General features: G+C 43.2%; 49 protein-coding genes (2 of these 49 cut by a window edge). 15 read left to right on the plus strand and 34 right to left on the minus strand.

Features of this window, described 5'->3' with window-relative positions; genetic code table 11:
• The 27 genes from MusilaSJ_RS06805 to MusilaSJ_RS06935 form a co-directional block, all read right to left on the minus strand.
• Positions 1-558, minus strand: partial view of a sensor histidine kinase gene (locus tag MusilaSJ_RS06805; protein WP_274989286.1) — the 5' end (the start) only. Its footprint begins 741 nt before the window's first position; the window shows 558 of its 1,299 coding nt (coding positions 1-558); the start codon lies at positions 556-558; its stop codon lies off the left edge, out of view.
• Complete coding sequence (locus MusilaSJ_RS06810) at positions 542-1,915, minus strand: sigma-54-dependent transcriptional regulator (protein WP_274989287.1); 1,374 nt, start codon at positions 1,913-1,915, stop codon at positions 542-544. Before MusilaSJ_RS06810 ends, MusilaSJ_RS06805 begins: the two co-directional genes overlap by 17 nt.
• A gap of 21 nt (positions 1,916-1,936) precedes the next feature.
• Entirely contained in the window at positions 1,937-3,127 is a 1,191-nt protein-coding gene (locus MusilaSJ_RS06815) for an ABC transporter permease (protein WP_274989288.1), read from the minus strand.
• 29 nt (positions 3,128-3,156) lie between these two features.
• Entirely contained in the window at positions 3,157-4,395 is a 1,239-nt protein-coding gene (locus tag MusilaSJ_RS06820; RefSeq protein ID WP_274989289.1) for an ABC transporter permease, read from the minus strand.
• A 24-nt stretch (positions 4,396-4,419) separates the two neighbouring features.
• On the minus strand, positions 4,420-5,085 hold the full coding sequence (locus MusilaSJ_RS06825; protein ID WP_112657986.1) for an ABC transporter ATP-binding protein: 666 nt from the start codon (positions 5,083-5,085) through the stop codon (positions 4,420-4,422).
• Positions 5,086-5,174: 89 nt separating this feature from the next.
• Positions 5,175-6,632: a TolC family protein gene (locus MusilaSJ_RS06830; RefSeq protein ID WP_274989290.1), complete on the minus strand. Its 1,458-nt coding sequence runs from the start codon at positions 6,630-6,632 to the stop codon at positions 5,175-5,177.
• 496 nt (positions 6,633-7,128) lie between these two features.
• The gene (locus MusilaSJ_RS06835) at positions 7,129-8,373 is read right to left on the minus strand and encodes an efflux RND transporter periplasmic adaptor subunit (protein WP_274989291.1); all 1,245 of its coding nucleotides are present in this window, start codon (positions 8,371-8,373) and stop codon (positions 7,129-7,131) included.
• A 281-nt stretch (positions 8,374-8,654) separates the two neighbouring features.
• Complete coding sequence (locus tag MusilaSJ_RS06840) at positions 8,655-9,437, minus strand: NIPSNAP family protein (RefSeq protein ID WP_274989292.1); 783 nt, start codon at positions 9,435-9,437, stop codon at positions 8,655-8,657.
• A gap of 32 nt (positions 9,438-9,469) precedes the next feature.
• Positions 9,470-13,633: a hybrid sensor histidine kinase/response regulator gene (locus tag MusilaSJ_RS06845; RefSeq protein WP_446725143.1), complete on the minus strand. Its 4,164-nt coding sequence runs from the start codon at positions 13,631-13,633 to the stop codon at positions 9,470-9,472.
• Positions 13,634-13,964: 331 nt separating this feature from the next.
• On the minus strand, positions 13,965-14,735 hold the full coding sequence (locus tag MusilaSJ_RS06850; protein ID WP_274989294.1) for a 3-keto-disaccharide hydrolase: 771 nt from the start codon (positions 14,733-14,735) through the stop codon (positions 13,965-13,967).
• Between the two features lie 18 nt (positions 14,736-14,753).
• The gene (locus MusilaSJ_RS06855) at positions 14,754-15,629 is read right to left on the minus strand and encodes a sugar phosphate isomerase/epimerase family protein (protein ID WP_274989295.1); all 876 of its coding nucleotides are present in this window, start codon (positions 15,627-15,629) and stop codon (positions 14,754-14,756) included.
• Positions 15,630-15,679: 50 nt separating this feature from the next.
• Positions 15,680-16,573 carry a hydroxypyruvate isomerase family protein gene (locus tag MusilaSJ_RS06860; protein ID WP_090524605.1) on the minus strand — a complete coding sequence of 298 codons (894 nt, stop codon included), beginning with the start codon at positions 16,571-16,573 and terminating at the stop codon, positions 15,680-15,682.
• Positions 16,574-16,575: 2 nt separating this feature from the next.
• On the minus strand, positions 16,576-17,826 hold the full coding sequence (locus tag MusilaSJ_RS06865; protein ID WP_091175413.1) for a nucleoside permease: 1,251 nt from the start codon (positions 17,824-17,826) through the stop codon (positions 16,576-16,578).
• A gap of 37 nt (positions 17,827-17,863) precedes the next feature.
• Positions 17,864-18,307 carry a c-type cytochrome gene (locus MusilaSJ_RS06870; RefSeq protein WP_274989296.1) on the minus strand — a complete coding sequence of 148 codons (444 nt, stop codon included), beginning with the start codon at positions 18,305-18,307 and terminating at the stop codon, positions 17,864-17,866.
• Between the two features lie 141 nt (positions 18,308-18,448).
• A complete protein-coding gene (locus MusilaSJ_RS06875; RefSeq protein WP_112657970.1) occupies positions 18,449-19,756 on the minus strand; it encodes an MFS transporter in 1,308 nt (435 codons plus the stop codon).
• Positions 19,757-20,201: 445 nt separating this feature from the next.
• Positions 20,202-21,254 carry a sugar phosphate isomerase/epimerase family protein gene (locus MusilaSJ_RS06880; protein ID WP_112657968.1) on the minus strand — a complete coding sequence of 351 codons (1,053 nt, stop codon included), beginning with the start codon at positions 21,252-21,254 and terminating at the stop codon, positions 20,202-20,204.
• Between the two features lie 25 nt (positions 21,255-21,279).
• Complete coding sequence (locus tag MusilaSJ_RS06885; protein ID WP_243770749.1) at positions 21,280-22,431, minus strand: Gfo/Idh/MocA family protein; 1,152 nt, start codon at positions 22,429-22,431, stop codon at positions 21,280-21,282.
• Positions 22,432-22,580: 149 nt separating this feature from the next.
• Positions 22,581-23,147, minus strand: coding sequence for a gluconate 2-dehydrogenase subunit 3 family protein (locus MusilaSJ_RS06890; RefSeq protein ID WP_090524595.1), 567 nt, complete (start codon positions 23,145-23,147; stop codon positions 22,581-22,583).
• 120 nt (positions 23,148-23,267) lie between these two features.
• Positions 23,268-24,695, minus strand: a complete 1,428-nt coding sequence (locus tag MusilaSJ_RS06895; RefSeq protein WP_091175426.1) for a Gfo/Idh/MocA family protein — start codon at positions 24,693-24,695, stop codon at positions 23,268-23,270.
• 36 nt (positions 24,696-24,731) lie between these two features.
• Complete coding sequence (locus tag MusilaSJ_RS06900; RefSeq protein ID WP_090524591.1) at positions 24,732-26,411, minus strand: GMC oxidoreductase; 1,680 nt, start codon at positions 26,409-26,411, stop codon at positions 24,732-24,734.
• Between the two features lie 271 nt (positions 26,412-26,682).
• Positions 26,683-28,398 carry a GMC oxidoreductase gene (locus tag MusilaSJ_RS06905; RefSeq protein ID WP_274989297.1) on the minus strand — a complete coding sequence of 572 codons (1,716 nt, stop codon included), beginning with the start codon at positions 28,396-28,398 and terminating at the stop codon, positions 26,683-26,685.
• 3 nt (positions 28,399-28,401) lie between these two features.
• A complete protein-coding gene (locus tag MusilaSJ_RS06910; protein WP_274989298.1) occupies positions 28,402-29,013 on the minus strand; it encodes a gluconate 2-dehydrogenase subunit 3 family protein in 612 nt (203 codons plus the stop codon).
• A 179-nt stretch (positions 29,014-29,192) separates the two neighbouring features.
• Positions 29,193-30,107, minus strand: a complete 915-nt coding sequence (locus MusilaSJ_RS06915; RefSeq protein WP_274989299.1) for a sugar phosphate isomerase/epimerase family protein — start codon at positions 30,105-30,107, stop codon at positions 29,193-29,195.
• 16 nt (positions 30,108-30,123) lie between these two features.
• Positions 30,124-31,653, minus strand: a complete 1,530-nt coding sequence (locus MusilaSJ_RS06920) for a TolB family protein (RefSeq protein ID WP_274989300.1) — start codon at positions 31,651-31,653, stop codon at positions 30,124-30,126.
• 872 nt (positions 31,654-32,525) lie between these two features.
• A complete protein-coding gene (locus MusilaSJ_RS06925) occupies positions 32,526-33,596 on the minus strand; it encodes a fatty acid desaturase (RefSeq protein WP_274989301.1) in 1,071 nt (356 codons plus the stop codon).
• Between the two features lie 258 nt (positions 33,597-33,854).
• A complete protein-coding gene (locus tag MusilaSJ_RS06930; protein WP_274989302.1) occupies positions 33,855-35,759 on the minus strand; it encodes a tetratricopeptide repeat-containing sensor histidine kinase in 1,905 nt (634 codons plus the stop codon).
• A gap of 52 nt (positions 35,760-35,811) precedes the next feature.
• Positions 35,812-36,378 (minus strand): acyl-CoA thioesterase, encoded by a 567-nt coding sequence (locus tag MusilaSJ_RS06935; RefSeq protein ID WP_274989303.1) that lies wholly within the window; start codon positions 36,376-36,378, stop codon positions 35,812-35,814.
• Between the two features lie 128 nt (positions 36,379-36,506).
• Here MusilaSJ_RS06935 and MusilaSJ_RS06940 point away from each other — a divergent pair, with 128 nt between their 5' ends.
• Together MusilaSJ_RS06940 and MusilaSJ_RS06945 are read left to right on the plus strand one after the other, a co-directional pair.
• Positions 36,507-39,296: a TonB-dependent receptor gene (locus MusilaSJ_RS06940; protein WP_274989304.1), complete on the plus strand. Its 2,790-nt coding sequence runs from the start codon at positions 36,507-36,509 to the stop codon at positions 39,294-39,296.
• A 69-nt stretch (positions 39,297-39,365) separates the two neighbouring features.
• On the plus strand, positions 39,366-40,085 hold the full coding sequence (locus tag MusilaSJ_RS06945) for a toxin-antitoxin system YwqK family antitoxin (protein ID WP_274989305.1): 720 nt from the start codon (positions 39,366-39,368) through the stop codon (positions 40,083-40,085).
• 141 nt (positions 40,086-40,226) lie between these two features.
• Here the strand turns inward: MusilaSJ_RS06945 and MusilaSJ_RS06950 are convergent, their stop codons facing one another.
• The 4 genes from MusilaSJ_RS06950 to MusilaSJ_RS06965 form a co-directional block, all read right to left on the minus strand.
• Positions 40,227-40,730, minus strand: coding sequence for an FKBP-type peptidyl-prolyl cis-trans isomerase (locus tag MusilaSJ_RS06950; protein WP_274989306.1), 504 nt, complete (start codon positions 40,728-40,730; stop codon positions 40,227-40,229).
• Positions 40,731-40,742: 12 nt separating this feature from the next.
• Positions 40,743-42,764: a thioredoxin domain-containing protein gene (locus tag MusilaSJ_RS06955; protein ID WP_274989307.1), complete on the minus strand. Its 2,022-nt coding sequence runs from the start codon at positions 42,762-42,764 to the stop codon at positions 40,743-40,745.
• Positions 42,765-42,851: 87 nt separating this feature from the next.
• On the minus strand, positions 42,852-43,007 hold the full coding sequence (locus tag MusilaSJ_RS06960) for a hypothetical protein (protein WP_274989308.1): 156 nt from the start codon (positions 43,005-43,007) through the stop codon (positions 42,852-42,854).
• Between the two features lie 383 nt (positions 43,008-43,390).
• Positions 43,391-43,549 carry a hypothetical protein gene (locus MusilaSJ_RS06965; RefSeq protein WP_274989309.1) on the minus strand — a complete coding sequence of 53 codons (159 nt, stop codon included), beginning with the start codon at positions 43,547-43,549 and terminating at the stop codon, positions 43,391-43,393.
• Positions 43,550-43,817: 268 nt separating this feature from the next.
• Here MusilaSJ_RS06965 and MusilaSJ_RS06970 point away from each other — a divergent pair, with 268 nt between their 5' ends.
• The 5 genes from MusilaSJ_RS06970 to MusilaSJ_RS06990 all read left to right on the plus strand — a co-directional run bounded on the left by MusilaSJ_RS06970 (position 43,818) and on the right by MusilaSJ_RS06990 (position 50,058).
• Positions 43,818-45,782 (plus strand): M1 family metallopeptidase, encoded by a 1,965-nt coding sequence (locus tag MusilaSJ_RS06970; RefSeq protein ID WP_274989310.1) that lies wholly within the window; start codon positions 43,818-43,820, stop codon positions 45,780-45,782.
• 361 nt (positions 45,783-46,143) lie between these two features.
• Positions 46,144-46,503 carry a response regulator gene (locus MusilaSJ_RS06975; RefSeq protein WP_167516173.1) on the plus strand — a complete coding sequence of 120 codons (360 nt, stop codon included), beginning with the start codon at positions 46,144-46,146 and terminating at the stop codon, positions 46,501-46,503.
• Positions 46,504-46,716: 213 nt separating this feature from the next.
• On the plus strand, positions 46,717-49,002 hold the full coding sequence (locus tag MusilaSJ_RS06980; protein WP_274989311.1) for an ATP-dependent helicase: 2,286 nt from the start codon (positions 46,717-46,719) through the stop codon (positions 49,000-49,002).
• A gap of 167 nt (positions 49,003-49,169) precedes the next feature.
• Entirely contained in the window at positions 49,170-49,538 is a 369-nt protein-coding gene (locus MusilaSJ_RS06985; RefSeq protein WP_274989312.1) for a type II toxin-antitoxin system RelB family anti-toxin, read from the plus strand.
• Positions 49,539-49,758: 220 nt separating this feature from the next.
• Entirely contained in the window at positions 49,759-50,058 is a 300-nt protein-coding gene (locus MusilaSJ_RS06990) for a hypothetical protein (RefSeq protein ID WP_090524556.1), read from the plus strand.
• 25 nt (positions 50,059-50,083) lie between these two features.
• On the opposite strand, the gene MusilaSJ_RS06995 is transcribed toward MusilaSJ_RS06990, so the two are convergent.
• On the minus strand, positions 50,084-51,514 hold the full coding sequence (locus MusilaSJ_RS06995) for a tetratricopeptide repeat protein (RefSeq protein ID WP_274989313.1): 1,431 nt from the start codon (positions 51,512-51,514) through the stop codon (positions 50,084-50,086).
• A 569-nt stretch (positions 51,515-52,083) separates the two neighbouring features.
• Here MusilaSJ_RS06995 and MusilaSJ_RS07000 point away from each other — a divergent pair.
• From MusilaSJ_RS07000 to MusilaSJ_RS07030, 7 genes are all read left to right on the plus strand, one after another.
• Positions 52,084-52,245 (plus strand): hypothetical protein, encoded by a 162-nt coding sequence (locus MusilaSJ_RS07000; RefSeq protein ID WP_175489905.1) that lies wholly within the window; start codon positions 52,084-52,086, stop codon positions 52,243-52,245.
• Between the two features lie 51 nt (positions 52,246-52,296).
• The gene (locus tag MusilaSJ_RS07005) at positions 52,297-52,440 is read left to right on the plus strand and encodes a hypothetical protein (RefSeq protein WP_154402382.1); all 144 of its coding nucleotides are present in this window, start codon (positions 52,297-52,299) and stop codon (positions 52,438-52,440) included.
• Between the two features lie 35 nt (positions 52,441-52,475).
• Positions 52,476-52,628 (plus strand): hypothetical protein, encoded by a 153-nt coding sequence (locus MusilaSJ_RS07010; RefSeq protein ID WP_274989314.1) that lies wholly within the window; start codon positions 52,476-52,478, stop codon positions 52,626-52,628.
• Between the two features lie 72 nt (positions 52,629-52,700).
• Positions 52,701-53,654, plus strand: a complete 954-nt coding sequence (locus tag MusilaSJ_RS07015; RefSeq protein ID WP_274989315.1) for a hypothetical protein — start codon at positions 52,701-52,703, stop codon at positions 53,652-53,654.
• Positions 53,655-53,713: 59 nt separating this feature from the next.
• The gene (locus tag MusilaSJ_RS07020; RefSeq protein WP_274989316.1) at positions 53,714-53,881 is read left to right on the plus strand and encodes a hypothetical protein; all 168 of its coding nucleotides are present in this window, start codon (positions 53,714-53,716) and stop codon (positions 53,879-53,881) included.
• A 122-nt stretch (positions 53,882-54,003) separates the two neighbouring features.
• On the plus strand, positions 54,004-55,374 hold the full coding sequence (locus MusilaSJ_RS07025; protein ID WP_274989317.1) for a dipeptidase: 1,371 nt from the start codon (positions 54,004-54,006) through the stop codon (positions 55,372-55,374).
• A gap of 103 nt (positions 55,375-55,477) precedes the next feature.
• Entirely contained in the window at positions 55,478-55,615 is a 138-nt protein-coding gene (locus MusilaSJ_RS07030; protein ID WP_188831604.1) for a hypothetical protein, read from the plus strand.
• 63 nt (positions 55,616-55,678) lie between these two features.
• On the opposite strand, the gene MusilaSJ_RS07035 is transcribed toward MusilaSJ_RS07030, so the two are convergent.
• Together MusilaSJ_RS07035 and MusilaSJ_RS07040 are read right to left on the minus strand one after the other, a co-directional pair.
• Positions 55,679-56,134 (minus strand): GNAT family N-acetyltransferase, encoded by a 456-nt coding sequence (locus MusilaSJ_RS07035; RefSeq protein WP_274989318.1) that lies wholly within the window; start codon positions 56,132-56,134, stop codon positions 55,679-55,681.
• 5 nt (positions 56,135-56,139) lie between these two features.
• On the minus strand, positions 56,140-57,237 hold the full coding sequence (locus tag MusilaSJ_RS07040) for a mandelate racemase/muconate lactonizing enzyme family protein (protein WP_274990442.1): 1,098 nt from the start codon (positions 57,235-57,237) through the stop codon (positions 56,140-56,142).
• 206 nt (positions 57,238-57,443) lie between these two features.
• Here MusilaSJ_RS07040 and MusilaSJ_RS07045 point away from each other — a divergent pair, with 206 nt between their 5' ends.
• On the plus strand, positions 57,444-57,671 hold the start of the coding sequence (locus MusilaSJ_RS07045; protein WP_112652024.1) for a DUF4290 domain-containing protein. The gene runs 513 nt beyond the window's last position; only the first 228 of its 741 coding nucleotides appear in the window; the start codon lies at positions 57,444-57,446; its stop codon lies beyond the right edge, outside the window.

Here is a 57,671-nt window from a genome sequence, read left to right on the forward strand (position 1 = left end):
GAATGAGTTGATCCCATCCAGCTTAACCACTATGGTTTCACCCGATTTAAGGGCCTTGATCTGTGCGAAGAGCGGATGTTTCAATTCTCCGATCAGTTCACCTATCAAAGCTTTTTCGCTCATGTTCAGCGCCTGCAGCGCTTTAGGGTTTATTTGTTGCACACGGTCATCAAAATCAAGGATGATGATACCTGTTGGCGAAGTGTGGATGAGCTTTTCTAAAAAGAAATGCTGCTGCTCCTGTCGTGTCCGTTCGGTTCTTAGCTCGTCCATCATTTGGTTATAAACATCAATCAGTGCGTCAACCTCGTGCTTGCCGGTTGAAAGGAATTTCACATTAAAATCTTTATCTTTAATAGCCTCAACGCCCTGCATCAGCATTTTTAGTGGCTGAATGAGCTGCCGGTAAAGCTGCACGGCAATTACCGAAGAGATGATGATTACAACCTCGGCGATGATAAAATAGATCTTGTTATCGTTGAAAATAAAATAAGTAAGCACCAGGGTTAGCAGGTGCAGGATCACTACGAATAAAATGTATTTAGTCCTCAGTTTCATCGTATGGGATCTGGTATTTTTCGAGCCGCCGGTACAGGGCGCTGCGCGTGAGCCCCAAAGCAGCAGCGGCCTTGCTTATCTTGTTTTTATGATGATCTAAAGCCCTTTTTATCATTTCTACTTCCACCTCTTCTAAAGTTAAAGTACCTACCCCAGGCAACTGGATATTCCCCTTTTTTATGGGCGACATTTCCAGCTGCGACCGGAAATCATCAATGCCCAGTTCATCCTTCCGGCTTACTAAAATAGAGCGCTCCACCAGGTTTTTCAGTTGCCTGATATTGCCCGGTAAGGGTAACTGCTGCAGCCATTTCATGGCCGATGGCGCTACCGACAAATTGGGCCGGTTATAGATCTGCTTTAAATTATTAATAAAAAAGCTAACCAGCAAAGGAATATCCTTCGGCCGCTCGCGCAGGGCCGGCAGATAAACTGTAATGAGGTTGATCCGGTACAACAAATCCTCGCGGAAAGTACCACGCGTTACCATTTCATTCAGGTTTTTATTGGTGGCGCACACCACACGGGTGTCAACCGTTTTTGTACGGCTGCTGCCCAATACTTCATAGGTGCGGTCCTGCAATACGCGGAGCAGCTTTACCTGGCTGCTGGCATCCAGGTCGCCTATTTCATCTAAAAAGATGGTGCCTTTATTGGCCATTTCAAAGCGGCCCACCCTGTCAAACCGTGCATCAGTAAACGCTCCGCGGATATGACCGAACATTTCGCTCTCAAACAAAGAGGTAGAAATCCCCCCCAGGTTCACCTTGATAAACGGCTTATTACGACGCAGGCTATTTTGATGAATGGCTTCGGCAATAAGCTCCTTACCTGTACCGCTTTCGCCCATAATTAACACCGATGCATCGGTTGATGCCACGCGGCCTATGGTTTCCAGGATGTCAAGCATCCGGGCATCTTCGCCTACAATGTTTTCAAAATTGTAAGTCTTATCCAGTTGTTTACGGGTACGATGCTCCGTCCGCTTATCCTGCAGGTCGAGCAGGGTTTTTATCGACTGGAGAAGATAACCATTAGTCCACGGTTTATTGATAAAATCATTTGCGCCCAGCTTCATGCCTTTAACCGCAAGCTCGATACTCCCCCAGCCGGTAATCAGGATCACAGGAATACTGCTGTTAATGCCTTTTATTTTTTCAAGCAGGTCCATTCCCTCCTGCCCGGAGGTATCTATCGAAAAATTAAGATCAAGAATAACAAGCTCGGGCGCTTTTTTCTTAATGATCTTCAGCGCTTCGGCAGGTTCATCGGTGCCTGCAGCATCATACCCCTCGCTTTTTAACAGCAGGATCAGCGAGGTGCGTACGGCAATATCATCATCAATAACCAATATCATAACAGGTGGTTAATATCGTAATTATTCTTCGTGTAAAGCAACAGCCGGGTAAATAGCCGCGGCCTGTTTGCCCGGGTACAATGAGCAAAGAAGCACCAGCACGTAAATAAACAGTACAGATAAAAAGATAGCTATCATATAAACTCCGGGCGGCATGTCAAAAACATTCAATAAGGGAAACTGTGCAGCAAAAAATGCTCCTATAACCAGCGAAATGGTAGCTAAAATTAACGATTCCGTTACCAGCTGCCATGATACCGACTTACCGGTAGCACCGATTGCCCTGCGTAAACCAATTTCGGAGCGGCGCTTGTTAATGTTATACCAAAGTACACCGAATAAGCCCAGGGCCACGTTGATGATCAGGAATGTGGCAACAACAAACAGAATAATCGCCGGCACAAGCGAAACCTGGTTCATTTTAACCAGTTTTTTATCTAAATGTTCAATTTCAACATTTGAGTTTTTCATGGCATTTGATACCGTTTTGTACAACCGGCTTTCAAAAGCAGCATCGGCGGTTGGGCCCGTTTTTAATAGCAAGGTGCCAACCCAGGCATATGAACCTGTATCCAACCTGCTGTAAACACCAGGGTTGGCAGGCTTATAATCACCTTTCAATTTCATATCCGAAACTACGCCTATAACACGCATCCTGTCTGATAGCTTATCTTTTTCATTGCCTAACAGTTTGCCAATAGGATTTTCATTCCCAAAAACCAGTTGCTTAAATAATTCATTGATAACCACCGGCCTGCTTGTATACACAGCATCCTGTTTACTAAACCAGCGGCCTGACAGCACCTGAAGGTTAAAAACCCTGGCGTAATTATCATCGGCACTCAGATTATCTACACCGTCAAGATGCCTTTTATTATAATCATACCCACCATTGCTTTGGTTAAAAGCAAAGGGATAATTATTGCTGGCGTAACTTACTTCTTCAATCTGCGGCATTGATTTTATAGTTTGCCGCAGTGTTTCATAAAACAATGTAAGCGAATCGGCCTTTTTTGATTTTACAGCATTGTTATAGTTAATTACCCAAACCTTTTTGTAATCAAAACCTATAGGTTTTTTGTAGTTTTTGTAATAATAAACCACTAAGGTTGATACAGCAAAGATCACGAGGAAAGAGACCAGCATTTCAGAGATCAGTAAAAAGTTTTGTTTCTTTTTATTCCAGATCAGTTTAAATAAGTGCTTGAACATAATATAATGATTAAAATGTTATCTGATTTTTATTGTGCTTTTAAAGCAGTTACCACATCTAATTTTGACATACGCCATGCCGGGTATACACCTGATAACAACCCGAAAAAAATGCAGGTAAGCAGGCTATAAAACAATACCGTAAAGTTTAAAGTAAGATCAAGGTGCGCTATCAGGTTAGCAGCATTAATTATTTTTATAATAATGACAGATAATAAGACCCCAATGAAACCACCTAACAGCGTAAGGATAATATTTTCGACAATAAACTGATAGACCAGTGTTTTTGATGATGCTCCAAAAGCCTTGCGTACACCAATTTCTGATGAACGCTCCATAATGCGGGTAATATTGATATTAACCAGGTTGAGTGTTGGCAGTAACAAAAACAGGAATACAAAAATGGATACGATAACAATAAACTTAGTCATTCCTGAATCACCGTGCCTACCGGTCAGTGTACGAATGAATGATCCAAAATAAGTATCGGCAAAACAATACAGATGATTAAACTCTTTGCTCTGCATCGGGATCCGGGAGATGACACTTGCAAATTCACTTTGTATTTTGGGCAGATCATCTTTTGAATTCCCCATTAAAATGGCAGTATAATTACCACCCCAATTTTGATTTCTGTAATCGACCTTTGATACTGTGTAAGGCAGGTAGATATCGCCATACAGGGTAAACAGGGTGGCCGGTACATCTTTCACCACGCCCAAAACGCGATATTTTACATTATCGGCCTCAATATATTTACCAACTACAGAGGGTATGTCACCAAAGTAATCCCTTCTTGTATCCTGCGATATAACTGCAACCTTTTCGGCATTATCAATTTGCTGTTTGGTAAATGGCTTGCCTTCCAGAAACTGGTAATCCAGTACATCCCAATAATCGGCATTGGTAAATTTAAGGCTTATGGAGATCTTTTTATTATTGACGTAAGTATTAGTAAAAGTGAACATGGAGGAGATACCCACCTTAACCGGGGTCTTTAACCCGCCTGCATACTTGTTCAGGAAATAGAATGACAACGGTCCGGTATTTGTCGAACCACTTTTGTCGCCGTACTCTTCATGCTCAATGATATATAATGACCTGTCCCTTTTTGTATCGGGATAATTAGGGCCGAGCATTTTATCGGCAAAAGAGGTAACTACCATTAATATGGTAAGCGTAAAACTAATACCGAACAAGCTGATAAACGTAAAAAACTTACGGCGCTTGAGTACCGCTATGGCTATTTTAAAATAATTTTTTAGCATAACTTTAATTTTAAAACCGGTTAATTATTGAACTTGTGCACCATCAAATAAGCGCACCAGCCTATGGGTTTTATGCGCCATATTTTCATCGTGCGTAACCATTACTATGGTAGTGCCATCGTTACGGTTAAGGTTAAGGAGGATCTCCATGATCTCGTTGCCCATGGCGCTATCCAGGTTACCGGTAGGCTCATCGGCCAAAATAATTTCGGGCCTGCCCACAATGGCCCTCGCTATGGCCACACGCTGCCGCTGACCGCCAGACAGTTGTGTAGGAAAATGTTTTAAACGGTTAGCAAGTCCTACCTTTTCCAGTGCTTCGGCAGCCAGTTCACGGCGCTGTTTAGCGGTGGTATCCCGGTAAAGCAATGGCAGCTCTACATTGTCAAGCACCTGCAGGTCGTTAATAAGATGATAGCTTTGAAAAATAAAACCCAGCTTTTTATTCCGGAAAGCTGCCAGTTGTTTATCATTCATGCCTTCTGTTTTTTGATCGTCAATCCTGATCTGTCCTTTTGAGGGCGCGTCGAGCAGGCCCATAATATTAAGCAGGGTGCTTTTGCCACAGCCCGAGGGGCCCATGATGGATAAAAATTCGCCTTTGGCAATATCAAGGCTTACGCTGTTCAGGGCCAGGGTTTCTACGGTATCGGTGCGGTACACCTTTTCAATGTTTTGTAAACGTATCATGAGTGATTAATTATTGAGTTAGTGAATTATTGATTTAGTGATTTTTATCGTTAATGTGTGTTTAGATTTCTGTTAAATAAATTATTGAATTAATTATAGGTGATTTTTTTATTTGTTTCAAAATCATAGAGCGAGAGGTAACGCAACTGGTAGTAAGCTCCCCAAAAATCACGGAGGGCAGCTACATAATCGCGCTGGGCCTGGTCGTTTTCGCGGAAGGCAATGCCAAGGTCGGTAATACTCAGGTCGCCTAAAACATAGCGTTCACGTGCTATCTGGTATTTTTCGGCGGCTATGCTATCGGCCTGCGCGGTGTAAACCAGCTGCTCTTTCATTACATTAAAAAGCGACACCTGGGTTACTATCTGCTGTTTAAAAGTTTGTTTATCCTGTTCAACGGCGTACTCGGTAAACTGCTGGTTGGCTAAAGCTGTTTTAGCACGGGATTTGGACCTGCCCCAATCCAGTATCGGTATAGAGAGCTGTACCTGCAGCAATTGCTGGTTTTGAGGGTTCTTGTATACATCAGGAATATTGGTAGCTGTATTTGAAAAGCCCAGGCTGGCGGTAAGCGTGGCGGTTAAACCATTTTGCCCTTTGGCTTTAGCCACATCACGTTTTGCTTCTGCAATACGGCGTGAAAAAGCGATAGCATCTGAGCGGTTGGCGTAAGCTTCGGCCAGCACTTTATCTGATGATACGGTCATCTGGCTAATATTTTTCGGTACTACCAGCACTATCCGCTCATTCCCCTCCTGCCCCGTAAAACTGCGCAGGTTCAGTGTAGCAATCTCCATATCGCGCCTGGCCGTACCAACGGCTTTCTGCGCGTTGATCTTTTCCAGCTGTAGTTGCAGGATCTCGTTTTTTGATACCTTTCCTAACTCATACTTCAGATTGGCTACCTTTAAGATTCCCTGGGTATTGGTTAAGTTGGTTTCGGCAATCTTGAGGTTTACCTGGGCCAGCAGCAGGTCGAAAAAGTACCCTTCCACGTCAACCGCTATCTTTTCCTGGGCTTCAATGTAAACCTGCTTGCTTTCATTAAACTTTAATGGCTCAATTTTTTTATCCCACTTGAGGCTGTTGAACTGAAACAGCGGCTGTGAATAATTTATACCGTAAGGGATACCGTTATACAATACATTATGCCTGTCAAAATCATCAAACCGCTGCAATTGTGTGGTACCATAAATAGTACCGCCGGTAGCAGTAATACTTTGGCTAAAGTTAAGCTGTAACGATGAGTTGTCATTATGAATAGGCTGGAAAAGTATGGTACCATCGGGCTGCTGCACCTGCGAAAATGTTTTGGTATATCCCGGTAAAGTACCGCTTAATGCCAGCTGCGGCTGGTAGTTTGATTTGTAGGTGCGGTATTCCCAATACTTGGTTTCGCGTACGGTAGCAGCCTGCTTGGCAGCTATTGAATTGGCCTTGGCCATGTCAACCACCTGCTGCAGTGTTAGCCGCAGGGTATCGGTGCCACTGTGAGCCAACGCTCCTGTGGTTATGGTTAATAATAATATGGTGTATAGTATTTTCATGTTCTTTAATTTTCAAGCGTCATTGCGGGGAACGAAGCAATCTCCGGTTAGCAAATCCGCTTTGTACAGTTCGCGATTGCTTCGTTCCTTATAATGACGTAATTGTAGTTGTTGATTATTAATGATGTTTTTTCAATCGGTTTTATAAGGTGGGCGTTGCCTGCGGCCCGGGCTGTACGCTCATACTACACAAGGCCTTAGCCACAGGCCGGTATCCGCTACCATCCCTAACGCAGCTCCCCTGCACCATTTCTAAAATACATCTTAAACGTCATCATGATTTTTTCCGGGGTTTCCCTGGTGGTTACCCACAATGACGTTCATATCTAATTCTTTACCATTACTTCGCCGTTGCTGGTGTTGTCACTAACATCTTTGTATTTACATGTTTTTATAATCACTTAACGCCCTGTTCAAAAGTGTGGCGTAAATCCGTTGTGACAACACCAACAACTGCCGGTTCGCCCTCCCAATTCCGGGGAGGGTTTGGGTGGGGCTATTTCACCGTCACTTCCCTCGAGTTTTTGTATTCGCTCATATCCGATGTGATTATCACATCACCAGGCTTTACGCCGCTCTGTATCTCCACATAATCAAAATTGGTGAGGCCAATATGTACCGTGCGGCGTTCGGCCTTACCATTGTTCAGTACAAAAATATCCTGAACGGAGGGGCCTTTAAATGCCGGGCCATTGGCCACCCGCATGATCTTATTATGTGTAGCCGTTATTAAAAAAACGTCGACTTTCATGTTGGGTCTGAGCAATTTGCTGGCCCGGTCATCCAGTTGCACGTCAAACGAAATGATGCTGTTTTGTACCGATGGGGATATATTGCTTACATGCCCTCTTAGCTGGGCATCATTGATCCGTACAATAACCGGCAAGCCGCTATGCAGCTGATCGGCAGAGTTATCAGAAATACTGCCCTGGATCCTGAAACTACCCAGATCGGCAATCCGTGCCAGGGTTTCACCTTCGTGAATGTTGGCACCAATATTTTTGTTTACATAGGTGATCACCCCGGCGCGTGTTGCCACCACATTGGCAAGGTCAAGCTTACGTTGTAATTCTTTAAGATCGTTTTGCTGGATATCTGCCGCTATTTCAGCTTCTTTAATCTCCAGCTGCATGGTTTGCTGCTTGCTTTTGATCTCGTTTTCCAGTTGCTTTTTTTCAAGCTGTGCAACTTTGAGGTTAAGCTCAGCTTGTTCAATATTTTCGCGGGTGCCGCCACCTGCTTTATACAGGCGTTTAGCATTTTCAACGGCATCGGCAAGGTTGCTGATGTGGAGTTGCTTAATATCGTTGTTTGATTGGATGTCGTAGAAGCTTTTGTTCAGATCAAGCTTGAGTTTGCTGATCTCGGTGCGTTTGGTTTCGAGCTGAAATTTCTGTTTTTCAAAATCGGTTTGGGTAGCCGATTTATCCAGCGTTAATATCGATTGACCGGCTTTAACCTTATTACCGGCATCCATCAGCGCACTTTTGATAGATGCATTTATCGGGCTGGTGATGATCTCTTCAAACTCAGGCAAAACCTCGCCGGTAGCATTGATGGTATTTTCGATATTGCCGATTTCAACCCTGGCGGTAGTTATTTCCGAACGGTTAACGGTCGATTTAATATATCCCCGCAAAAGCATTACGGCAAGCACCAAAACAGCTATGCTGCTTATGATGACAACCGCGCCTTTTTTGCGTTTGGCAGCAGTAACTTCAAGTGTAATTTCCTTATCCATTGTGATAAATTTGGATAAGGTTTTGCAAAAGCTATACCAATGTTAAAACATTAATTATCAATAAGTTAGATATTTTTAATTTGGAAAAAGTGATCGATATCGGACAAAATATTCAATACCGACCGTTGATTGATTTTTGATTGCGTTGATTGCGCCTGATTTATTTTTATATTGTTGAGCGGTGAACCTCAGGGTCCTCTGCGAGAGACCCTGAGGGGACGAAGATGCTACAAACCTTTTGCACCTCTGGTGCAAGTCCATAAGTTGAACCTGCCGGCAACCTAAAAATCAGAGTAATCCGCCGGGCGAAGAAAGATAATATCAGCATGGGAAACGTTATGCTGGTACTCGGCTTTAGCTGAAAGCGTTTTCCAGTAAGCGTCTTTACCAAAAGTGTCCCAATGCTTGTCCCGGTCTTCTTTACTGTTAAAAGTGGTCATGTACATTAAATTAGGCATATGGCTGCCCGCAATAACTTCCGAATAAAAAACGGCATTAAACCCGAGCCGTTTAAACAGGCCTATTTCATCGCCCACATTAAACATGGTTACCTTATTGACATTGTATTTTTCGGTAGGACTTTCGTAGCTGCGCAATTCATAAACCCTATCGGCTTTGTTAGCGGTCAAATTCGGCACCGCTGTTGAAGGCATGCCCGGAAAAGCCTGCAGTATAATAGTTTCCAAACGGGTATAAGGCTGCTCATTGTAAGCAGCGTCAATGTAATCCTTTCCATCGGCAAGGTATGCAGCATCGGCCTGTAACTTTTGATCGATCCCCATTAACTTATCCCATGATTGAAACGGCGTAAACACATATAGCAGCTTCGCGGTATCTACCTGGCTTATGGGTTTAAATACGCCTACATTTTTAATACCGGCGCGGTGCAGCGCAGGAATATAGGCTTGTTGTAAATATTTTTCAATGGTACTTTCCTGTGCCTGGGTTTTGTAGTGATATATTTTAAGCTGATAATAGTTACGCGCGGGCGCATTTGCCAATGCCACTGCAGCGATAAATAAACAGGTAAAAAAAGCGATAGATGATTTAACAAAAGGGTTCATAATGGCCGGGTATTTTCGGAGTAAATATAATGTCAATTCATTAAACTTGTATTATGTCCGTTTATATATTTACCCCATCTTTCAAGCATCTCCATTAGATCCGAAAGTTTCATGGGTTTGCTCAGGTAATCATTCATCCCGGCGTCAATACATGCCTGCTTATCTTCGGGCATGGCGTTTGCGGTCATGGCAATAATTACCGGCTGGTCCTGCATGTTACTGCGGATAAAGCGCGTTGCTTCCAAACCATCCATATCAGGCATTTGCACATCCATCAAAACAAGGTTGTAATGTTTTGTTACCATGGCATTTAACGCGGCATGGCCATTTTCGGCAATATCGGCGCTATAACCCATTTTACTTAACATATGCATAGCAAGTTTCTGATTTATTAAATTATCCTCGGCTATCAGAATGCTCATGGGGTAATTTTTAGCAAAATCTTTAGAAAACACTGTTTGCACTTGCTGGTACTCAGTTTTAATACCGCTACCGGCCTTTAACTGCTCAACTATATGCTTATGTAACAGATTATGCTTTGTAGGCTTGGTCAATACCGCGTTAAATACGTTATCTTCCCGTTTACTTTGTTCGCTGCCTATCGAGCTTAATAATACAATGGGCATTTCAGGAAATTTTTGCTTTACTTCTTTAGCCAGCTGCAGGCCATCCATTTCGGGCATGCTCATATCCGTTATCAGCAGGTCAACATGCTCATCCTGATCGTTAAGCACTTTCAATGCCTCGGTTGCCGATGCCACAACTACCGGGTCATATTTCCACTGCCTAAGCTGTGTATCAATAATATCGCGGTTGGTAGCATTGTCATCAACAAATAATATGCGTTTATTTTCAAGCTCGGTAAGGTTAAGGTAAACGTAATTTCGCTTTACTTTTTGCCCCACTTTTGATTTTATGGTAAACGAGAAAGTAGTTCCCCTGCCTATTTCACTTTGTACGCTGATTTCGCCGCCCATCAGCTTAACCAGTTTTTCGCTTATAGCCAAACCCAAACCGGTGCCCCCATACTTACGTGTGGTACTTGAATCAACCTGCGAAAACGGCTTAAACAAACGCTCCAGTTTATCCTCGGCAATGCCGATGCCTGTATCCCTTATTTTAAAGATCAATTCCAGGTCGTCCTCTTTTTGTTCTTTTACCCCCACCAGTATAAAAACTTCGCCCTGGGTGGTGAATTTCACAGCATTGCCAACCAGGTTGATCAGGATCTGGCGAAGCCGTATCGAATCGGAAATAATTTGTACCGGCACATTATGCTCAACCTGGTAAACCAGGTCAAGATTTAACCGCGAAGCTTTCTCAGCAAAAACATCCAAAACACCTTCTATACAATCGCGCAGGTCAAAATCTTCTTCATCAAGCTCCATATTGCCCGATTCAATTTTAGAGAAGTCAAGAATGTCATTGATAACGGTTAACAGGGCATCGCCGCAATTTTTTATGGTTTCGGTATACTCCTCCTGCTCACTGGTAAGCCGGGTACTGGCCAGCAATGTTGCCATACCGATAACCCCGTTCATAGGCGTCCGGATCTCATGGCTCATGGTAGCCAGGAAAATACTCTTGGCTTTATTGGCGCTTTCGGCTTCTTCACGCGCTTTTTCTGATGCCTCGCGGGCCAGGCGTTCATTCGCTGTCATTTTCACCAGGCTTTCGGTACGTTCTTTTACCTGGCGTTCCAGTACGGTTTTCTGTGCTTTGAGAAATTTAATCCGGTATTTAAAAATAAAGTATACCAAGGCAATTATGGTTACCGCGGCAATTAATTTAAACCACCAGGTTAACCAAAACGGCGGCACAATGGTAATTTTTAATCCCGCTGAAGGCGGCGACCATAACCCTGACGTATTCTGATATTTTAATTTAAAAGTATATTCGCCCGGTGGCAAATTGGTGTATGAAGCAGTATTCCGGCTTCCCACATTGTTCCAGTCTGTATCGAAGTTTTCGAGTATGTAACTGTAGTTCTTTTTATCAGATGAAGAATAGTCAAGCGCCGCGTACTGTAATGTAATTACGGATTGGGTATAGGATAATTTGATTGATTTGGTATCACTTATATCTTGTTTTAAGGGAGATGGGTCATCCTTGCCGCGGGCAATTTTCACTGTTTTATTGAACAATTGAAAATTGGTGATAACCAGGGGCATAAAGGCCGATGGTTTTAAGATCTGTGCGGGTGTAAAGGAATTGAAACCATTAATCCCCCCAAAAAAGATCCTGCCATCCTTAGTTTGCAGGGCCGAATGTGATTTAAACTCTTCATCCTGTAAACCATCTTCAATAGTATAGTTTTTAAAGGTGTGCTTAACCGGATCGTAGTTGGATAAGCCATTATTGGTACTAACCCATATGGTGCCCAGCTTATCTTCGCGCACAGCATAAATAACATCGCTTGGTAAGCCATTTTTGGTTGTAAACGCCGTAAAATGTTTGGTAACAGGGTTAAATAGATTAAGCCCCGAAAGTGTACTGATCCAGATGCGGCCCTTACTATCCTCAAACAAATCGGGGACGCTGTTATTGCTGATGCTGTTACGCTTCTCGTCGTGCTGAAACCGGGTGAAGGTACCTGTTTTCCTATCCATCAAATTCAGGCCGGCATCAAAGGTGCCAACCCAAAAGTTACCATTGCGATCCTCGAGCAGGGAATATATCCTATCGCTGCTGATACTTTTAGGATCATTAGGATCGTAATTAAAAGCCGAAAATGTACCCGATCTTTCGTCATACAGATCGAGACCGCCGTTATAGGTGCCTACCCAAATGCGGTTGTCGCGGGTTTGGGTAAGGGCATAAACATTATTATTGCTTAAGCTGCCGGGTTTTGCCATGTCATGTTTAAAGCCGGTAAACTTGCCTGTGCGGGGATTAAACCGGCACAAACCATCAGCCCAGGTACCTATCCAAAAATCTCCTTTAAAATCCTGGATGATGTTCAATACATAATTTCCTGCCAAACTATTGGCATTAGCCGGATCATTCATATAGTGTTCAACAGTACCATCCTTGTTAAACACATTAACGCCGCCCCCGTCGGTACCTACCCAAATATTACTATCCTGATCTTCGTGCAAACAAAGTACAAAATTATTGGCCAGGCTATTTGGCGATGAGCTATGCCTGAAATGCGAAAAACTTTCGGTACTGCGCTTATACAGGTTAATGCCGCCGCTAAATGCCCCAAGCCACATATTCCCCATCCTATCCCGGCAAATACTGTAAATGGAATTACCATTCATACTGCCCCTGTCAATATCATCATGCTTATAGGCTGTTATTTTTCCGGTTACAGGGTTCAGGATATTAACGCCATTATTTTCGGTACCTACCCACAAATTACCGTTCAGGTCCATGTTTAATGCTAAAACACTATATCCTGAATTAGAGCCGGAATCTTTTTTACTCTCAAGGTAATGTTTAAATGTGCCTTTTCCCGGGTCAAATAAATTGAGCCCGCCATCTTCCGTCCCTATCCATAACCTGCCCTCAATATCCTCGTATATAGTAATTACATACCCTCCTGAAATACTGGCGTTTATCCCCGGCTGGCTTTGATATCGTGTAAAAGTTTCCTTCTTTCTGTCAAAAAGGTTAAGGCCGTGGCTCAGGGTACCAACCCATAAACGGTGTTTGGAGTCTTCCTTTAACGCGGTTACATCATCGTCACTTAATGACGACAGGTCGGCCTCGTTGTGTTTATAATGGGTAAATTTATTTTGATAGATATCAAACCGGTCGAGCCCGCCTTTTTGGCTGCCTATCCACAAAATGCCATCATGATCAAATATCAGCCTGTTTACAAAATTGCTTGAGATGCTGTTTGAATTGGCGCTGTCATGAAAGTAATGTATAAACTTACCTGTTTTGCGGTCGAGCTTATTTAAGCCAAAAAGCGTGGCCAGCCATATGTTGCCCTCTTTATCTTCGGCAATGTCTGATATCAGGTTACTGCTTAATGAATTATCATCCTGGATACTGTGCTTATATATCACAAAGCTATACCCGTCATACCGGTTAAGGCCGTCGCGGGTACCTATCCACATAAAACCCCGGCTATCCTGAATTATGGTACTCACATTAATTTGTGATAAGCCCTCCCGGGTGCCGATATGCTCAAACTTAAGGTTCCTATCTTGCGCAAACCCGTTTCGGGTAATCAACAAGGCAACCACAACAAACAAATATTTATAGATATTCAAAATAACAGGCGGTGTTGAGTTTTAATTTTCGTGAAAATCCGTTCCTTAAAAAGAGAAACAGAATGGTTTATAGTTAACTTATACGGCTATAATATTTATAAGTTTAATGTAGACAAAAAAAAGCAATGATATAAAAACTGAAAGCGAAATACACAAAGACCAAAGCTAACAGACTGATTAGTAAATACACTATGTAAATAGCGACAGCGCTTAGCAACCGTAGATTTCGCCTTTAAATATCATAAAAAAAGCCTCCCGGCATTACCGGGAGGCTTATCATATTTTCAAAAATTAGTAGCGCTGCTTACAGCTCTCTTACCCAAATATTGCGGAAGCTAAGCGGTTCGCTCTTATCGCCATGGGCCTGTAACTTAATTGGCGACGGGCCATGTTTTTTGCCTTCGTACGATGGTTTTCCGATGTATTGTGTAGGACCAAGCAGCGCAAAATTATTTTCAACCAGTACACCATTGAAAAATACGGTAGCCCTTGCTGCCGATTTCAATGAACCGTCTTCATTAAATACAGGGGCGGTCCAAATTACATCATAAACATTCCACTCGCCGGGTTTACGACCAGGGTTTGCCAGTGGGATCACTTGCTTATACAAGCTGCCTGCCATGCCGTTAACATAAGTTTTGTTTTCGTACGAATCTAAAACCTGTAGCTCATAGCCTGCGTCACCTTTACCTATCGAAGCTAAGAACACGCCGCTATTGCCGCGGGCCTGTCCGCTGCCTGTAATGTTTGCAGGCACTTTCCACTCAATGTGCAGTTGGTAGTTGCCAAAACTTTTTTTAGTTTCGATGTTACCGGTAGCTTTATTTACGGTAAGTACATCACCTTTAACCAGCCATTTAGCCGGAGTTTTATCTTCAACAGAAACCCATTCGTCAAGGCCTTTACCGTTAAACAAAATAATTGCGTCTGAAGGGGCATCGCCTAAATTTTTGCCCGGTGTAACTACCTTAGGTACCGGCTCCCAAATCTCGGTGTCTTCCGGTTTGGCATTTTGCGCGTTTGCCATGAAGCAGCTGCCTGCTAAAAGGGCGGTTAGTATTAATGGATATTTCATCTCTCTAAAATAATTGGTTTAAACGTGAAGCGTATTTTTAAGGTATGAAGCACTTTTTGCAATGCTCACATACGGATCAATATTGGTATAGTTTTCCTGCTCAACAATAAAGTGCTTAATGCCCGCAAGTTTAGCTTTACCCAATATGGTTTTGAAGTCGATATCACCGTTACCTATTTCTGTATTTAGTTCGGCATTGGTTTTATCCCTGTCTTTAACATGCACAAAAGCGAAACGGCCGGGGTGTTTTTCAAAAATCTCAACCGGGTTTTTACCGGCGCGTACTACCCAGTAAAGATCCATTTCCATGGCCACCAGTTTAGGGTCGGTGTTGTTAAGTACTACATCGTAAAAAGTAGTATCACCGACAGGCGCCCACTCAAAGTTGTGGTTATGGTAACCTAATTTTAAGCCCGATGCTTTCAGGATCCCGGCAATCTTATTCATTTTCTCGGCAACGCCTTTGCAGTCGTCAACCGTTTTAATAAAGTTGTGGTTTAAAGAAGGGATAATAATATGTGACTGGCCAATGGTATTGGCAACCTCAATGTATGCGTTCAGGTCGTCAGTTTTACCAGAGCCAAAGTATTCGTCCAGTCCATAATGACCGCTTGGAGTTGTTAAGCCATTATCTTTTAAAAGCTGACTAAATTCTTTACCTTTTAATCCCCAATAACCGGTTTCTTTGTTAAAACCAAAGGTTTCAACTTCGTTATAACCGGCTTTTGCTACTTGTGCAATAACACCTTTTACATCTTTGGGTAACTGATCGCGCAGGCTATACAATTGCAGGCCCACTTTATTTGAAGCTTTCGCCGATACCAATTTCGGCGCAAGCATTGCGCCTGCGGCCATTAATCCGGCTTGTGCTAAAAATGTTCTTCTGGTTGTCATGTATTTGTTTTATTAGTTTAGCTTTTTAGAGTGATAAGGTGATGTAAGGTTTAAACATCACAAATATGCACCGCCTTTTTAAGCGAAGCTATTTTGTCCTTCTGTTTTGGGATGAACTCCTGGGCTACAAAGCCTTTATGCCCTACCTCCACAATGGCACGCATAATGGCCGGGTAGTAAAGTTCCTGGGTTTCATCAATCTCGTTACGGCCGGGAACACCGCCGGTATGGTAATGAGCGATGTACTGATGATTAGCGCGGATATTGCGGATCACATCGCCTTCGTCAATCTGCATATGATAGATATCATACAGCAATTTAAAGTTTTCTGAACCAAGCCTGCGGCAAAGTTCGGCGCCCCACTCTACCCTGTCGCACTGGTAATCTTTGTGATCAATTTTGCTGTTCAGCAGTTCCATTACCAATATTACGTTGTGTTTTTCGGCAAGGGCAACCATAGGTTTCAAGCCTTCAACGCAATTATTCCAGCCTTCCTCATCGGTTTTACCGCGACGGCTGCCGCTAAAGCAGATCAGGTTTTTATAACCCGCCTCTGCCACCAGCGGGATCATTTTGGTATAATTTTCATGCAGTTTGGCATGAAACTGTTTATCACCAAAACCATCGGTAAGGTTGATCTCGGCACCATTGCACATAGATGAGAACAAGCCGTATTTTTTTAGTGTAGGCCAGTCTGAAGGGCCAACCAGATCGATCCCTTTTATGCCGATATCCTTAGCGGCGGCACAAAGTTGATCTACCGTAAAATCGCCGTAACACCAGCGGCATACAGCATGGTTAATATTGCCTTTGAGCTTATCATCAGCCTGCATATGTTTTTCAGTTTCGGTGGTAAATGAAGATAATACACCCGACGCGCCAATTGCCGCCGTGCCCGCGATCATGCTTTTGATAGCCGACCGCCTGTTTTGATTTGATGCCATAATTATATTTCGGTTTGTGCTGATGGTTCCTGAATATCCAAACCTGGTTTTGTGGCCATGCTTGTTTTATCTTTAAATAAAGCGAGGAATAATATCAATACCACAGCGGCAATACCTGCAGGTATAAGCCAAATGGTTTGCCAGTTATGTGATGTATCGGATACTTTCCAATGATCAACAATAGGGCCTGAAATGTACGAACCTATAAGCATACCTACGCCATAAGTAGCTAAGGTAATAAAGCCCTGGGCCGCGCTTTTAAAACGCTCGCCCGCTAAATTATCGGTATAGATCTGCCCGGTTACAAAGAAGAAATCGTAACAGATACCATGCATTACTATACCCGCAATAAGCATCCAGTAGCTTGAACCTGCGTCGCCGTAGGCAAAGAATATATACCGCAGTACCCAGGCCAGCATACCGATAGCCAGCATTTTTTTTACACCGAACCGCACAAAAAACAAAGGCATCGCCGCCATGAACGCCAGCTCGGATACCTGCCCCATGGCCTGTACACCGGCAGCGGCTTTAACGCCCACTTCATTTAAAAAAGGGTTGGTAAAGTTGTAGTAAAACGCCAAGGGCACACATATGGCTACCGACGCCAAAAAGAAAATTAAATACGACCTGTTTTTTAATAAGCTGATTGAATCTAAGCCAATGATATCGCCAAATGTGGTCTTCTGCCCTCTTTTTACCGGAGGGGTATCAGGCAATGTAAAGCTCAATAAACCCAATATGAGGGATGCTATTGATGCCATTTTGAAGGTGAGCACAAGCGTTCCGCTTTTTTCCCATCCTAATAAGCCGATAACTATACCTGCAATGATCCACCCTGCTGTTCCGAATACCCTGATTAAAGGAAACTCTTTACTTGGGTTTTGCATCTGCTTAAATGAAACCGAATTTACCAGTGCCAGTGTTGGCATGTAAATGATCATGTAAAACAGGATATTAGGATAAAACTTATCAAAATCAGCTATGGTAGTTGCATAATAAAGTGAGGCCGCGCCCAACAGGTGCAGTACACCCAGAATCCTTTGTGCCGAAAAATACTTATCAGCAATAAGTCCGATAACAAAAGGGGCTATAATAGCACCTAACGATTGCGTTGCGTAAGCACCCGCATTTTGTGTGCCGGTAGCCTTTAACGTAACTGTTAAATAAGTGCCCATTGTTACAAACCACGCTCCCCAGATAAAGAACTCCAGGAACATCATTGTTGAAAGTTTTACCCTAATTCCGATATTCATAATTATATTTTAAAGCCAGACTGACTTATCCTTCTCGTTATTTTTTTAATGATAAAATATATTTAACGATTTCTTTGGCATCGCTTTCAGGCAATGAAGGGTGCGGGGTCATGGCTATGTTGCCCCAGTTGCCGCTACCGCCGGCGATGATCTTTTTAGCCAACATTTCGATATTAGCATCTGAAGCTTCGTATTTACCTGCTATATCCTGAAATGCAGGGCCAATAACTTTGGTGTCAACTTTATGACAGGTGCTGCAATCTAACGTTGCAATTAATTTTTCGCCGGCTGATGAACCTGCAGAACCACCTGCCGGCTCGGTACCTGTTTTTGCCACTACAGTATCGGCATCAGAGTTGGCAGCTTTAGCTGATTGGTTTGCGCCGTTAGTGCTATCGCTACCGCCGGTGCTTTTTGATGAATTTCCGCCACAGGCAGCAAAAGCCGCGCTGATACAAAGAATAACGAATACTTTTTTCATAAGAGTTTAATTGTTGTTTTCGATGATAACCTAACAGAAAACCTGTTCATTAACAATGCCCTGCTGTTTTTCATCATGTAATTTTAATTGGGTTGGTTAATGAGGCGAAAATTACAACTTTTTATCATAATTAAAGCCTCATTAAACCGATATAGCGCCTAATGAAGCGGTTTTTTTACGTGAGCGCATATAAATTACCAATCCTATAAATGCAACGATTAATGCAATCGGGATAATCAGGGTAGTATTTAATACTTCAGGACCTGCCGCCGACCGTGCTGCATCAAACGCCTTAGCCATATCCGAGCCCGCCGGCGCCGACCGGTAAGCATCCAGACTGGCGCCCGCCGGTAATTTCGAAGCCATGATTTTATCGTAAAAACCACCCATGAACATCATATAAATAGATACCCCGAACATACCGGCACCGCCCATCAGGTTTAAACCTACGGCACCTGTACGCGGCAGGTTTTCGGCCACAAAGCCTATCATGCAAGGCCAGAAGAAAGCTACCCCCAAACCAAAAACTACTGCTGCAAAATAGATAGCATCACCATGCAGGTGTACCATCAAATAAATGCCCAAAGCTGATAATATGGCCGAGATCAGCAGCACTCCCTGAGGCGCCAAACGATGAACTATCGGGCTTGCAAACGCGCGGCCCAATACCTGTACCGAGGCAACAAAAGTTAAAATAAGGATGGCGTTGTCCGTAACTGTTTTGAATAAAACGTCAGTCCACTGGTTGGTGAATAATTCGGTAATAGCTGTTCCGAACATACAAATGATCATGAACAGGAACAAGGGGTTGATCAATGCCTTATACATATCCTCGGTACTTACACCGGCAGATACACGCTCGGTAACCGGGAAATCCAATTTCGAAAACAGGTACCCATAAGCAATGGTAGGGATCAGCATCAAAGCAATTTCAACCTGCGAGATCCAATATGGTTTGGGCGATACGCCATGGGCCAAAGTGGTATCCAGTCCGAACACGATGAGTGTACCGATCACGATGCCCGCCGGGAACCATAGATGAAAGTGATTAAGCTTTGTAGTTTTATTATCTGTATATAGCGAAGCTACAAGCGGGTTACATGAAGCTTCAACCGTACCATTAGCAATACCAATCATTAAGGTAGAAAGAAACAGCGTCCAGTAGCCATTGGCAAAAATGGTAAGCAGGATCCCCACCAGGTGAAACACGAAAGCTGACACCAGCAGCTTTTTCATACCGATGATATCGACAATAAAGCCGCCTACAATGATAGCCAGCGGAAAGCCCCAGAAAGCAGTTGCTGCAATGGTGCCCAGTTGCGAAGCGTTCAAATGAAATCTTACGCCCTGGTCATTCAAAATCCCGGCACGGATACCGAATGATAATGAGGTTACCAGCAACGACAGGCAGCTTGCCCTGAATAGCTGTGTACGGTTAATAGTTTGCATTTTAAATTATTTAAGGTTATTTGATAATTGGTTAATTGGCTGTATCAAAATGCTTTTACTGAATTGTTTCAGCAGTATTTTCCGGATGGTAAATCCCATCTTTACGGGCCGGATCATTAATTACACCAAGGGCGCTGGCCTGTCACCCTGAGCTTGTCGAAGGGTCGCGCGCAGAGGCCTCTCCCACCATGCTTCGACAGGCTCAGCATGACACCCGTTTTTGATCTGGCATTTGTAGATCCATACTTACGAGGTTTTAAAAACTTCGTAAGTCTTAAATCATGTCGCCATGCTGAACTTGCTTCAGCATCCCACTTGCCAGGCAGCCATGCTAAGCACTCACATACCTATCTTATGGGGTGCCGAAACTAGTTCGGCATGACGTTTTTTTATTTTATGTTATAATAAACCCGAAATCGAAAATCCGAATTCCGAAATCAAAAAATTATATCCCCAATGTTTTTCTGTTGAAAGCGTCATCAGAACCTGATGCGGCGAAATCATCAAAAGCACGTTCCGTTACACGGATAATATGATCTTTAATGAATTGGGCACCTTCCCTTGCACCGTCTTCAGGATGTTTGAGCGCACATTCCCATTCAAGCACAGCCCATCCTTTGTAATCATATTGTGTTAATTTACTGAATATCGATTTAAAATCAACCTGACCATCACCCAATGAGCGGAAACGGCCTGCGCGGTTAACCCAGTTCTGGTAACCACCGTAAACACCCTGGCGACCTGTTGGATTAAACTCAGCATCTTTAACGTGGAACATTTTAATACGTTCATGATACAGATCGATATAATCTAAATAATCAAGGCACTGTAATACAAAATGCGATGGATCGAACAGTAAGTTGGCCCGTTTGTGGCCTTTTACATGATCAAGGAACATTTCGTAAGTGATACCATCATGCAGGTCTTCGCCCGGGTGAATTTCATAGCAAAGGTCGATCCCGTTTTCTTCGTACACATCCAGTATCGGTGTCCAGCGTTTAGCAAGTTCACCAAAAGCAGTTTCAACAATCCCGGCAGGGCGTTGCGGCCATGGGTATACCATAGGCCAAAGCAGGGCACCGCTAAAGGTAACCGAAGCATTTAAACCTAAATTTTTTGAAGCCTGCGCAGCATATTTCAATTGCTGTACAGCCCATTTTTGCCTTTCGGCCGGGTTACCACGTAAATGCTCGGGTGCGAAACCGTCGAACAGATCGTCATAAACCGGGTTTACCGCTACCAGCTGGCCTTGAAGGTGGGTTGATAGCTCAGTTATTTCTAACCCTGCGGCGTTAACTATACCTTTAATTTCATCAGCATAAGTTTTGCTTTCGGCGGCTTTTTGCAGGTCGATAAAACGGGTATCGTTTGTTGGCAGCTGCACACCTTTGTAACCTAAACCCGCTGCCCACTGGCAAATAGATTCAAGGCTGTTAAATGGTGCCGCGTCTCCTATAAACTGTGCTATAAATATGGCAGGTCCTTTTATAGTAGTCATGTCTTTTTTTTAAATAGATGGTGGATTAAATAGTGAAATCAGTCCATTTGGCATCTGATTTACCTGATGCTATCACATTTTCAATAAAGGCCATTCCTCGAACGCCTTCTTCGATACCCGGAAAATCAAGTTCTTCGGGAGTGGCCTGCTTACCTTCCAAACCTGCTTTAACTGTCAAAGCAAAATTACGGTACAGGTTGGCAAATGCCTCCAGATAACCTTCGGGGTGACCGGCAGGCGTACGTGTATTATGCTGCGCGAATGAGCTGGTATACCCCCCGCCGGTGCGCCAGGTTTCGGCAGGCTTATCGGTATACATTACAGTTAATGAGTTAGCATCGCTCTGGTGCCATTCCAAACCGCCTTTTTCACCATAAACCCTGATCTTCACATTATTTTCTTCGCCGGCTGCAATTTGGGTAGCCGTAAGCACGCCGCTTGCACCATTGTTAAATTTCAACAATGCCGCGCCATCATCATCAAGCTTGCGGCCTGCAACTACGATGTTGATATCGGCACAAATTTTAGTAACCTGTAAGCCGGTAACGTATTCGGCAAGGTTAAAGGCGTGTGTACCTATATCGCCCATGGCACCGGCAATCCCGCTTTTACCCGGATCGGTACGCCAGGAGGCTTGCTTGTTATCTTCTCCTTCTAAAAAACTGCTCAACCATCCTTGCGGATACTCAACATAAACCTTCCGTACTGTACCTATTGCACCTGCTTTGATCAATTGCTTAGCTTCCTTAACCATGGGGTAGCCTGTGTAAGTATGCGTAAGGCAAAATAGTTTGCCCGATGCACTAACTACTTTTTCCAGTTCTTTAGCTTCCTCAAGCGAAAAAGTCATGGGTTTATCAAGCACCACATGAAAACCATTTTCAAGCGCCATTTTGGTTGGGGCAAAATGTACATGGTTAGGTGTTACAATGCTGATCACCTGCACACGTTCGTTCTCGGGCAGTTGTTTTTCTTTTTCGATAAGCTCCTGGTAAGAGCTATAAGAGCGGCTTGCCGGTAAACCAAGCAAAACACCACTGGCCTGTGATTTTTCGGCATTACTGCTAAAAGCGCCGCAAACCAATTCATACTCACCATCAATACGGGCAGCTATGCGGTGTACGGCACCAATAAAGGCACCTTGTCCGCCGCCTATCATTCCTAATCTTAATTTCATTTGTTTTTGTTGGGGTTGATGTTTTTGATGATTAAACGCTTCTCAATCGATTGTATACATCAAAAACAGCATTATTACATAATGCTGTTTTTGATAGCAATTCAAATTTTGTAAAAATCAAAGGTATAATCAATTGATATTGCAATTTTTTAGGTTGCCCAGGCTTTATCACCTTTTTTGTATGGCAGGTTGCCGTCATATTTACCAGGAACGGCAATATAACGCAATGCCTGTGTGGCACCCGGTTTTGAAGTGAAGAAACCCAGCAGGGTTAATTCCTTCAGCATCCTGAAGTAATGGTTAGGATCTTCCGGTTTTTTTGTTTTGGTATATGCTTTTTGTTCTTTGTCAAGCTCGGTTAACAGTTCTGTACGTTGCTCAGGTGTAGCCTCTAAAAACTTTTTACCAAATTTTTTGTCGCTTGCATCATTCAGGTCTTTAAGGCCTTTAGTGAAAATTTTCTGATCATCGGCAGTATAGCAATCCTGTACCATTACCGTCATAAATTTGCCAATTTCGGCAGCTTTAGCACCCGGGGTTGAGGTTGCAGGCAAAATGGTTTCGCCAATTTCATCCATCAGGGCCACATCATCCTGTGTAAAAAGGTCGTTTACTTTCGGCGAAGATGGTTTACATCCGGAGATGAAGAACTCGGCGCCGATGATGGTACCGCCAAGGATCAAACCTACCCTGCCTATCGCTTCTCTTCTATTCATGTTTAATTATTGATTTAACGAATTAGTGAATTAGTTGGGGTTAGTGAATTAGTGTTTACCAAACTTACGAAGTTTTAAAAACTTCGTAAGTCTTTTCCCAACTAATCACGTATTCCTAAATTACGCTTTTAACACGAAACCTTCGCGGTAATCGCGTTTTATATATTGGTTAACAGCATCAAAGTTGGTAACTTTCATAGCCTGGTTATCCCAAACTAATTTTACCCTGCCGCCATTTAGCTCATGACCGCGAACCGCAAGGTTAGCCATCAATAAAGCCTCAGTAAGCGGACCAGCCTTATCAAACGATGAGCTTAGCTCTGTTTTACCGTAACCGGCAATACAGCCTTCAACCCACTGTGCATAGTGGCCGTTAGCGCCGCCCGGTACACGTGCCCATTTCTGCGGAGCTTTAGCGCTTTTGGTAAGCGATTTCGGCAATAATGTTGCTGCATCAGAATAGGTGCTCGCATACATTTTACCTTTTGTACCGATAAACAATGTACCGTTACCTTCTTCACCGCCAAAATCTTCGCTCGCTAATAATTCAGCAGGCCTTTCTGGTTGGATACCACCGTCCATCCAGTGCAGTGTAACATCACCTTTGGTTTTATCGGTTTTAGGGAATGTTAAGGTAATGTGGCTTGACGGAGGGCAGCTTTCAGGGAAGTGTCCTTCTTTAAACTCATCTACATAAACACTGCCAACACTGGCCTGTACATCCTTAGCATACTGAATACCCAACACCCGGAAAGGAGCTTCAACCAGGTGACAGCCCATATCGCCAAGGGCACCGGTACCGTAATCCCACCAGCCGCGCCAGTTAAATGGTACCAGTTTATCAACATAATCTTTTTTAGGTGCTGTACCCAGCCACAGGTCCCAATCCAGTTCTTTAGGAATGTTTGGTTGTGGCGGCGGCCATGCAATGCCTTGCGGCCAAACGGGGCGGTTTGTCCAGCAGTAAACAGTGTGTACATCGCCAATCAGATCGGCATCATACCATTCCGACATTAGGCGCGTACCATCATTTGATGCACCCTGGTTACCCATTTGTGTAACCACTTTATACTTTTTGGCAGCCTCTGTTAGCAAACGGGCTTCCCAGATATCATGCGTCAACGGTTTCTGAACATAAACGTGTTTGTTCAGCTGCATAGCATTATAGGTAATAATGGCGTGGTTATGATCGGGTGTTGAAACCGATACCGCGTCAAAATGCTTGTGTTCTTTGTCAAACATTTCGCGCCAGTCTTTATAATACTTTGCCTTAGGAAAATCGCTGCGTGACCTTGCCGCTCTGCGGTCGTCAACATCGCACAGGAAGGCGATCTCGGCTTTGCCGCTTTTGTAAAAATTAGCAATATCGCTTTGTCCTTTACCACCGGCACCTACGCCGGCAATCAATAACTTGTCGCTTGGAGCTATAAAACCTTTACCGCCCAAAACATGGCGCGGAACTATCATAAAACCAGCGGCCGCTATAGCGCTGCTTTTAATAAATTGGCGTCTCGACGGGTTTGGGGTTTTGTCCTTTTCTTCAGTCATAGGTGTTTTTATTAGGTTGTTTTTATGTGATGCAGATTAAATTTCGCCTTTTTTAAGGATCTCAACAGCATGGTTAGCAGCACGTGCGGTTAATGCCATATAAGTAAGCGACGGATTTTGGCAAGCTGCCGAAGTCATACATGAGCCATCGGTAACAAATACGTTCTTAGCATCCCAAACCTGGTTCCACTCGTTCAATACTGAAGTTTTTGGATCACGGCCCATACGTGCGGTACCCATTTCGTGAATACCACGGCCAAGGAACGGATTAGTGCTTGAAGTTTGTACATCTTTAGCGCCAATAGCTTCCAGCATTTCTTTGCCGTCTTTTTCCATATCGATGCGCATTTTCAGTTCATTCGCTTTCAATTCGGCATCAATAGCAACAACAGGCAAGCCCCATTTATCTTTTTTGGTTTTGTCGATGGTAACCTTGTTTTCGTGATAAGGCAATGTTTCGCCAAAAGCGCCCATACCTATATGCCATGAACCTGGTTCGGTCAATGCATCCTTAAACGCACCGCCAATGTTCAGTTCGGCAATATCACGGCTCCAGCCTTCGCGGCTTGCCGAACCCTGGTAACCGAAACCACGGATGTAATCACGCTTTTCGCCGTTAAGGTTACGGTAGCGCGGGATATAGAAACCATTTGCACGGCGGCCGAAATAATATTTATCCTCATAACCTTCAATCCGGCCATAAGCGCTAACATTAAGGTGGTGGTCCATCAGATTATGGCCAAGTTCGCCGCTGCTGCTGCCCAGGCCGCCTTCCCAAACGTCGGTAGCTGAATTCATCAGGATCCAGGCCGAGTTAATGGTTGATGCGTTTACGAATACGATCTTAGCGAAGTATTCATAAGTTTTGTTGGTTTCAGCATCCAATACCTCAACGCCTTTGGCTTTTTTGGTATCCTTATCGTACAATATTTTGGTAACGATAGACCACGGGCGTACGGTTAAATTACCTGTGGCCATAGCCGCAGGCAATGTAGCCGATTGTGTGCTGAAATAAGCGCCGAACGGACAGCCCAACCAGCATTTGTTACGGTACTGGCAGTTGGTACGGTTGTTATGCGGTACAGTGATATTAGCCGTACGACCGATGATCATGTGACGCGCTTCTTTATAAAATTCTTTCAAACGTTTTGAAACGTCTTTTTCGACCACGTTCATTTCCATAGGCGGCATAAAATCGCCATCAGGAAGGATAGGTAAACCATCTTTATTACCGGAGATCCCGGCAAATTGCTCGGCGTAGCTATACCACGGAGCGATGTCCTTGTAACGGATAGGCCAGTCGACAGCGATGCCATCTTTTAAGTTGGCTTCAAAATCAACATCAGCCCAGCGGTACGATTGGCGTCCCCACATCAGTGAGCGGCCGCCTACATGGTAACCACGGAACCAGTCGAAACGTTTAATTTCTGTATAAGGACTATCTTTATCACTTGCCCAATAGTCAAGGTTGGTTTCATTTAACGGATAGTCGCGTTTAAGAACCGGGTAATCATCAATCATTTTCTGGGTACGGCCGCCTCTGTGCGGAAATTCCCATGGGTCTTTGGTTGCGTTTACGTAATCTTTAATGTGCTCGATATTACGGCCACGCTCAAGCATGATGGTTTTCAAACCCTTTTGTGTAAGTTCCTTGGCAGCCCACCCGCCTGAAATTCCTGAGCCAATGACTATTGCGTCATAAGTGTTTGCAGACATACGAATAATATGATTAGTTTAATTTGTTTACTACTTGGTTATCTCGTTAAATGTATGAATAAAATTCATTTTCCAAATATTACATTGTGTTTTTTTTACACGAAGCCTTTAGTTGCAGTAGCACCGGCAGTAAGTTTTAGTAGCAGTAGCACTGGCAGTTGCAGTTAGTTTCCCCTACATATTTGCTGTTTTTCTACAACTTTTATTTTTAAATAACTGCTACTTTTCACTGCAACTGCTACTATTTAAATAACCGCCACTCAAAACTACACTATATATTCCCCTTCTTCATCTCGCTCATGGCATAATCGGCGGCCCTTGCCGTAAAGGCCATATAAGTTAATGACGGATTTTGGCACGAGGTTGATGTCATGCTGGCGCCGTCGGTAACAAATACGTTTTTAACGCTGTGCACCTGGTTCCATTTGTTCAAAATCGATGTTTTGGGATCATTCCCCATGCGGGCACCGCCCATTTCATGAATATCAAGCCCCGGTGCCCGTTTATCGGTACTGGCTTTAATGTTAGTAAAGCCCGCGCTGGTGAACATCTCGGTTAACTGCTCCACATAATCCTTCTTCATCTTCTCATCGTTATCGTCGTAATCAATGTTCATCTTTAATAATGGTACGCCCCAGGCATCTTTTTGCTTATCATCAAGGCTTACAAAATTGCTTTCCTTCGGGATGGTTTCGCCCATCATATGTGAGCCTACACGCCATGGGCCGAGCTCTTTATTAGCCAGGTTGTCTTTCAGACTGCTGCCTACGCCGTCCCAACTACGCTGCGGGAAACGGTATGCGCTAAAACCCGAAGCATAGCCACGCAAAAAGTCGGTTTCTTGTTTGTACACATTCCTGAACCTTGGAATATACCCCCCACCGGCAGGATTACGCCCATCAGTTGTCCATTCTTTAGCGCCATCATACTCGGCGCCAATATGGGCCGAATAATTATGGAAAGCTACATATTTACCCAGCACGCCGCTATCATTGCCCAAACCATTAGGGAAACGGTGCGATTTGGAATTAAGCAATATCAGGTTGGTATTTAACGCCGCGGCATTGACGAATATTACTTTGGCATAATAGTCGATAGCTTCTTTGGTATTGGTATCAATAACCCGCACACCGGTAGCTTTGCCCAGTTTATCATCATATATAATAGATTCCACTACCGAAAACGGCCTTAATGCTGCATGACCGGATTTTAAAGCCCAGGGAATAGTAGTAGCGTTAGCGCTGAAATAGCCTCCAAACGGGCAGCCACGCTCACAGATCGTTCTCCTTTGGCATTGTACCCTGCCCTGATCCAGATGGATTTGGTTAGGGGTTGACAGGTGGGCGCAACGAGCGCTGATCACGTAACGGTTTTTATAATTACTTTTTACGTGCTTGCTAAAATATTCTTCAACAGTATTTAACGGGAATGCGGGTAAAAACTCACCATCGGGCAATTCGGGAATACCATCACGGTTGCCGGAGATCCCTGCAAACTTCTCTACATAACTATACCATGGCGCAATATCTTTATAACGGATAGGCCAGTCCACCGCGAAACCATCACGGGCGGGACCTTCAAAATCAAAATCGCTCCAGCGCTGGGTTTGACGTGCCCAAAGCAGGGATTTACCGCCCACCTGGTAGCCGCGGATCCAATCGAAGGGTTTATCCTGTATGTAGGGGTGTTCGGCATCTTTAACAAAAAAATGCGCGGCGCTTTCTCCAAAAGCATAACAGCGATTTACAATAGGATTGGCTTCTTGTACAGCCATCGGCAATTCGCCCCGGTGTTCAAACTCCCAGGGGTACATATTGGTAGTAGGGTAATCCTTAATATGCTTCACATCGCGGCCACGCTCCAATATCAGCGTTTTGAGTCCTTTGTCCGCAAACTCTTTAGCAGCCCATCCCCCACTCATACCCGAGCCAATTACTATCGCGTCGAAAGTGCGTTCCTTAACGCTGTCGATATTTAAATTAGCCATTACTTATACTGCTTGCTTTGGTTTATAAGGAAAATGCGCGTTGTACCTGCCCGGCACAAGCTCATAAACCACTATGTTGGTCATGAAATATTTTGAATTGGTGTAACCGTTTATGGTTTGCCTTTTTACCATACCGTAAAACTTCTTAAGCTCGGGCGAATATTTGCCGACAGAAGGTGTGGCAGGTGCAGCATCTTTTTTATCACTGTTTTTCCTGGCCACCTCTTCTTCCGCTTTACCTTCTTTTTCTATATCCAGCAAAAACGCTTCACGGGTTTTAACATCGAGCTGATTAAACGTTTTACTATATAATTTCTGAGAATGATCTGCGAAATGACCCATGCCGGTTACAAACTCCTGCTGATCTTCCTTTTTATAGCAGTCATCCACCATTTTCAATACAAATAAATGGAGCAGCAGGTCTTTCGCACCCGGCGTTGTTGTTTTGGGGGTGATTGCTTCGGCAACGTCACCTATCAGCTGCTCCTGTTCGGCACTGATATCGATATTCTTAAGTGCAACTTTTGATTTTGCTTTATCCTGCGAACAGGCCGGGAGCAATGCAGCCCCCCCTATTATTAAAGCCAGGTTTTTAATGACGGTACGCCGGTCCATTGTTTAAACTAAATTGTTTTAGCGAAGCCCATTTATCTGCCACAAAACTTTTAGCTTATTGAACAGGTAACGAGAAAGGCTTAATATGATTTATAACGTGCTCCCAAACTTAATAATTACAATTCAAAATCAAAGGCTGTAAAAATTAATTTCACGGGGTGTAAGTTAGTCTTATACTATTAATAGCCCCATTTTTTCATGATTTGTAAATTAATTTTTACACAATCGATTGGGTCTTTGCCCTGGTATGCTTCCTGCTCAATAATGAACAAGGAGGTGCCGCCTTTTTTTGCCCCGGCCTTTACAATATCTCTAACCGGCAGGATCCCCGCGCCTAAAATAGTGCTTTCGGTATCATCGCCATTATGGGGCGGTACTTTAATTTCGTCCTTTACGTGCATGGACTGGAACCGGCCGGGATATTTATTGATAAACTCCAACGCTCTGCCACCGGTAGTGTACATGTTGCCGATGTCTATTTGCTGGGCCACCAAAGCCGGATCGGTATTTTGGATGATATAATCATAAAGGGTGATATCGCCCACTTTGGTACTGATCTCAAAGTTATGGTTATGGTAGCCAAACATCATTGACGATTGCTTGCAAAGCTCACCACACTTGTTAAACTGCTCCATGGTGCGTTTCAGGGCATCGGTATCTGTACGTACCTTTTCATCAAGCCAAGGGCTTATTACAAACTTTTGCCCCATGGTGGCCGCGTCTTCAACGGTATATTTCCACGCATCGGTAAAATCATTTTTGGCTGCATCCCAGTGCTGAGGTGTCATTACGGTATGGCCGCTTGGCATTTTAAGGTCAAGGTCGGCCAGGATCTTTTTAAATTCTTTAGCGGTATAGCCGTAAAATTTCCGGTCGATATAGTTAGCATGCTCCACATGGGCGTAACCAGCATCAGCAATTTTTTTCAACGTCCCCTGCGGATCGGCCTTCATGGCATCGCGTACGCTGTAAAGCTGCACCCCTACCCGTTTAAGCTTATTATCCGTAGCGGCAAATAAACTATCAGGAAGTAGCGCCGCCCCGGCAACTGCGAGCGCGCCGGTTTTTAAAAATGATCTGCGTGATGTATACATGGTTATATGTTTAAGGTTATTTTGCTATAGGAAATACAGGGAACAATAAATCAGAATTACTTACAAATGCCAGGTGCTTGCTATCCGGCGCCCATGAAGGGGTGTTGATAGTACCCTGACCGCCGTATAAATAGGCAACCACTTTTGACGGGCCTCCCCCTACCGGCATCAGCCTTAAATATACATGCTTATAAAATGGATGGTCGTTAGGGGCCACTTCGCTTTTGAGGAAGGTAATATATACGATCCATTTACCATCGGGCGAGATATGCGGAAACCAGTTGTTATAATCATCGTTAGTTAATTGCGTTTGTTCACTGCCGTCGGCTTTCATACGCCAGATCTGCATCAGGCCGCTGCGTACCGAGTTAAAGTAGATGTATTTTCCATCGGGCGAATATTCGGGACCATCATCCAAACCGGGCGTAGTGGTAAGCCTTTCTTCAGGCCCGCCTCCTGCCGGGATCCGGTACACATCATACTCTTTGTTACGCTCTCCGCAAAAAACGAGGTATTTATTATCAGGCGACCAGCCATGCATATAACTTGGCCCATGCCCTGTTTGTGTTACCCGGGTAGCTTCGCCACCTGCCGATGACACGGTGTAACCAATAGAAGGCCCGCCATCCCCGCTGCTGATGACCAGCATTTTACCATCAAACGAAAGCACATGATCATTATTATTGTTTTTAGCGATGCCTGTATTCAGCAACTTTGGTGTATGCGATTTCAGATCGAATTTAAAAAGCGAACCTTCGCTGTTATAAATGAGTGATTTGCCATCAACCGTCCAGTTTGGGGCCTGGAGTGATTTAGGCGATTGATAAACCACTGTTGCGTTCTGGCTTTCGAGATCAAGCAACTCAATGGCGCTGCCTAAGTATTGTTTATAAGGAATCAATGAGGCCGGCGCGGGTGTAACTATACGTACGTTATTGAATACCGCTTTTTCGGTAACATCTGCATTATGTGAGCAAATGAAGATGCCTGCATAAACATCGTCACCCAGGTCAAGACCGGTTACCTCCTCGCTCACAAAGAGATCGCCTTTGCGGGCTACGGACATAGTGTAGGTATTACCTTTACGTTCCAGTTGGATCACGTCGGCGGCTGTGATGGGTGCTTTCTTTTCTTCAGTGATGCCGCTTACCGTTTTACGGTATTGCAGCGAGGTTAAGCCATCGCCATGAACAACAGCATTAATATGTTTTGAATTTGAATCGAGCGTAGTGCGAACCATTAGTCCAACCTTGCGGTGTGCTTCAACACCTTTACCTATAAAAGCAGCGTTGGTGCGCAAAATGAAATCGCCTTTCATTTTCTTCCACACAAAGTGAAAATCATCATGCGTAGCCCAGATATTCTGGCCCGAACCGGTAAGCGTATATTGCTGTAGTTTAGCATCATATACACCGCTGCCCTGATGCTTGACCGTACCAACATCGGTTTGGCCTTCAAAAACCCCGGGATTTTGTGCGTCTGCATTAAAAACAGACAAGGAAAGACACGTGAAGCTTACAATAACACTGAATATTTTACTGCGCATTGGTTTTAAGGCATTTAGTGTTGTACGATAATCGGTTCACTAAAGGTATATAATCAATTTACAATTAAGATAGTACTATTTTAACTTTTCTCCACTTTTTTAACATATAACCAGATTTTTACAAAGTGTAATTTTAACACGGAGCGAAACTCGTTGTTGGTGTTGTTACACCGCATACTACGATGACGGGTTAACAAAGGTCAACATAAATTCGAATGATTTTAATGCAAATAATTAATAATCAACAACTTAATTAAAACAAGAATAACTCATACCATTGTTGGTCTTGTCACCATAGGTGTTCGGAAGAAATAAGAAAAGCGTTGGATAGTGCGATTCCCTACTAAGGGAGAGTCAAGGGCGGGTTTCATCGCCTTACCTATTCTGTTTTAATAGCGGATCCCCCCTTCCTGCCGCTATGTATTCTTGCCACACTCTTTCCAAAGGTTTAAATTTACCCACAAAACTTGTCGCTTAAACAGCAAGGCGTCGTGTTTGGCCCTCTGGGGCAAAGGATATTCTATAACTTTACGAGCTACAACCCATTTGCACCCCTGGTGCACCTGTCCATCAGCAATTAATATATGTTTATTAAATTGTAAAAATCCCCCGGAGGGGGAAAAGGTTTGCAGAAATAACGTCACACCCCCTTATCCGAACCCCAGAGGGGTTCAACTTATAAAGATTACCCAATTTGGCTATCGCTTTTGTCGGTTAACTTAAACCCAAGGGTAGGGAATTAAAAAATCCTCCTAACACCTATGGTCTTGTCACCATCAACAGCAGCAAACGTTGTAAATACAGGCCTCCTCGTTAATAAAAAAGCCACAGCAATCATCTCACTGCGGCTTTCGATATCTCAAAAGAGCAACTTATTCTCCCGCTACCAATATTTCAGTAACCGGTATAGCTACCGGTACACCAACCGGAACAGGCGTACAATATTCCTTCAAAAAATCAGCTTTAGAGTCGCGGTATGAGCTTACAGCTCCCAGTATGCTCATCATTTTAATGTAACACCAGGCCAAATCAAACTGATATGGTTTAAAGCCGGAACGTGCACTTTTAGGATACAAGTGGTGGTTATTATGCCACTCTCCGGCAACATAGCCCGGCCATAATTGATTAATGGACATATCCTCGCGGTTATGGTCAATACCTTCGCGGCGCATATCTTTTCCTTTGCCGTGACCTTCGTAATTAAATGTACGTACACCAACTGCCCAGATGCCGGCAGAGCCAAATACAGCACAGGCCAATGCCGGTCCGCCTAAAAGATAAAAAGCTGTAAACCAAAAACCCCAGTTTAAAATGATACTAACTATAGTGCGGGTTGGATTAGCCAGGGTGCCCCATTTTTGATACTGCCTGTACGTATTTGTAGTTACCCCGGTGTGTTTCATCAGGTTAACGCATTTTTTATAATGCACCTCGTCCATATCGCGGGCTATAGGCTGGTGGTTAACATCGGCCAAAAAGCAATACATAAAACCGCCCTGGGCATTGTAAGGGTCGCCCGGCTGATCAGATAAAGCATGATGTACATGATGTGATACCGCATAGATCTCTTCGGGAATGATTTTAAGCGTAAGGTTTTGCGTAAAAAATCTCCAGAAGTTATTTTTAAAGCTATAAGCCCCATGTGTACAATACCGGTGATGCCAGATAGTGCCGTGAGTGCCCATAATGATCATTCCATACACAAAGGCAACAATAAGGCCTGTAATACTGAAATATTTAAAGATGAACAGGCCTAAAAACGGAACTAAAGCCAGCACCAGCGACCAGCTTAAAAACGAAAGCCAATTCTTTTTATCCCTGAATACGTTCAGACGTTTAAAAAATTCTTTTACAATTTGTTTGTTAGTGGGTTTTGAGAGGTTGCCAAGTTCATCTGTCCAACCATATGCAGGTGGTTCGAGCACAGTGTTTAAAAATGCCATTAAGTGTTTGGGAGATTAGTTTAAAGAGTGGGGAATATTTGTCTATTTTGTCACAATATAGTAAAAAGTACTTACTGCTTATACGTAACAACGGGATAAATAGATTTAAATTACCCAACAAATGATTAAAAATTTTTCAAAATAATTAAATTTCTTTATAGGAAATTATAAAAGTTAATATCAGCCATATATTACTTAATAAGCATTAAACGGATAAAAAAACACTGATTTTAAACAGGAATAATTTTTGAGGAAAGTTTAATCTGTTACCAAAGGAAGGCTAAAACTGAAGGTGCTGCCCCTGTTTATTTCTGAATGTACCCAAAGCCTGCCGCCGTTAAACTCAATAAGCTCCTTGCATAAAAACAAACCTATGCCGGTGCCTTTCTCGCCGGAAGTGCCTGTGGCTGTGTATTTCGTATTAAGGTTAAATAACTTGCCAAGTTTTTCTGCAGGAATCCCGTTGCCTGTATCGTTAACACTGATCACCAACATGCCTTCATCAACGGTGCTCAATAAACTAACAATACCGTAATTGCCCGTAAACTTAATAGCGTTGCTAACCAGGTTACTCAAAACCACTTTTACATGTCGTTCATCAGCCTGTACGCACATCCCGGGTAAAGCCATGTTTTCAAACCTGATATTTTTTTGTTGAAAAAGGTAACTAAAGATCCTCCCGATTTCAATGCCAATTAAATAAATGTCGACTGCCGATGCCTCAAGATTAACGCCTTTGATCTGGCTGCCTGCCCATTCAAGCAGGTTTGAAAGGGTTAATTCGGCACCCTGTACTACCGGCTCTATTTCCTTCATCAGGTCCTGAACTTCATTATCGCTTAAAACACGGGTATTGTATAAACGTAATATGGAATTCAGATTAGCAAGCGGTGTACGCAAATCATGCCCTATTACAGCCAGTAACTTATCTTTAAGATTATTAATATTTGCCAGGTTCACCGATTGTTCTTCTATCAGTTCTTTTTGAATTAACAGGGCTTTATGCTGCTTACGCATCCGGTTATTTAAAACCCGTTTTTGTTTATAAAGGTAATAGGTAACCGACAAAGCCAATATTACAACCAGCAATGAAATAAGGAGTGTAATAATTATAACCTTTTGCAAATGAATTTTTTCTCGGTATTGCCCTGCCTTTTGCTCAATAGCGGCAATGGCATTAAGACGGCTGTTGAGCTCAAAATAACCCTGTATAAGCTCGGTACTTTTACGCTTATTGGCAGCACTAAGACTATCAAGCGCCTGGGTAAATTTTTTTTGATAGGCTAACGACTGCACCATATCATGCTTTTGCTCAAAGCTGTAGGCTATGGTTTTATAAGCCGACGAGATGCCATCCATAACACCAATGCTATCGGATAAAGCAGCACCTTTTTTTGCAAGGTTAATGGCTTTGTCAAACTGGCTTAACGAATTGTAAATAACAGCACGTTCAATAAATGAGATAGCCCTTAAACGCTTATTATTAACAACATAACTCATTTGCAGGGCAGTGTCTGAATAAGCGACGGCCTGTTGATATTGTCCCTTTAAACGATAAGCGTTAGCCAGCCGGCTGTATAATATACATATCGCGGGCTGGTCATTTACCGTACGGCTAAGCTGCATGGCAAGTTTGGCAAGCGCAATGCCTTTATCATATTGTTTAAGCCTGGCGTAAACAAATGAACGTTCGTTATAAACTTCGGCAAGCATTTTTGGATCATGGCCTGCAAAGCGGGTGGCTATGTCTAAATTTTTTATGGCCTTGCTATAGTTTTGCAAATCTGTATAAGCCCTGCCCATGGAGCTATAACAGTGGGCCAGTAACAGCGGCTTGTTTTTGGGCAGATAATTTAAAGCCGAATTAAAATAAAACAAACTGATAGGATAGTATGACTGCGACCAGTAAACATGCCCTAAATTTAAAAAAGCGGCGCCCGTACCTTCATTATATTTCATTTTTTCCGAAAGCAGTAGGGCATGCTCAGCTCTTATCCTTGCCTCGTAGGGGGCACCAACATAGGTTTCCTCAACAAGTTTGTTAAGGCTGTCGATGGTTTTGATTAGTGACGGCGATTTTTTCGGCTCAATTCCGCTTGCTTTTTGCGCATAAACAGTACTATGCATCAATAACAGCAATAATAAACCAAAGGGCCTTGTCATTCGCTAACAGTTTCAGACTGCAATCTAATAATAAACTTAATATAGGCAATAGCTATCCGGCAACAATGCACCGCTCGCCCTGCAGCAGTTCAATACAATTCTCGTAGTTATCGGGCATTTGAATCTGTTCAACCTCTTTCATATAACTCTGCTTAATCTCCTTACGGCGGCGGGCTTCAATAAAGCGCCTTACCTGCTCCCTGTTTTCCAGAACCAGGCCGGGTACTTTGGCAGGCTTGTTAAATTCATCTTTGGCTACCATGGTGAAATAGCTGGTATTGGTATGTTTTACCGAATGGTTTTTGATATTTTCAGATATCACCCGGATACCAACCACCAGCGAAGTATTGCCTACATAGTTTACCGATGCCATAAGCGATACCAGTTCCCCAACTTCTACAGGTTGCAAAAAATCTACTGTATCAATAGATGCGGTTACGCAATAGTTACCCGCATGCTTGGCGGCACATACATAGGCTACCTTGTCCATAAGCGAAAGCAAGATCCCCCCATGAATTTTTCCGCCAAAATTGGAATACGAAGGGATCATCAGTTCGGTAATAGTAGCCTGCGAAAATGCCACGCTTTTATAGCCGTCTATATCGGGTAAGGGGTTCATAATATATGGTAATATAGTATAAGGTTAAGCACTAAAATACAATATATGCAACATTAGTATTACATAGGGTTAAATAGTTAAACCTTCGTTACACTTTAATGGTCAATAACCTAAATTGACCCTAAACTATGAAAAAACACTTACTGCTCGCGTTTATTAGTATTCTTTTTTTATCAACTGCCTATGCCCAGCAAGCCCGTGAGGTGCGCGGCACGGTAGTTGACAGCGTGGGCTCCGTACCCGGAATTACAGTAAAACTGATATCCGATAAAGACAGTGTAGTAGTAGCAACAAACACTGCCGGGGCATTTTATTTCCCCGCTGTCATTTCCAAAAACTTTAAACTCAGTATAAGCGGAATCGGTTACCAGCCCTTTACCCGCCGTTATGTAATGGATAACGATACTAAACCCATTAACCTCGATCCCATCAAAGTAAAGGTGCAAACCAATATGCTAAATACGGTGGTTGTTTCGGCAGTGATCCCTATCACGATTAAGGAGGATACCGTAGAATATAAAGCCAGCGCCTATAAAGTACGGGAAGGGTCACCGGTGGAAGATCTGCTCAAAAAGCTGCCCGGCGTAAGCGTTGATAAAGACGGCAATGTAACCGCACATGGCAAACAGGTTACCAAAGTACGGGTTAATGGTAAAGATTATTTTACCGGCGATGTGCAAACCGCCACTCAGAACCTGCCTGCCGATATTGTGGAAAACATACAGGTGATTGACGATTACGGCGACCAGGCCAACCTTACCGGCATCAAAACCGGCGACCCGGACAAGATCCTGAACATCACCATACAAAAGGGAAAAAGCAAAGGTAATTTTGGCCAGGGCAGCGTTGGCGTTGGTAATGACGACCGGTACCAGGCCCGTCTTTCGGCCAATTCATTTTATGATGCCAGGCAGCTGGCAGTTATAGGCACCTGGAATAACAATAACACCAATAGTTTCAACCTTGGCAGCAGCGGTGGCGGCGGCGGTCGGGCCGGGCGTGGAGGTGGCGGAGGCGGAAGCAGTGCCGGCGGGGTAAGTACAGCGAATGGCATTACTACCAACCGTTCCATAGGTACCAATTACCGCGATGACTGGGGCAAAAAAGTTACGGTATATGGCAGCTATAGTTTTGCCGATAAAGACAGGGATATCAACATCACAACCTTGCAGCAAAACCTTTATCAATCAGGTAATATCATCAATATGGATAACAGCACTAACCATAACCATGGTATCAACCACCGTTTTGATTTCAATATCGAGTACAAAATAGATACATCTAACTATATCAAAATAAACCCGGGTTTTTCATATGCCACTGCCGAAAACATGAGTACCGATACCTTCAGCAATACCCGTAACCAAAGTTTAGTTACAGGTAATGAGCTGGCACTCACCAATAACTCATCACAAACAGGCAGCCTTAATGTGCTTTATAACCACAAGTTCCATAAAAAAGGACGGAACTTCAGTGTTAATGCCAATATAAGCTATTCTAAAAACGACCAGGAACTGAACGATAAATACACCACCCGGCAGGATACCGTGGTAACGCCATTGTTTCAGCAGATCAACTCTGATAATCAATCGCAAAGGGTAAGCCTGCATTTTTCATATATCGAACCTATTGGCAAAACAACTTACCTGGAAAGCAATTACAGTTATAATTATTCGAACACCGATAATAATCGCTACAACTACCGGGTTGATCCTGTAACAGGCAATCAAACCTACGTTGATTCATTGAGTACGTTGTATAACTACCAGTTCATCACCAACCGCATCGGGTTAAACCTTCGAGGGATACAACCTAAATATAATTATACGCTGGGCCTGGCTGTTCAGCCTTCAAAGCTTGACGGGGAATCGCACAATTTTCATACCTCCACATCTACCTTTAATATTATCCCTACGGCCAGGTTTATCTATAACTTTTCAAAAAACCATTCCTTTTCGTTTAATTATAGCGGCTCCAATGCACAGCCATCATTTAGCCAGCTGCAGCTTCAGCCCGATTATTCAAACCCTCAAAACAGGGTTTATGGCAACCCTGACCTGAAACCTGAATTTACCAACAGCTTTAATGTGCGTTATAACCAGTTTGATATTGCCAGCGGCAATTCACTGTTCGCCAGTTTATCATTTGCCGAAACCCAGGATAAAATAGTTACCAATTCGGCCCCTGTTACCGATAGCACCCAAAGCACAAAAGGCAACAATACCATACAGGCAACCCGCTATATTAACACCAATGGTTTTTATAATGTAAACGGCAACTATTCCTTTTCAAAACCATTTGCCGAACGCAAGTACACCGTATCCTTAAACGGCGGTGCAAGCTACAACAACAATATTTCATATATTGAAAATCAGCGCAATGAGGGTAGAAACTGGGTGCTTAACCAGGGCGTTAAACTTAGGGTTGACCTTGACAGCATTATGGACAGCGAGATCAGCGCTAATTACAGCATTAATACTACCCGTTACAGCCTGCCATCTTCATTAAATACCGATGCCCAAACCTGGACATTAGGGCTCGACGGCCGTAATTACTTTTTTTACAGTTGGGTGCTTGGTTACAGTTTAACTCAAACCATCAATCACGGTTTCAGCAGTACCGTAAAAGCCAACCCTACCCTGCTGAGCAGCTATCTGGAATATCAGTTTTTAAACAAGCATATAGCCTCGCTTAGGTTCCAGGCTTTTGATATTTTTGACCAGAACAAAGGCATTACCCGTACCGCCGTAGGCAACCAGATCATTGATACGCGTACCAACCGGCTGGGCAGGTATTTTATGCTCAGCTTTACCATCCGGCTTCAAAAATTTACGGGCAGCCGTCCGCAGGGCGGGCGTAACGGCGGCGGACGTGGATTTGGCGGAGGTGGCGGTGGTCGCCGCGGAGGCAGGGGATAATTTGTATCCTGCTTTTTTTTGAAAAACGTTAAGCGCTGTTATATATTTACAACAATCTATATCCCTGCATTGAGAAAATTTATTTTAACCTTTATATCGATATTGGCTATCGGCAACACTTTTGCACAAACCAAGGATGCTGCCGCTGCAAAAACTACCCCGGAAACTGTTGTAGTAAAACGTCGCCTCACCGATTCGGTAGTTGAGCGGTTTAACGTGCTAAAAACTAACAGAGGCATCAGGCAGGGGCTATACCAGGCCCTGTATCAAAAAAACTATGCGCTGGCCAGTGGTTATTACGATAATGATAAACGAACCGGCGTTTGGCACTTTTTTGACAACCGCGGGCACCTGGTACAAAATTTTGATTACAGGACCAACCAGATCACCTATGAGGCTCCTGAAGACAGCACATCAAACCTGCAGTATTTTGTTGATGTAAAACTTAATGATACAGCTAAAACAACCAAACCACTTAAAGTAGGCGGCAGATTTTTTGGGTACCTCCCCTATCTCAACCTCTTTAAGCTTCCCCCCGAGTTAATGAACCTTAACCCTAATGTATCATTTGGAGCGGTAGAGCTGTTGATTAGTCCGTTGGGAAGGCTTGCATCATTCAAGGTGCATGTGTACAGCGGGTCGTATGAAAAAACTTTTAATATGAGCATCGACGTGCCCGACCCGGCCGATAAGATCTTTGTACCGGCTACCGTAAACGGCGAAGGTGTTAGCTGCCGGGTGCTTATCAAATGTGCTTTCAGGAATGATGGGGGATTAGAATTTTATTAATCGTCCCTACTCTTCCTAAACTAAAAGCGTCATTGCGAGGTACGAAGCAATCCCAAACTACACAGGGCGAACCTGCTAATTGGAGATTGCTTCGTACCTCGCAATGACGCTTAATTATATAGCTAAGCTATTAGTAGCCTATTAATGGTGATGATGACCATCCGGACCATGTGCGTGGCCGTGTGATAACTCTTCGGCTGTTGCAGGGCGTACGTTAAGGATATTACCTTTAAAGTGCAGTTCCTGGCCGGCCATAGGGTGATTAAGATCAACAATAACGGCATCTTCGGCAATTGAAACTACCATAGCCTGGAAACGGTGGCCCTGGTTATCCTGTAAAGGCAAAATGCTGCCAACTTCAGGAATTTCAGTACCCTGAAACATTTCTTTAGGCAGGTTGGCTACTGCTTCTTCATCATATACGCCATAAGCATCTTCGGGAGATAAGCGAAACTCGTAGGCATCACCTGTTGAAAGTGTGCTTAGGTTATCCTCAAATTTAGGCAGCATCTGTCCTGCACCAAATAAAAAGGTAAGCGGCTGTTCCTGGGTGGTACTTTCTACCAACGTTTCGGTACCTGTGTTTTCGCGGTCTACGTACAAATCGTAGGTTAATGATACTACGTGCTGAGGTGCAATCTTCATTGTAAATTGTTTTTAGTTGTAAAATCTGGCTTCAACCTCTTTTATGGCATCGGCCGGGTTATGAGCAGGTAATCCGCAGGTTTTATCTTTACAAATGAAAATTTGCGTTGATGCACCAAACTTATCCTGCAGCAAAGGTAAACTTCCTGTATTACCGCCCAACATAATTTTATTGGGGATGTAATTATTTTCCATTTCCTTTCTGAAAGTTTCCGCTCCGGCACCAGTTATCGCAATTTCGTTTATTCCAAACACCTCATCCAGCAAAAGCATCACCCAGTTTGAATAGGCCGAACCATACTTTGCCAGCTGCGGCATTACATTACGTAACAACTGTGCCGAAACCTCAATGTAACTTTCGTTATCAAAAAGCAAGCCTAACTTTTTAAGTACCCGTGCCATAACCGAATTGGAGGCAGGGATCACCCCATCCATAATTTCAGATTTGCGGGCGATCAGTTGCTCATCATCATCGGCAGTGAAAAAGAAAATGCCCTTTGCTTCATCGTAATAGTGGGCTATGGCCGTATCGGTAAGGCTTTTGGCCTGCTGCAGCCAGTGCTCGTTGAAGGTAACTTCATACAAAGCAATGAGCCCGTCAATGATATTGGCATAATCATCTAAAAATGCTACCGGCGTATCCGGTGACGATGTGGCGCTGTAAACCCGTGATAACCTGCCATTTTGGCCAAGCAGGTTATTTAAAATAAACCCGGCATTGTTCAGCGCAAGCTCAAGGTACTCCGGTTTATTAAACGCACGGTAAGCATCGCTCAAACCTTTCAGCATAAGGCCATTCCACGATGCCAGGATCTTGTTATCCAATCCCGGCCGTACGCGTACACTGCGGGCTTCAAATACCTTTTGACGGGATGCAGCTATTTTGGCAAGCAATTCATCACCAGGCAAACCTAATTTTGCGGCCAGGCCTTCATCGCTGTCCTTCCGGAACAATACGTTCGATTCCTCCTCTTCCCAGCTGCCTTCCTCCGTAATATTATAGTAGATACAGAACAAACCGGCTTCATCGCCTAAAATCTCTTCAATCTCATCCTTGATAAAAATATAGAACTTGCCTTCCTTTCCTTCACTATCCGCGTCAAGCGCCGAATAAAAGCCATACCCGGGCGACATCAGCTCATGGGTGCTGAAAGTGATGATCTCATCAACTACCTGTTTGTACAATTCATCCGGATGCCAGGTGTAAGCTTCGGCATACAGGCTAATAAGCTGGGCGTTATCATACAGCATTTTTTCAAAATGTGGTACATGCCAGCGACCGTCAACCGAATAGCGTGCAAATCCACCGCCAACATGATCATAAATTCCCCCGAAAGCCATTTTATGCAAAGTAAGTTTCACTTGCTCCGCTACTTCATCATCTTTCATTAAATAGCCATAGCGCATTAAAGCCTGCCAGTTATTTGGCATCGGGAATTTGGGCGCGTTGCCGGTGCCCCCCTCCTGCTTATCAAAATATCGTTTCCAATTGTTTACGATGGCTTGCAGATCGTCCCGCGTATGTTTTGCCTGTGCCACTACAAATTCTATCGACTCATATTTTTGAATCCCCTCAGTAAGGCGAACAGCATAATCTTCGGCCTCTTCTGGCTTTTGCTTGTAAAAATCGGCCAGGTTAAAGAGCAACGACGTCCAGTCGTTTTTGCGGAAGTAAGTGCCGCCGTAAATAGGCCTTTGATCGGGCAGGCAAATGCAGTTAAGTGGCCAACCACCACGGCCACTCATCAGTTGCACGGCACTCATATAAATCTGGTCAACATCGGGGCGCTCTTCCCTATCCACCTTAATACAAACAAAATATTCATTCATTACAGCGGCCACAGCTTCATCCTCGAAGCTTTCGTGCTCCATAACATGGCACCAATGACAGGCCGAGTAGCCGATGCTTACCAGGATGAGCTTATTTTCGGCTTTGGCTTTATCAAGGGCTTCTTTGCCCCAGGGGTACCAGTTTACCGGGTTATTGGCATGTTGTAATAAATAGGGCGATGTGGAGTTGGCCAGGCGATTCATATAGCTGTGTGTTTGCTGCAAAAATGCAGATATAATTGCACCTGTAAGTTAAATGGAATTTATTTAGAAAAGTTTTAGGGGTGATAGCTATTCTGCCAAATCAGCAAACAAATCTTCAAACATTTTCCGTGCAGCATTCTTTACTTCATTAACCGCATCAACTTTATTGTTCACCATCAAATATGCACTATGGCTGGCATCTGCATAATGGGTAAAAGTTTCTGTGCCCAAAAGTGCATACATAGCCAACCTGTAAATCCTAAAACGCTTGGTTAGCTCCTTTGCTTCTGTATATATGAATTTTGAGGATCAACTGTATTGGCACCAATGAAGCCGAAACTTGCCCGTGGATTCCGTCCGTATATATGCAACATGATGCGAATGCAAGTAGATATGACTTTTGAGCCTTTGTTTTCGTTAGTGAGTAAATGATATTTAAGTGGGTTACGTTTATCTTTCTTTAAATAAAACTTTACAATATAAATATCATGAACATATACTTCTACCTCAACCAGATAGTAATTATACTTTGATCTAAAACTAAAAATGAGTATTTCCTTTAGATATCTTTTATTATGCGCTTTCTCAACCCCAACCTGCGAAAACTTATAATACGAGTCGAACATTTATGGAAGTAAGTATTTATAAACAGAAGGGCGTGCAAGATCAATCTCCTCTTTTGTAATTTTTACCAGCTGAGATTCGTTTTTTTTTGTGGGTTTGATACCCACTGTGTTTTTCCCTTTACCAATACCCTTATTCATGAGGGAATGATTAGTTTCCATTGTAGTGCTCCGTTTATACAAATATACGTTTTGTTAAATAATCGTTCATCAGTATTTTTAAACTTCGGCAGTAGCATCATTTCCCAATATGGAGGCGCCCCATGCTCCCATAGGTAATATATCATATCATTATTTGGCTCTTAATCATCAGAAAAGCAGCGGCTCGTAAATATGCTTAAATTACTAATATATATGTTACACAGCACCCAAATTATCAAACTCACAAATTATTTCCCTTTATTTGCCCCCTTGTTATCAAAAATTTAAGATGAACTGTTTAAAACTGAATTATTTATTATGCGCCGTGGCGCTGATGCCGTTTACGCGACCGGCATCGGCCCAAACTACCGACACCACAAAATACAATCACCAGGACCTTTTTGGCCCAATTACCTGGCCCGTTACCAGTGACGGTACACGCTCGGCTGCAGGCAAGCCCTCACCAAATTACTGGCAAAACCGCGCTGATTACCAAATCAAAGCTGCTCTTAATGAAGGCAAGGATACTACCATAACCGGCGAAGTAACCATTACCTACACCAATAACAGCCCTGATAAGTTGGATTATCTGTGGCTGCAACTGGATCAAAACCTGTTTAAACCAGATTCGCGCGGAGCGGCGGTAACGCCATACACCGGCGACAGGTTTGACGTTCGTGGATTTAGTCGCGGTGGTTATCATATCGCTTCTGTTGAGATTACCTATAAAGGCGAAACCTACAAGGTTGATCCTATCATTACGGATGCACGGATGCAGTTACGCCTTAATGCCCCAATGGATGGCAAAGGCGAAAAAATAGAGATCAAGGTTAATTATGATTTTGCAATCCCCTTTTATGGCGCCGACCGTATGGGCCGTAAAAAGTTTAAACAGGGCTATATTTACGAAATTGCCCAATGGTACCCACGCATGTGCGTTTATGACGATGTGGAAGGCTGGAACACCCTGCCCTACATGGGTTTAGGCGAGTTTTATTGCGAATATGGTGATTTTGACTATTATATCACCGCTCCTGCCAACAAAATAGTAGTTGGCTCGGGCGATTTGCAAAACCCCGAAGAAGTACTTACCCCGGCACAACAAAAAAGGCTGGCAGAAGCCCGCAACAGCGATAAAACGGTAACTATCATTAGCGCGGGCGAAGTTGGCAAAGGCTCAACCCGGCCGTTTAAAGGTACGCTTACCTGGCATTTTAAAATGCAGAATACCCGCGATATTGCCTGGGGAGCTTCTGACGCTTTTATCTGGGACGCGGCGAGGGTTAATTTCCCGTCGGGCCGCAAGGGTATTGCCATGTCGGCCTATCCTGTTGAAAGTTCGGGCAATGACGGCTGGGGCCGCTCAACCGAATACCTGAAAAACAGCATGGAGATCTATTCAAACCTATATTTTGAATATCCCTGGAATTCGGCAGTTAACGTATCGGGAGTGGCATTAGGCATGGAATATCCGGGTGCTATCTTTTGCCTCAGCAACCTGAAAAAAGGACAGCTTTGGGGTGATGTTACCCATGAGATAGGCCATAACTGGTTCCCGATGATAGTAGGCTCAAACGAGCGCAAATACATGTGGCAGGACGAAGGTTTTAACACCTTTATTAATGAGTATGCTACCGAACAATTTAATAAGGGCGAATATGTTGAGAAAAGTGGTTCGGCGCAAAATGTACTGGCCGGCTACCGCAACAGCAAAGACCCGCTCATGACCGCTCCTGAAGCCATTGGTCTCAATGATTACGGTCAGTATTATACCAAAACCGCGTTAGGTTTGGATATATTGCGCAACGTAGTGCTTGGCCCCGAGCGCTTTGACTATGCTTTCCGCGAGTATGTTAAGAACTGGGCGTTTAAGCACCCGCTTCCGTACGATCTTTTCAGGGCTATGAATGATGCCAGCGGCGAGGACCTGAACTGGTTCTGGAAATCATGGTTCTTCACCACCTGGAAGCTTGACCAGGCCATTACTTCGGTAAGCTACATCAAAGGCAACCCGGCCGAAGGCGCGCTGATCACACTTACCAATAATGAAAAAATGGCTTTGCCTGTTGATCTTAAAATTGTTCAGGCTAACGGCAAAACCGAAACAATCCACCTGCCGGTAAACATCTGGCAGCGCGACGGCGTTTGGAAATTTAAATACCCCTCAACAACGGCTATCAAAAGCATGGAAATAGACCCTGATCGTCAACTACCTGATGTTGACCTGAAAAACAACATTTACAGGGGAGAGTAGTTTTGATTTCGGAATTTGGATTTTCGATTTCGGATTTGTGAAGAGATTAGAGATTAGAGATTAGAGATTAGAGGGAACTTCAAAAAGCGATGGGCGTTTGGGCTCATCGCTTTTTTTTCGATGATTCTGTTAGCTTAACTGTGAGTTTTTTTATCGCGGTCAGTGTAAAATTATGCACCCTTTAAAAAACCATAAAATATCCTTAAAAAAACACTATATCCAACTGTTAATAAGCAATATACCCACTAATACAAACCTATATCGACTTCAATTAAACACTGGAAAATATTTTTAATTATAAAACATTTTGTTTATTTTTAATATTAAAGGCTAATAGCAAATTACAATTAGCATGTTAACTATGGCAAGAAATATACTCATAATTGAAGATGACGCTGAAATTTTGCGGGTACTTGAAACAGTGCTCACCTTTCATGATTTTGAGGTTACCGGTCTTGACCGTACTGATGATATTATTGGTGCTGTAAAAGCGTACAACCCCGATCTGGTATTAACCGATTATATGCTGCCCGGCCTCAACGGCGGCCGCATTTGCCAGCTTATTAAAGGCAACGAAGATACCCGGCACATCCCGGTGATCCTGATCTCGGCTTACCATGAACAGGCTATTGCCCTGGTTAATTTTGGATATGATGCCTTTGTACCCAAGCCTTTTGATATAAATAAGCTGGTAAAAACCATTAACAGGTTTTTGAATTGATGAATAACTCAATTATTTAAAACTATCTTTTTCCAAAGGCGATACAATCGCAGTGTGAAAATTTTTAATTTATCGTTTTTCAATCCGCATGTGGTTAAAGGCGATTGCCTGATTTCTCTATACAAATCCGAAATCTCAAATTCGACATCCGAAATCCTTTCCCCTTTCGCCCCAAAACCTTAATTTCGCTGCTCAAGAAAAGAGGAAAAGATTTTGGATTACTTACAGGGATTAAACCCCGAACAAAGGGCAGCAGTTGAACAAATTGAAGGGCCGGTGATGATCATTGCCGGTGCGGGATCGGGCAAAACACGTGTTATTACCTATCGCGTAGCGCATTTGATACGCAAGGGTGTTGATTCGTTTAACATACTGGTACTTACCTTTACCAACAAGGCCGCCCGCGAAATGCGCGAGCGTATCACCCATGTAGTTGGCGCCGAAGCTAAAAACATATGGATGGGAACCTTCCACTCGGTATTTGCCAAAATTTTGCGGGTTGAGGCCGAAAAAATTGGCTATCCCAGCAACTTTACCATTTACGATACCGACGATAGCAAAAGTGTTTTAAGGGCCATTTTAAAAGAAATGAACCTTGACGATAAGCTGTACAATGTAAACTTTGTACTTAACCGCATTTCGGCATCAAAAAATAACCTGATCTCGTGGCAGGAATATAACAAGAACGAGCAGATCCAGGCCGACGACTTTTCGAGCGGCCGCGGGCAAATGGGCAAGATCTATGAGATGTATGCCACCCGTTGTTACCGTGCCGGCGCCATGGATTTTGACGATTTGCTTTACAAAACCAACGAACTGCTGAAACTGCATCCCGATGTGCTCAATAAATACCAGCACAAGTTTAAATACCTTATGGTTGATGAGTATCAGGATACCAACTTTTCGCAATACCTGATTGTTAAAAAGCTTGCTGCTGTTAACGAAAACCTGTGCGTAGTAGGTGATGACGCCCAAAGTATCTATGCTTTCCGCGGTGCCAACATTCAGAATATCTTAAACTTTGAAAAGGATTATCCCGATCTGAAAGTGTTTAAGCTGGAGCAAAACTACCGCTCAACCCAAAATATTGTGAATGTAGCCAACAGCATCATCCGCAATAATAAAGACCAGCTTAAAAAGAATGTGTTCTCCGAAAAAGAATCGGGCGATAAGATCAAAGTGATGCGGGCCTTCAGCGATAACGAGGAAGGCAAAATAGTAGCCGAAGCTATTATGCAGGACCGCAGCTCAAACGGGCTTAAATGGTCGGCGTTTGCTATCCTTTACCGCACCAATGCGCAATCTCGTTCTATGGAGGAGGCCTTACGCAAACTGGGTATCCCATATAAAATATATGGCGGGCTTTCGTTTTATCAGCGCAAGGAAATTAAGGACCTGATAGCTTATTTCAGGCTCACCTTTAACCCTAATGATGAAGAAGCTTTAAAACGCGTTATCAATTACCCTAAACGGGGTATTGGCGATACCTCGGTTGATAAGATCATTGTAGCAGCCGATCAGCATGGTATAACGCCCTGGGAAGTTATTGTTGAGCCGGGCAAGTACCTCGAGGGCAAAATATCGGGGGCAGTATCCACTTTTGCTACCATGATCCAAAGCTTCCAGGTGCTGACCAAAACCAAATCGGCCTATGAGTCGGCTTTATATATCGCGCAGCATTCGGGTTTATTGAAGGACCTTTATGAAGATAAATCGGTAGAGGGGCTTAACCGTTACGAAAATATCCAGGAGCTTTTAAACGGGATCAAAGAGTTTTCGGAGCGGGAGGATATTGAAGAAAAAGGCCTTGATGTTTTCATGCAGGATGTAGCCCTGTTAACTAACGATGATAATGACAAAAATAAAGATGCCGATACGGTATCGCTCATGACCATCCACTCGTCAAAAGGGCTTGAGTTTCCGCAGGTTTATGTTGTAGGGCTGGAAGAGAACCTTTTCCCTTCGCAGATGTCGCTTAACTCACGCAGCGATCTGGAAGAAGAGCGCCGCTTGTTTTATGTAGCTGTTACCCGTGCCGAAAGCAAGCTCCATATCAGTTACGCCACCTCGCGTTTTAAGTTTGGAACATTGATTAATTGCGAGCCAAGCCGTTTTTTGGATGAAATTGATGCAAAATATCTTGAGCTCGACTATACCGCCAAACCTACTTCGGGCAATAATCCATTTTTTGATGATGAACGTAAAGCATGGAGCAGGGATAAACAGCCCGACACATTTTCGCGACCAAAACCGGCAGCTGCAGCACCGGTAAAAACCACTTCGATACTGGCCAAGGCGCATGTACCTTCAGCCAATTTCAAACCTTCTGATACATCCGGTTTACAAGTGGGCATGGAGGTTGAACACGAACGTTTTGGCTTCGGTAAAGTACTCGCTCTTGAGGGTAATAAGCCTGATATAAAAGCCACAATCTTCTTTAAGGAGATTGGTCAAAAGCAGTTGCTGTTAAAATTTGCGAAACTTTACATAGTTCAATAAACATAAACCAAGAGTTAAAATCCCTACTTTGAGGAATTGATTCCCCAAGCCTCACCACAGTCCATCATTAAATCGCCTTAATAACACTAATTTAAAGGTAATTTAATGATGGCATACCATTTGGATTGCATAAGTATCCCCTTTTCCTTAATTAATATTTAATTGATATGAGCGATACTATTAAAAAGAAAACAAACAAATCCGTTGGTAAAAACATCCGGGCATTACGCCATCAGCATGGATGGAGCCAGGAAGATGTGGCTAACCGTTTGGGCATCTCTATCCCCGCATTTTCAAAAATTGAAACAGGAGTAACCGATATAAACCTGTCGCGTCTTGAACAAATAGCCAATATTTTTGATGTAAACGTGGTGAATATACTGGCCCTCGATAATGAAGAAGCTGATATGAGACCGTCGAGTTTAAGCGTTGCACAGAAAAAACTGATAGATCGCGAATCAGAAATCGCCAGTTTACAGCGTAAGGTAATATTGCTTTATGAGGAGTTGCGCAATAAAGCCAGTGTAGCTATCTAAAAGTGTGCAGTAAACATTACAATTTACCGATAGTGTACATTGTTTGCTTCGCATCAGTGTCCTGTTTCATCCGCTACATTAAATAGTAGTTAACAATATTTAACAAAAGGAAATTCAGATAAAAAAGCCTCCCATTGTATTGGCTAATTTATCCATAATGAGCGCTTTATACCGATTTTGGAGTAATAATTGTGGCATGCAGGTTACTAAAGCAAATTGTATGTCAAATTATCTTATTTCCATATCAAAAAACGAAACCTCGAGCGACGGTATCATCCATGATCCTAAAAGTAAGCTAAAAGTTAAGGCGTTTGATTTGCTGCGGGCACGTTTTAAACCGAGTAAAGGCGAAGTAAGGTTTTTCGTAACTGCCGGCGATGAAACAACACTGGCTTTTGAAACACAGGGCTATAACAAACACAGACAGCTGCTGGTTTTACAAATGATATCGTGGTATTGTATTTACCTGGGGCTTATAGAAGCACAGATCCACTCCAGCCTGCCTGTACACTTTAGTTAAACCGGGAGGAGAACCTGGCGCAGAGTTAAACTCTCGGCGGGTTATGCAGCATGTCGCTCATCTCGATGATCTTTTCATCAATTTCAGATACGCATTTATCCATCATATCCAAACATTCGGCCTGGTCAACCAGGCCTTCTTTTTCAAGGTTGATCAAACCGCGCAATGTAGCTATAGGCCCCCTGATTTGATGCGACAGATATGACGAATGCTCAGAAAGCTTTTTATTTTTTAACTGCAGATCCTTTGTACGTTCATCAATGATCTCCTCAAGATGATGATTTATCCTATCAAGATTATCTTTTTGCCGGGATACCTCACCATTTAGCAGTGTAAGCTGTGCATTGGTTTTGGCTTTACGTTTTACATTGCTGATCAGCAAACCAATTACTACAAGCATCAAACCCGCAACTACAGTTACTGCCCAAAATTTCGACCGGTCGTAAGCCTGGCGCTCTGCAATTCTTTCGTTCTCTTTCAGTTGTTCTTCCTGCCTGCGTTTGGCCTCAACCAGGTTCATTTGCGCCGATACGTTGGTTTTGTAAGTAACACTATCCTGGGTATATATTTCCCTTAACAAATTTACCGCCCGGGCGAAGTTCTTTTTGTTATATTCCAGTTCGTATGTAGTGTATTTATAATCGTAGTCAAGCTTAGGGTCCTTTACCAACTGTGTATAGGCGGTCCCCTCCTGCACCATCTTTTCCGCATTTTTAAAATCACCTTTTGTCATGTAAAGCGCTGCCAGCGTAAGGTCAACACTGGCTACCGACTCGTTCAGGTCACGTGCTTTTGCACCGGCATTAGCCTCCAACAGTAAACCCAGGGCCTTATCATAGTCCTTAAGTTTAAAATAAATAACACCACGGTTTTGCAAACATTGGATCAGATTTACTGAGTCGCTCAGTTTCTGAAATATGGGAAAACTTTTGTCATAAAACTTAAGCGCCATATACAGGTTATTTTTACGCGTGTAAACGTTGCCTATATTTAAATACAATGAGCCTACCAATTTGGTATCATTAATTTTTTGTGCTATCTCCAGCGATCGGTTAAGATACGTAAGTGAGCGTTCGTAGTCGTGGTCACGAAACAGGATGCCGATATTATTATAAACCTTGGCCTCGCCCCTCAGGTTATTGTTGCGGGTAAAAGATGAAAGGGAGTTCAGATAGTTTTCAATAGCCTTTTCAGGCTGATCAAGATAGTATTTACCAATACCTATAACACGGTAAGCTTCTGCAATACCATCAATATAATTGAGTTTGGTAGATAGCTTCAGCGCCTTGGTGGCATCTTCAACGGTTTGCTCCGGATTTGTCAGCCTGTTTGAATAAGCGCTGGTATTTAGGCTTATTACCTCATTAGTATCTTTCGCAGCAACATCAATTATATCATTCGCGTATACCGACAGCGATAATAAAAAGAATAATATGAATGTGCCGATTTTTTTCATTAAAACACTTCTACGTTCTGTTGGGGTGAAAGTTATAAAATAATGCTGAATTATATTTAATGTTAAGAATAAAAAACGTTGTGGAAAATTATTTTCATATGTTTTTTCCTCCTATTAAAAACATATCTATATTTGCATTGTTAAATATCTGAAATACAATATATTAAATACAAAAACATCCTATACAATATCACTCCAAACAAGAATGCAAGCAAATACAATAATATTGCAACATATATCTTGAGATTTACAATATAATTATAGTTTGTATATCAAATAAATGAAATAATGTGAAAATCGTGCAATAAATTGTATACCATACAAGCGAGTAATCCGGATGATATTACATTTAAAATTAGTAATTTAACGCCATAATTAACAGTGTAAAAATACGAAACAGAGAATCTTTTTTAAAATTTAAAACAAAACAGAGTTTTTAAAAAACAGAGAGTAAAATCAGACTTTTAAAATATTTGTGATAAGCTTTAAATAAGCTTGACGGATTTTAATAAATATCAAATATCGTATTAATTTAAAAAATAGAATATTAAATACAATAATTAATCAATATGAAAAAAGCAGTGTTTTTTGTACTCCTTACCATAGGCGCCGGAGTGCTCTCATCGTCATCAGTTTTGTCATCATCGGCAAAAAAAGACGTACAGCCAACAGCTGTCAATTTCAACAAAACGCCGGCAGGTTTTAAACGCGACCTGGGAAGCGCCGACTGAAATCCAATTAAATCATACAGAAAAATTCAACATCGATAATATAACACGATCATGAAAAAAATAATCACCATCGCTTTAGCAGTTCTGTTCACCGGGGCCATTTCATCCTGTAAAAAGGAAAGCCCAAAAGTTGAGTTTGCTAACCTTCACTTATTCACAACCGGTTACAAAAGAGACCTGGGAAGTGCTGACTGATTTATCTATTCAAGATCAATAAAACATAAAACAACATGAAAAAATTCATCCTCATAACAACAGTAGTACTTAGTGCAGGTGCATTATCATCAGCTACAAACAAAAATGAAAACAAACCGAAAATGGTGGTTGCACCAGTGAACTCGTTGACAACCGGTTTTAAAAGAGACTTAGGCAGCGCCGACTAAAAAACAGACAATAACAAACAAGAGATTTAATAAACAAAAAATATTTACGTACCCCCCACATTAAAAAACATCATGAAAAATTTAACACTAATAGCAACTTTAGCATTAAGCGCCATATTATCGACCGCCACATTAGCAAATGCCGCTAACGGCCCTCAACCAAAACGTGATTTAGGTTCTGCTGATGCTCGCGGTCCTCAACCAAAACGTGATCTTGGTTCCGCTGATTTTGCTCGTGGCCCTCAACCAAAACGAGATCTTGGTTCCGCTGACTTCGCTCGTGGTCCTCAACCAAAAAGAGATTTAGGTTCTGCTGATTTTGCCCGTGGCCCTCAACCAAAACGTGACTTAGGTTCTGCTGACTTCGCTCGTGGTCCTCAACCAAAAAGAGATTTAGGTTCTGCTGATTTCGCTTTCGGTCCTCAGCCAAAACGTGACTTAGGTTCTGCTGACTTCGCTTTCGGTCCTCAGCCAAAACGCGACTTAGGTTCTGCTGATTTCGCTTTCGGTCCTCAGCCAAAACGCGACTTAGGTTCTGCTGATTTCGCTTTCGGTCCTCAGCCAAAACGCGACTTAGGTTCTGCTGATTTCGCTTTCGGTCCTCAGCCAAAACGCGACCTTGGTTCTGCTGACTTCGCTTTCGGTCCTCAGCCAAAACGTGATCTTGGCTCTGCTGATTTCGCTATGTCTGGTCCTGGTCCGAAACGCGATTTGGGTTCTGCCGACTTCGCTATGTCTGGTCCTGGTCCGAAACGCGATTTAGGCTCTGCTGATTTCGCTATGTCTGGTCCTGGTCCAAAAAGAGATTTAGGCTCTGCTGATTTCGCTATGTCTGGCCCTGGTCCAAAAAGAGATTTAGGTTCTGCTGATTTCGCTATGTCTGGTCCTGGTCCAAAAAGAGATTTAGGTTCTGCTGATTTCGCAATGTCTGGTCCTGGTCCAAAAAGAGATTTAGGCTCTGCTGATTTCGCGATGTCTGGTCCTGGCCCAAAAAGAGATTTAGGTTCTGCTGATTTTATGGCATAATCACCAACTCTCCATTATAAAATCATATGTTATAAACTAAAATTTGAATAGTTAACAACATGAAAAAATTCATCATTGCGGCAGCGGTTTTAATAGCTACAGGCCTTACCGCTGTATCATTAACTCATAGAGCGCCTAAACAGGAGGGTAAAATAAAAGTCGAGAAAGTTGAGTTCGCCACTAAGGCTGTTAATTCACCAAAATCAGATCTGGGCTCAGCAGATTGATAACCAATTAGGGAATTATTGAATTGGTGAATTACTGGTTTTTGCGGTTAATTTCATTCACCAATAAACTAATGAACGAGTGAACCAATGAACTAACTATATTTGCTGCAAACAATAATATTATGCAGCACATAAAGCAATATGTTGAGCAAAACAAGCAGCGTTTACTTGATGAGTTATTTGACCTGTTACGTTTGGCATCGGTTAGTGCCGATCCAAAATACAAACCTGAAGTATTAAAAACTGCCGATTACGTAGCAGCAAAGCTCCGCGATGCCGGGGCCGATAATGTTGAAATATGCCAAACCGCCGGCTACCCTATTGTATACGGCGAAAAGATCATAGATGCTTCCAAACCTACAGTATTGGTTTATGGGCACTACGACGTACAACCGCCAGATCCGTTGGAACTGTGGAAAACACCTCCCTTCGAACCAACTGTTAGGGATGGAAAAATATATGCCCGCGGTGCCTGCGATGATAAAGGGCAATTTTACATGCATGTAAAAGCCTTTGAGCTGCTGATGCAAACCGATACCCTTCCATGTAATATTAAGTTTATGATTGAGGGCGAAGAAGAGGTTGGCTCATCGAACCTGGGCATCTTTGTGAAAGCCAATAAAGAAAAGCTGAAAGCCGATGTGGTGTTGATCTCCGATACCTCGATGATCAGCATGGAGCACCCTTCGCTTGAAACCGGCTTACGTGGCCTCTCTTACCTCGAAGTTGAAGTAACCGGCCCAAACCGCGACCTGCATTCGGGCGTTTACGGCGGCGCCGTGGCTAACCCTATCACCATACTGGCCCAAATGATCGCCAGCCTGCATGATGAAAATAATCATATTACCATCCCAGGCTTTTATAATGATGTAGTGCCGCTTAGCGAAGCAGAACGCAATGCTTTGAACAGTGCACCTTATGATGAAGCCGGGTACAAACAAGACCTTGATGTAGCCGAGCTTTGGGGCGAAAAGGGCTACAGTACTTTCGAGCGCACAGGCACCCGCCCTACCCTTGAGCTAAACGGTATTTGGGGCGGCTATATCGGCGAAGGCGCCAAAACGGTGCTGCCTTCAAAAGCCAATGCCAAAATCTCTATGCGTTTAGTACCCAACCAAACGTCAGATGCTATAACCAAACTGTTTACCGACCATTTTTTAAGTATTGCGCCTCCCTATGTTAAGGTTAAGGTAACTCCACATCATGGCGGTGAACCGGCTGTAACCCCAACCGACAGCGTGGCTTACCGTGCCGCACAAAAAGCCATCGCCGAATCATTTGGTAAAGAGCCTATCCCAACCCGGGGTGGGGGCAGTATCCCTATTGTTGCTTTGTTTGAAGCCGAGCTTGGTTTAAAAACTGTATTGATGGGTTTCGGGCTTGATAGCGATGCCCTGCACTCGCCTAATGAGAAGTATGATATTTACAATTATTATAAAGGCATAGAAACCATTCCGTTGTTTCACAAATACTTTGCGGAGTTATCAAACTAATGTCATGAAGCTTTAATTTGCTCGATAACGGCAGTTATTTTTTGATTTAGGCAAAACAAATAATATATTTATGATATTATCTAACTATACAAAAATCAAAAACATGGCAACTAAAGAATTGGACAAAGAAAAGACCGATGCATCTAAGCAGTTGCGCGATCTCAAATCATCAAAACAGGAAAAAACAAAAACAGCTAAAGCCTTAAGCGAAAATAAAATGAAGCGAAAGCCTCTGTTATAAAATATGTATAACACCCCCACGAGCCGGCAAGGGAAACTTACCGGCTCGTTTTATATAATTCCATTACAGTCTCATCCGCATTTCGATCATACGTTTTTTAAATCCTGCCTTTTCATAGGCTTTAATGGCTCCAATATTATCATTATATACCTCGAGCCTTATTTCGGTCAAGCCCTGCTCAACCGCCCATTTCTTCAATTCTTCTATTATGGCCTGGTTTACTCCCATACCCCGGTATGCAGGCAGCACATACATAAAACCCAGGTAAGCATAGTTTTCAAAGTCGTAATAATTTTCCGGGGTCTTTTTAATACGGGCATATCCGCTGCCTGCTATCTCTCCGTCAATTTCGGCTACTAAAACCTGCACATCTGCTGAGGTTATGAATCCCTTCAAATCATAATAACTGATAGGATCGGGTTTGAGTGTGCTATCAAAAGGGCGTTCGGCAGTAATTATACCCTGCTCAAATTGAAGCAATACGGGCAGGTCTTCAATGGTAGCTTTTCTGATCAGCATATTCGTTAAATAGTAAATCGTTCGCAATCGGTCAGGAATGCTTCATCGGCATCGGCGCCGATGCCTGGCGCGTTGTCGATGGTTAAATGATATCCATCATATATAGCGCCGCCAACGCACGGGTCAACCAAATGCCCCAATTTACAGGTATCCATATCATAAAACCGGATATTTGGACTGGCATATACAAAGTGTAATTTGGCGCTTAATGCTATCCGGCTTTCCAGCATCCCTCCCATCATACAAGGTATCCCGTATGAAGCAGCAACGTCATGAATCTTTTTAGCTTCATAAATACCGCCCGACTTGGCCATTTTAATATTGATATAATGGCAAGCCCCGGCGTTGATCTGTTTGCGGGCATCATGATGATTATATACACTTTCGTCGGCCATGATCTTAACCGGCGATTGCTGCATCAATTCGGGTAACCGGTCGTCATACCAGGTACGCATAGGCTGCTCGCAAAATTCAATATCATATTGCGCAATTGACTGCAAGGCGAAAACGGCTTCGTTAAAAGTCCAGCCCTGGTTGGCATCAATACGGATCTTCATACCCGGGCCAACAGCTTCACGGATCTGTTTGATGCGCTCTACATCTTCCACTACATTTTTGCCCAGCTTCACCTTTAATATATTTGCACCGGAGGCCTTAAAATCAAGCGCTTTTAAAGCCATGGTATGATGCCCGGCGATACCTATTGTAATATCTGATTCAACAACACGTTTTTCGCCACCCAAAAACTGGTATAATGGCAGGCCCGCGTTTTTAGCAGCGATATCAAACAGTGCATTATCAAAGGCGCTTTTTATGGTGGTATTACCGGCAGTAAAACTGTGCAGTTCGCCAAGCCGGGCTTCGATATCAAGCGCATCTTTGCCTTTCCATAAGCGGGCGAACTCACGTGCCATAATCAGGCAGGTATCCTGTGTTTCGCCAACAATCATCGGGAAAGCCGAGCATTCTCCCACACCGTAAAAACCGGCATCGGTATGTACACGGATAAAAACATTTTGGGCGTGAGATAAAGTTCCGGTGGCAATGGTAAACGGCTCCATCGGGATGCTGAAGCGGTAGATCTCTGTATGCGTGATGGTAATTTGCTGATTTTCCAAATTGTAGATGTTTAAAAGCTAAAATAAAACAAATAATTGCAACAATTAACCAACGTAATTTGCGTATTATAAGTATTAGTTTATATTTGCACTACTTCAATACAAGTAACAATTCAATTTTAGCCTCTTTTGCCCTTCCAATCAGGGAAATTTGCCTGGCTAACTTTCAACTTTCTTAAAAAACTATTACCATGGCTAAAGAAAACACGCCTGCAAATTTTGATTATAACTCAACCAGGAATAAACTGATCCTGTCTGAATATGGCCGTAACGTACAAAATATGGTTAAATATATTGTAGCGCTGCCAACCAAAGAAGAACGCAACCGGTACGCACAGGTAGTTATTGACCTGATGGGTTTCCTTAATCCCCACCTGCGCGATGTAGCCGATTTTAAACACAAACTGTGGGACCACCTG

The sequence above is a fragment of the Mucilaginibacter sp. SJ genome, assembly GCF_028993635.1.
Taxonomy (GTDB): Bacteria; Bacteroidota; Bacteroidia; order Sphingobacteriales; family Sphingobacteriaceae; genus Mucilaginibacter.

Bases quoted from the DNA above. Each gene is read 5' to 3' on its own strand.
- MusilaSJ_RS06870 (WP_274989296.1), bottom strand. From the start codon at position 18,307: ATGAAAAAAGTATTCGTTATTCTTTGTATCAGCGCGGCTTTTGCTGCC.
- MusilaSJ_RS06975 (WP_167516173.1), top strand. From the start codon at position 46,144: ATGGCAAGAAATATACTCATAATTGAAGATGACGCTGAAATTTTGCGG.
- MusilaSJ_RS06885 (WP_243770749.1), bottom strand. From the start codon at position 22,431: ATGAAATTAAGATTAGGAATGATAGGCGGCGGACAAGGTGCCTTTATT.
- MusilaSJ_RS06875 (WP_112657970.1), bottom strand. From the start codon at position 19,756: ATGCAAACTATTAACCGTACACAGCTATTCAGGGCAAGCTGCCTGTCG.
- MusilaSJ_RS06955 (WP_274989307.1), bottom strand. From the start codon at position 42,764: ATGAATCGCCTGGCCAACTCCACATCGCCCTATTTATTACAACATGCC.
- MusilaSJ_RS07025 (WP_274989317.1), top strand. From the start codon at position 54,004: ATGCAGCACATAAAGCAATATGTTGAGCAAAACAAGCAGCGTTTACTT.
- MusilaSJ_RS07010 (WP_274989314.1), top strand. From the start codon at position 52,476: ATGAAAAAATTCATCCTCATAACAACAGTAGTACTTAGTGCAGGTGCA.
- MusilaSJ_RS06910 (WP_274989298.1), bottom strand. From the start codon at position 29,013: ATGGACCGGCGTACCGTCATTAAAAACCTGGCTTTAATAATAGGGGGG.
- MusilaSJ_RS06830 (WP_274989290.1), bottom strand. From the start codon at position 6,632: ATGAAAATACTATACACCATATTATTATTAACCATAACCACAGGAGCG.
- MusilaSJ_RS06985 (WP_274989312.1), top strand. From the start codon at position 49,170: ATGAGCGATACTATTAAAAAGAAAACAAACAAATCCGTTGGTAAAAAC.
- MusilaSJ_RS06895 (WP_091175426.1), bottom strand. From the start codon at position 24,695: ATGACTGAAGAAAAGGACAAAACCCCAAACCCGTCGAGACGCCAATTT.
- MusilaSJ_RS07000 (WP_175489905.1), top strand. From the start codon at position 52,084: ATGAAAAAAGCAGTGTTTTTTGTACTCCTTACCATAGGCGCCGGAGTG.
- MusilaSJ_RS07005 (WP_154402382.1), top strand. From the start codon at position 52,297: ATGAAAAAAATAATCACCATCGCTTTAGCAGTTCTGTTCACCGGGGCC.
- MusilaSJ_RS06860 (WP_090524605.1), bottom strand. From the start codon at position 16,573: ATGGCATCAAATCAAAACAGGCGGTCGGCTATCAAAAGCATGATCGCG.
- MusilaSJ_RS06970 (WP_274989310.1), top strand. From the start codon at position 43,818: ATGAACTGTTTAAAACTGAATTATTTATTATGCGCCGTGGCGCTGATG.
- MusilaSJ_RS06995 (WP_274989313.1), bottom strand. From the start codon at position 51,514: ATGAAAAAAATCGGCACATTCATATTATTCTTTTTATTATCGCTGTCG.
- MusilaSJ_RS06935 (WP_274989303.1), bottom strand. From the start codon at position 36,378: ATGAACCCCTTACCCGATATAGACGGCTATAAAAGCGTGGCATTTTCG.
- MusilaSJ_RS06855 (WP_274989295.1), bottom strand. From the start codon at position 15,629: ATGACAACCAGAAGAACATTTTTAGCACAAGCCGGATTAATGGCCGCA.
- MusilaSJ_RS06960 (WP_274989308.1), bottom strand. From the start codon at position 43,007: ATGTATGCACTTTTGGGCACAGAAACTTTTACCCATTATGCAGATGCC.
- MusilaSJ_RS06890 (WP_090524595.1), bottom strand. From the start codon at position 23,147: ATGAATAGAAGAGAAGCGATAGGCAGGGTAGGTTTGATCCTTGGCGGT.
- MusilaSJ_RS06925 (WP_274989301.1), bottom strand. From the start codon at position 33,596: ATGGCATTTTTAAACACTGTGCTCGAACCACCTGCATATGGTTGGACA.
- MusilaSJ_RS06840 (WP_274989292.1), bottom strand. From the start codon at position 9,437: ATGAACCCTTTTGTTAAATCATCTATCGCTTTTTTTACCTGTTTATTT.
- MusilaSJ_RS06930 (WP_274989302.1), bottom strand. From the start codon at position 35,759: ATGACAAGGCCCTTTGGTTTATTATTGCTGTTATTGATGCATAGTACT.
- MusilaSJ_RS06880 (WP_112657968.1), bottom strand. From the start codon at position 21,254: ATGACTACTATAAAAGGACCTGCCATATTTATAGCACAGTTTATAGGA.
- MusilaSJ_RS06850 (WP_274989294.1), bottom strand. From the start codon at position 14,735: ATGAAATATCCATTAATACTAACCGCCCTTTTAGCAGGCAGCTGCTTC.
- MusilaSJ_RS07030 (WP_188831604.1), top strand. From the start codon at position 55,478: ATGGCAACTAAAGAATTGGACAAAGAAAAGACCGATGCATCTAAGCAG.
- MusilaSJ_RS06915 (WP_274989299.1), bottom strand. From the start codon at position 30,107: ATGTATACATCACGCAGATCATTTTTAAAAACCGGCGCGCTCGCAGTT.
- MusilaSJ_RS06865 (WP_091175413.1), bottom strand. From the start codon at position 17,826: ATGAATATCGGAATTAGGGTAAAACTTTCAACAATGATGTTCCTGGAG.
- MusilaSJ_RS06810 (WP_274989287.1), bottom strand. From the start codon at position 1,915: ATGATATTGGTTATTGATGATGATATTGCCGTACGCACCTCGCTGATC.
- MusilaSJ_RS06920 (WP_274989300.1), bottom strand. From the start codon at position 31,653: ATGCGCAGTAAAATATTCAGTGTTATTGTAAGCTTCACGTGTCTTTCC.
- MusilaSJ_RS07020 (WP_274989316.1), top strand. From the start codon at position 53,714: ATGAAAAAATTCATCATTGCGGCAGCGGTTTTAATAGCTACAGGCCTT.
- MusilaSJ_RS06965 (WP_274989309.1), bottom strand. From the start codon at position 43,549: ATGGAAACTAATCATTCCCTCATGAATAAGGGTATTGGTAAAGGGAAA.
- MusilaSJ_RS06940 (WP_274989304.1), top strand. From the start codon at position 36,507: ATGAAAAAACACTTACTGCTCGCGTTTATTAGTATTCTTTTTTTATCA.
- MusilaSJ_RS06815 (WP_274989288.1), bottom strand. From the start codon at position 3,127: ATGTTCAAGCACTTATTTAAACTGATCTGGAATAAAAAGAAACAAAAC.
- MusilaSJ_RS06950 (WP_274989306.1), bottom strand. From the start codon at position 40,730: ATGAAGATTGCACCTCAGCACGTAGTATCATTAACCTACGATTTGTAC.
- MusilaSJ_RS06900 (WP_090524591.1), bottom strand. From the start codon at position 26,411: ATGTCTGCAAACACTTATGACGCAATAGTCATTGGCTCAGGAATTTCA.
- MusilaSJ_RS06825 (WP_112657986.1), bottom strand. From the start codon at position 5,085: ATGATACGTTTACAAAACATTGAAAAGGTGTACCGCACCGATACCGTA.
- MusilaSJ_RS07035 (WP_274989318.1), bottom strand. From the start codon at position 56,134: ATGCTGATCAGAAAAGCTACCATTGAAGACCTGCCCGTATTGCTTCAA.
- MusilaSJ_RS06820 (WP_274989289.1), bottom strand. From the start codon at position 4,395: ATGCTAAAAAATTATTTTAAAATAGCCATAGCGGTACTCAAGCGCCGT.
- MusilaSJ_RS06905 (WP_274989297.1), bottom strand. From the start codon at position 28,398: ATGGCTAATTTAAATATCGACAGCGTTAAGGAACGCACTTTCGACGCG.
- MusilaSJ_RS06835 (WP_274989291.1), bottom strand. From the start codon at position 8,373: ATGGATAAGGAAATTACACTTGAAGTTACTGCTGCCAAACGCAAAAAA.
- MusilaSJ_RS07015 (WP_274989315.1), top strand. From the start codon at position 52,701: ATGAAAAATTTAACACTAATAGCAACTTTAGCATTAAGCGCCATATTA.
- MusilaSJ_RS06990 (WP_090524556.1), top strand. From the start codon at position 49,759: ATGTCAAATTATCTTATTTCCATATCAAAAAACGAAACCTCGAGCGAC.